Raw genomic sequence first — 40,711 nt, 5'->3', positions numbered from 1 at the left:
CGCACACCTATTCGACCTAGCAGTAACTGCGGCACTAATTGCCGCGGCTGGCTTCCTCTATAATACATTCACGGCGCTGTATGGTGCCGTTGTTGAGGCAATAATATACTACATGGTAGTCGGCATCGCGGCAGTAATACTTGCGACGCTTAGGTACTCATCATTTAATATAAGCGGTAAATCTAGGGCGGTTCTAATAGTATTCGGCGTATTAATGGCTGGAGTAATGGCATATTTAACCTATGAATTCCTAGCTACCCGCAGATCTGGGGCGGTAACCCACTCGCCTATGGTGTTGAGCTTGGCGCCGTGGTGTTGGGGATTGCCGTGTATTTGATATCACGTTATGTTAATATGAGGAGGTTTGGTATTGACATATCCGTGGCCTATGCCGAAATACCGCCTGAATGATTATTAAAAATTGAATGTTAATTATCAATTATCAGATAATTAATAAAACTTTAATATAAGGAGAAATACGAAATAGTTGTATGGCGAGTACAACCGTTTGGTTGGTCGTTGGTTTAATAATAGGTCTTGTAATTGGTGTGGCAATTGGTTATGCGGTTATGCCACCTAAGGTTGTTACTAAGTACATTAATGCAACTACTACAAATGTGACCACCCCAGTCACTACTACGACTGCCACGACATCAACCGCGCCCTTCGCAGTCGGCGCCGCCGGCACCCTGAAGTTCGCGTTTACAGATATTCTCAACGTCATGCAGAGCCTTTACCCAGGCATAACCATAGCCCCAGCCATGTTCAAGGGTAGTGGTGAGGTTGCCCATACGGAGGCAACTACTCAACAGTTCAGTGTTGTGGCTTCTGCGGACACCACAACGATACCCTCCGTATTATTCCCCAACTACACCAATTATGAGATAGCCTTTGGAATTACGCAAATGGTCATAATAGTCAACCTAAACACCACGGCTGGTCAGGAAGTCTATCAACTATGGCAGCAGGCCCAGTCATACCCACCAATGTCCGCTCAATATAACGAGACTTGGCAGAAAATTTGGCAGATAATAGCCCTTAACTCAAGCACCGTTGTTGGCGTTTCAAACCCATTCACAGACCCCTCCGGCTACCAGGCGCAATGCGTCGTTAAGCTGGCTGGCTTGGCATTCTTTAACAATGCCTCATACCTATACGACGCAATATATGGAAATCCAAGTAAGTACATGATGAGGAATACAGAGATAGACCTACTAACACTAATGGCCTCTGGGCAGGTGGACTTCATACTCTCGGCCTATGAGAGCAATGCGATACCGCAGACGCAGACGTACCATAATACAGTATTCATAACGCTACCGCCATTCATAAACCTCGGCAACCTAAGCTATGTCGATTACTACCACCAAGTCAGTGTTACCTGGACTGAGAATGGCGTCACAAAGACCTTCGCATGCAATCCAGTTGTTTACACGATAACGATACCATTCCAAGCACCGAATAAACAAGCAGCTGAATACTTCCTACTACTGCTCTATAGCCCGATTGGTCAGAAGATACTTGAGGAGAATGGTATTGTACCCATAATACCCGGTATTGTATATGGTAATTACAGCGCTGTGCCTAATGCAATTAAACCCTTTGTTGCGCAGTTAAGCCAGTACCCACAGTATGCATCCATATTCCCAAGCCAGGGTTAAGGGAGTTAGTAGCATGAATTCATTAAAAATGAACATACCCATTATCCTAATTCTATTAATCTCCATACTCATCTTCTCAATCCTCATAATATACCCACTAGCCTGCTCATAGTCCTGGGCTTCCCAATGATACCAAAGGCCCTCTCCGTGGTTAGCTTCCTACAGGCAATTGAGGTGACCGTGGTCATGTCGACATTATCGGCAATAATAGCGATAATTATGGGGACGCCAATAGCCTACGTAATGGCTAGGTACGACTTTCACCTAAAGAGTGTCGTGGATGCCGTGATCGATATACCAATAATGATACCCCACATAATCGTTGGGATAATGGTCGTGCTAGCCTTCGCATCCTACTACGGTCTTGGCCCGTTCCTAAAGGCTCACGGCATTAACTTCATAAACACACTTTGGGGCGCCACGACTGCGGTCGCCTTTCTCTCATCGACATACTACATTAGGGTTGTTGAGGCATCGATTAGGATGATAAATCCTGAAATGGAGGCTGTTGCAAGGACCTAGGGCTAGCCCATTAAGGGTCTTCACGTCAATAATACTCCCCAGGATTTGGAGGTCAATGGCGACAGGCGCCATATTATCGTGGGCCAGGTCAGTCTCGGAAGCTGGTGCCCTATTCATTGTTGCTTATTACGTGTTGTTTGGTAAGAACCTTGTTTACCCAGCCTCGGTATACATCTACGAGAGCTATGTGGGTATTGGCTTGGTTAATGCTGTGGAGTTTTCGGCAGCGCTTGTCGCGGTCATGCTCGTGATATTCATAATCTATAGGGTCCTGGTTAGCTTGGGTGGTGGTAATGCCTGGTATGGTTGAATTAAGGAGCGTAGTTGTGCGGCTTAGGTACTTCACCCTAGGTCCAATAAGCACGGTTTTTGAACATGAGACGTACAACGTAATTCTTGGACCCACTGGATCAGGTAAAAGTACGTTACTTAAGACGATAGCGGGTATTTATAAGGTTAGTGAGGGCAGTGTGGTAATCGATGGCATTGACGTGTCTAGGGAATCACCAGAGACTCGTAACGTGTCCTATGTACCTCAGGGTTATGCAATTTTTGACCACATGACTGTTTACGAGAATATTGAGTATGGGCTTAAGTTCAAGGGCATTCCCAAGCCAGAGAGACGTAGGCTCATTATGGAGATTGCCAAGGACCTGGGTATTGATTACCTACTTAGTAGGAGGGCCGTTAACCTAAGCGGTGGTGAGCAGCAGAGGGTTGCGTTGGCTAGGGCCCTCGTTATTAAGCCAAAGGTCTTATTGCTGGATGAGCCTCTCTCAATGCTTGATAGGGAGACCAGGGATAAGATAATACTAATGCTCAGGGAGTTACCCAAGAGATATGGTATTACCGTGATTCACGTAACTCATGATTGGGACGAGGCGTACTCATTGGCTGATAGGGTGTACATTATGAATGAGGGCAAGGTAATAGAGGAGGGAGACCCTGAGCAGGTATTTAATAGGCCGAGTAATGTGTTCACGGCTAGGTTCCTTGGTTTTCAAAATGTCATTAGGGGCGTTGCAGAGAATGGTTTTGTAAGGCTTAATGGAGAGGTAGGGCTAAGTATTGATGGGAATATTAATGGTGAAGTTTATGTTTGCATTAGGCCTGAGTGGATCAAGGTTATTGTAGATAATGATGTTGATACTAAGGAGCAAAACGTGTTTGAGGGTATTGTTAATGAAGTGATTAGAATTAGGCTTGGTTATCAATTACTAATTTCAGTAGGTAGTGACCTAGTGATTACCGCACTGTCTGTAAAGGCCCTTAAACCTGGCGATAAGGTCCTGCTCGTAATACCTAGGGAAAATATTCATGTTATTAAGGGCTAAGTTCATTAATGATATTATACTCAAGTGAATTCTTATCTTATAATTTCTATACTTGTCAGTTGCCGAATTTATCTTCAGAAATTAATATAAATCCTCAATTTTTACATTAACCTGATGAGTGAGGAATCAAGTAAATGGTTTAAGGTGGCGATTGAGGCATCAAGGAGGTATGGAGGAAAGATAATGGTATTACCCAAGGTACCAGTTAGGAAATTAGGTGATTTCTCTATATGGTATACGCCCGGCGTCGCTGCGGTTTCTAAGGAAATAAATGCAGACGCTGACAAATCCTTTGAGTATACATGGAGGTGGAATGCAATTGCGATACTGACGGACGGCAGTAGAGTTCTTGGGCTTGGCAATGTTGGTCCTGAGGCAGCAATGCCCGTCATGGAAGGCAAGTCACTCCTCTTCAAGTACCTTGGTGGTGTCGATGCCGTACCATTACCCATTAGGGCGAGGACTCAGGATGACATTGTCAGTGTTGCAAAGGCTATAGAACCCGCCTTCGGTGGTATAAACCTTGAGGATATTGAGTCACCTAAGTGCTTCTACGTACTTGATAAATTAAGGGAGGAACTAAAGATAGCCATCTGGCATGATGACCAACAGGGAACAGCCGGCGCAATACTAGCCGCTTAATAAACGCCTTTAAGATTGTTGGTAAGAAGCTTGAGGACTCAACAATAGTATTTATTGGCGCCGGTGCCTCAAACATAGCGGCGGCGAGAATCTTGATTAAGTACGGGGTTAAGCCGGGCAATATAATTCTCGTTGATAGTAAGGGAATACTGCACCCGGAGAGGGATGACATGGATAAGCTAATGCTCACCAATCCATGGAAGTACGAACTTGCGATAAAGACCAACGCCGAGAGAAGAAAGGGTGGTATTAAGGAGGCGCTCGTCGGCGTTGACGCAGTCGTCGCCGCCTCAGTACAGGGTCCAGGCGTGATTAAGAAGGAGTGGATTAGGGCAATGAATAAGGACCCGATAGTCTTTGCCCTGGCGAATCCAATACCGGAGATTTGGCCCTGGGAAGCTAAGGAGGCCGGTGCTAGGGTTGTGGCTACTGGCAGGAGTGACTTCCCCAACCAAGTCAATAATTCCCTGGTGTTCCCAGGAGTTTTTAGGGGCGCATTGGATGCTAGGGTTAGAACAATAACTGATGAGATGATTATTGCCGCCGCGCAGGAGATCGCGAATTTTGTCGGTGATAGATTAAGCGAGGATAAGATATTGCCAACAATGGAGGAGTGGGACTTCTACCGAGGGTTGCCGCTGCCGTTGCTGTAAAGGCCGCAGAACAGGGTGTTTCCAGGAGGTCTTTGACTTGGAAGGATGAGTACAATAGGGCCAAGGAGATCATAGCAAGCACCAGATTAATGATAGAGACTTTGTATGGCAAGGGACTAATAAAGAACTTATTAGAAGACCTAGCCTGAATCTGTGTCAATCTCTAATCTGTTCAAGTAATGAAATAACCTGCCAGAAAATAACCCTACTAAAAAGTGGCATGTTTGGGTCTGCCAATGCCTCCTCGAGTATGCTGATGACCGTTGAAGCCTTAAGGCCTGCTCATGCCAGAGTCCATTAAAACCCTAACGGCTTCGCTGGCAGCCCTCCTGATATTTCTGGGTATGCCCATGTCCTGGACAACCCTGGTTAGGTAGTATAGGGCCTGCTTTATTCTTTCATCTGTTTCATCCTTACTTAATCCGGGAGTTTGCTTGCTTGACATATTTCATCACCAAGAAGACCTCTTTGTTGTCAGACGTTGGTAACTGATATAAAAGCATTTTTCTTTGCTTAATTCATTAGCTAATTAACGGCGTTCATATTTTTTTCAGGGTTTAAAGGTGCATGAATTATTTACGTATATATGTCCATCATGGTGATTAATTAGTCTTTAGATAGGTGCGTGAGAAAGATAATTATGTAAAGTAGTTATGTGCGATATGAACATTTTTATAACAAGCGAATGTTTTTTTAAATAGGTTCAGTAATAGTTCATTGATGTCGATAACCGAGGAGATAGACCAGACTGACATTGAAATTCTAAAGATGTTGCAGGATGATTGCAGGGTAACACTCGATGAAATGGCTAATAAATTGAAGATTTCGAAATCAACTGTTTATTACAGAATTAAGAAACTCGAGAGACTTGGCATAATACTCGGCTGCCATGCCAAGCTAAGCCCCGAGAAGATGGGTAAGGATTACGTGGCGGTGATACTCGTTAAGGCTAAATACGGCCCTGGCTACCACGAGAAGGTTGGTCAGAAGTTGGCAAGCATTGGTGGTGTGACGACGGTTTACTACATATTTGGTGAGTGGGACTTCGTGCTTCAGGTTAGGGCCAGTGGTAAGGATGAGATCCTTAGGATACTTGAGCAGATAATGAATATGGAGGAGGTTGAGAGGACCTCGACACTTATAGTAGCCAAGGTAATTAAGGAGGACCCAAGATTACCTATATAAGTACCTTTGCGTTTGCCTACCAAGGCTGATGGTTAAACTTCATGAAGAGTAAGTTTAACATATTGCTTCCTAACCTATTAAATAATGGAATTAACATTTTGGTTGTTAGACGTCACATATGGCATTGCTGGTAATACGCCGGAGTTAAGGTTATTCGGTATTGCAGATAATGGCAAAAGGGTCCTTGTTTTGGATAGGTCGTTTAGGCCGTACTTCTACGTATTACCTTCAGGTGATACTAATGCTGTGTTAAACAACGTTAAGCGTAAGTTGGAGGGTAGGGTATTGAATGTGGAGGTTGTTAAGCGCAGGTTGTTTGGTGGTGAGGTTGATGCCATTAAGGTTACGGCAACAATACCTGAGAAGGTTAGGGAACTTAGGGAACTCGCTGCTGAGGTTCCAGGTGTTGAGGATGTGCTTGAGGCTGACATTAGGTTCTCACAGAGGTACCTACTGGACATGGGTGTTAAGCCGAGTAATTGGGTTGTTGTTGATCAGTGTGAGGAGGTTAAGGGTAATTACCAGGTTGACTTGGTATGTCTTGCCAAGACCAGACCTAGGATGATTGAGGAGCATAAGTTACCCAGCTTTAAGGTGCTTGCCTTCGACATTGAGGTTTATAACCCAAGGGGTATGCCTAACCCTGATAGGGACCCCATAATAATAATATCGACAATGACTAAGGAGGATGGCATTAAGATGTTTGTGGCTGATGATAATAGGAATGATGCTAAGATAATTAGGGAGTTCCTGGATTACTTCAGGAAGTACGACCCTGACATAGTGGTTGGTTATAATAATAATGGTTTTGATTGGCCCTACCTAGTCAATAGGTCTTCAAGGGTGGGTGTTAGGCTGACCCTATCTAGGATGGGTAATCCACCCGAACCGAGCGTGTATGGTCACTGGTCAATAATAGGTAGGGCGAATGTTGACCTGTATAACTTCATTGAGGAGATTAGCGAGATAAAGGTGAAGAGCCTGGACCGAGCAGCCGAGTTCTTCGGAATAATGAAGAGGAGTGAGCGTGTCTTAATACCTGGCCATAGAATACATGAGTATTGGGATGACAAGAATAAGCGTGAATTACTTCTTAAGTATGCCAGGGATGACGTGGTCAGTACTTATGGATTAGCGGAGAAACTACTTCCATTCGCGATTCAGTTGTCCTCAATATCAGGGCTTCCACTTGATCAGGTTGGTGCGGCCAGCGTTGGTGCCAGGGTTGAGTGGATGATATTTTACGAAGCAGTTAAGAGGGGTGAGTTGGCTCCTAACCGTGAGGAGAGGCCCTACGAGACTTACAAGGGTGCTGTTGTGCTTGAGCCGAGGCCTGGGCTTCATGAGAACATAGCCGTGATAGACTTCTCCAGTATGTACCAAGCATAATGATGAAGTATAACGTCTCACCAGACACACTGGTGCTTGGGGATTGTGATGACTGCTACGTGGCGCCTGAGGTTAATTATAAGTTCAAGAAGTCGCCTGAGGGGTTATACTCCGGCCTACTTAGGATCCTTGTTGAGGGTAGGCGTAGGGTGAGGGATTTAATGAAGAAGTACCCTGAGGATAGCCCCGAGTGGGTTCTACTTAATGAGAGACAGAGGGCGCTTAAGATCATGGCTAATGCCATGTATGGATACTGCGGTTGGTTGGGGGCTAGGTGGTATAGGCGTGAGGTGCTGAGGCCGTCACTGCATGGGGCAGGAACCTGCTTAAGACCGTTATTGAGAAGGCCAGGTCCCTGGGCCTACCAATAATCTATGGTGATACTGATAGCTTATTCGTTAGGAACGTTAGTGATAAGGTTGATGTATTAATCAACTACATAAATAATGAGCTTGGCTTTGAGGTTAAGGTTGATAAGGTGTATAGGAGGGTTTTGTTTACTGAGGCTAAGAAGAGGTATGTTGGTTTGACAATTGATGGTGAGATAGACATTGTCGGTTTTGAGGCCGTTAGGGGTGATTGGGCCGAGATTGCTAAGGACGTTCAGGAAAGTGTCGCCGAAATAGTGCTGACAACGGGTGATGTTAGCAAGGCGGTTTCCTACGTGAAGTCTGTGATTGATAAGGTTAAGGCCTATCAATTCGATATTGACAACGTAATTATTTGGAAGACGCTTGATAAGTCATTGAATGAGTACAAGGTGTTGACGCCTCATGTCGCGGCGGCTAAGCAGTTGGTGGAGGCTGGTTATAAGGTTGGTAAGGGTGACATGATTGGTTACGTAGTCGTTAAGGGCGGTGGCGCCAAGCTGGCCTATAAGGTTAAGCCGTACATACTTGTTAAGGATATTAGGGAGATTGATGTTGATTACTATGTTGAGAAGCAGATAGTCCCTGCCGCAATGAGGATACTCGAGGTTTTGGGAGTTAAGGAGTCACAGCTTATGGAGGGTAAAGCAGGTAGGTCAATCTTGGATTATTTCTCGTGAGAAAGCTTGTTAGGTATTGAATTACTGAGTTAATGGAAATATGATGATTTTTAAAGTATTTCATTAGGTTTACTTGATGTTTGTTCCTACCTTACTTAGGTATTCGTCTATTGTTAGTATTAGCATGTCGGTGGGCACCTTCGTTATATTACCCACCCTAGACATTATTAATAGCTTAACGCCTTTGCCTGATGCAACATCAACAAGGCGTTGCGTGCAGACTCCATCAAATATTACGGCATAGGCATTAGATAGTTGCTGTAGTGTGTCTACGAGGTCCCTCACGGGTATTCTCTTAATCTCCGTCCAGTGATCATCGTATATAATAGCCTCCAGTGTTCCCCCAAGTTTCCTCATCTCATCAATAACATTTGGAGGTAATTGGGGTAATTCAAGACTTGGCTGTTGAGATTGAGGCGGTGATTGCTGAGGCGTTACTGGCGCTGTTGTTGGCGGTGCCGATTGCGCTGGCTGTGGCTGCGGTATTATCTGTATCTTCTCAGCCTGTTGTGCTTGTTCCTGGACAGGAACCTCTATGGCCTGCGCCTGTGGTATTTCCTGCTGCGACTGTGATTGTGCCTGCCTAGCCTCCTCGATTAGCTTTCTTTCCTTCTTCTCAAGACTTGCTAAGTATTCCTCAGCAGGTACCTTATTCCTGAGGCTTTCGTTATTTCCTTAGCCGTTAATTGCTCAACCTCCTTACCTGGTGGTGCCTTTGCTATGTAGTCAATATCCGCATACTTAAGCAACTCCTTAAGCAGCATTTCGCCACCCCTGTCTCCATCCACGAAGCTATAGTCGTCTTCTTCTTACTCAACTCAATAACGGTCTTTGGTATACCGCCACTCGAGCCTCCAAGGCCTATCACATTCTTGAAACCGTGCTTAACCAGGTTAAGTACGTCGGCCCTACCCTCAACGATTATTATCGTGTCGGCCCTCTCAACTTCAGGCCCCGCAGGTAGTTTCTCCGGACCGTACTCAACAACCTCGGTCTCCCTAATGTTCTCCAGGAACTTTGTAATTAACTCCTTAGTGTCGGGTAAAGCCTCATGCTCAACAAGCTTGAGGAGTTCCCTGGCTCTATCAAAGATCTTCTTCCTCTTCTCCTCCCTTAGGTCCTTAATCTCGACTACTTGAACCTTCGCGTTGTAAGGCCCTACTTTATCCACGGTCTCTATCATCGCTGCAACTAGGGCGGTCTCATACCTATCGAGGTTCGACGGTATGTAGACCTTACCAACGGTCCTATCACCCTTATACTCCGTCTCAACCTCTATCCTACCAATCCTACCATTCATTTGAAGCTCCCTCAAATCAAGTTCATTACCCAACAGGCCCTCTGTTTGACTGAACAATGCGCCTATTATGTCGTATTTCTCCACCGTTCCTTGAACCTCCACGTTTGCGATTATCAAATACTTAGCTACTATGGTTAAGGCTCCCATTACGACACCAAGTACTTCAAGATTAAACTAGGTTAAAATAGTTTCTCTTGGCAAAACTAATTAACTAATAGGGCAAGGTTATTTAAAGGAGACAGTTCGGCATATACCGCGTGTCCGCGGAACTATTAAAAATTTATGAGAGGCTTGGTGCTATCGCCAGGGACGCCCTTAATTATGCCATGTCCATAGCAGAACCTGGAATGCCAATACTCGAACTCTGTGAAAAGGTTGAGAATAGAATTAGGCAGAGCGGTGCGAAACCTGCCTTTCCCGTTAATGTAAGTATTAACGAGGTTGCCGCCCACTACACAGCCACAATAAGCGATAAGTCCGTAATTCCAAAGGGCGCCGTGGTGAAGATAGACCTTGGCGCTCACATTGATGGCTACATAGTGGATACTGCGGTAACTGTTACCTTCAACCCAATGTATAGCCAGTTAATTAAGGCATCAATGAAGGCGCTGGAGGCTGCGCAACTAAGTATGAAGCCTGGAGCCGCACTGACGTCAATTGGTGCTCAGATAGAGAGGGCCATAAGGTCCTTTGGATTCAAGCCGATTAAGAACCTGAGTGGTCATTTAATAAGGAGGTACGTGCTCCATGCGGGTAAGTCAATCCCCAATTACGATAATGGCGATAGGCAGAGGATAATTGAGGGTGAGGTATATGCGGTGGAGCCGTTCTCAACGAATGGCGCTGGTTATGTGGATGATGGGCCGCAGGTCACGATTTACCATCTACTTAAGAATCCAAGCCCTAGGGATCCCCATTATGACATACTTTCATACATAAGTAATGAAATCGGGCCATTACCATTTACACCTAGGTGGCTCGTGGCTAGGTTTGGTGAAGGTGTTGGTAACGTAATAAATGAGTTGTATATAAAGGACTACATTTACGGTTACCCAGTATTGGTTGAGCATGGTAAAGGCTTAGTATCTCAGGTTGAGGATACATTCATAATAACAAGGATGGAGCCATCCCAGTGGTCAATGTGCTCTCTCTTTTAAGGTAGGAATTATCTACCGAATCTCCTCTCCCTCCTTGCATAGTCATCAAGCGCCTGCTTAAGGTCTTCCTTGGTTATTTCAGGCCAATACTTATTTAGGATGTAAAGCTCTGAATATGCCGTTTCATAGAGCAGGAAATTACTTATTCTATATTCTCCACCAGTCCTGATTATTAGGTCTGGTTCAGGGTGGGGCTCATCACCAACATAGAGGTACTTAAAGAGAGTTTCCTCATTAAGATCACTAATGCTCAACTTACCACTATTATAGTCAGCAAATAGTTTCCTAACGGCGTCGATTATTTCCTGCCTACCACCATAAACCACCGCAAGGTTCAGGTAGTGATCCGAGTAATCCGCCGTAGCCTCCTCGGTGAGTTCTATTTCCCTACGGACATCCTCAGGCAATAACCAAGTCCTGCCGATGACCCTAACCCTGACCCTATTCCTGTGAATCCTCTCATCTCTCCTAACCTTAATTAATTTCTCCTTTAATAACCTATACAACAGGTCCAACTCTAACTTAGACCTTCTGAGGAAGTTCTCTGTGGATAGTACATATACAGTGACAATCTTTATACCAAAATCCAGTGACCAGTTTAGAAACTCCTCAACCTTGTCTGACCCAATTCTATACGCCTCAGTTATTGGCAAGCCAACCCTCCTGGCCCACCTCCTATTCCCATCAGGTATAACGCCTATATGCATTGGTGCTACGCCTTGCATTATTTGTATCCATGAAAAACACATCACCTTTTAAAGTTATGCATACATATTTTATAAGGCCCCTATCGTTAGGTTTAAATCGAGTAAATTAATTGAGCAATTATTTAAGTCCTAGGTAGAAAATGCGCTTCAGCTGTACTAATGCACCTAAATAAATTAATATTAGTTATTTTTGCCGTAGATTGATGAGATTATTATTCATACATGCAGAGGATTTCTCATACCAGGTTAGGGATAAGGCCGTTGAAAACCCAGAACCATTAACACCGGGACTTGAGAGAGGCTCCGCGAAGAACGCGCTTGTGGTGTTTATGAGCGTTGAGGAGAATGATACCGAGGATCCTAATTACGTGAATTACGTCGTCGACGAGATACTAGACACGCTCAATAGGGTTAGGGCCTCACAAATAGTTCTCTATCCATACGCACACCTAAGCCCCAACCTGGCCAAGCCGAGCAAGGCATTGAGTGTGTTGCTGGCGGTTTATAATAAGTTGAGGGAGAAGTCGCCAGTCCCTGTGTCAAGGGCACCCTTTGGTTACTACAAGGCATTTGACATTAAGTGCTATGGGCATCCCCTATCAGAATTAAGCAAGTCCCTTAGCCCAAACATGGTCAGTGCCCAGGCAGTGCAGCAGGTAGTCAGTAGGGATTACTACGTGATATTAACGCCGAATGGTGAGGAGTACGATGCAACGAAGTATTCATTTAAGCCAGGTGAGGATGACCTAAAGGCATTGGTTGAGAAGGAGGTCCTGAAGAGGGAGCTTGAGGGTGGTAAGGAGCCCAGGTACATTGATTACTGCCGTAAGTTCGGCTTTGAATGGGAGCCCATGAGCGATGTTGGTCACATGAGGTATGGACCGGCGGCCACGCTGATGATGGAGCTCGTCGAGGACTACGCGTGGAGGTTGGCTAATGAGCTTGGCATACCCGTGTTTAAGATTAGGGGTACCAACATGTTTAGGCGTGGTGAGAGGGCTATTGATGAGCACGCTAGGTTATTCAATGAGAGGATGTACACGATCGAGGGTGATAAGGATGAGATAATAATGAGGTACGCCGCCTGCTTCCAGCAATTCGCAATGATTAGGGATTGGGTGCTGAGCTATAGGGATATACCAATTGGCATGCTTGAGGTTGCCGATAGTTATAGGTATGAGCAACCTGGCGAGACAGTACTATGCTTTAGGCTCAGGAGGTTCTATATGCCGGACCTTCACATATTCACGAGGGACCTCAAGAATGCCATGGAGGTTGCCCTGAAGCTTCATGAAATAATATTTAGGGAGATTAAGAAGTTGGGTAGGGACTACGTGAGCCTGTACAACGTAACTAAGCAGTTCTATGATGAGCACAGGGATTACCTAATCGAGTTGGCTAGGCGTGAGGGTAAGCCAATACTTATCAGGATAATGCCGGAGCAGAAGTATTACTGGGTCCTCAATGTTGAGTTTCACATAGTTGATGAGTTGAGGAGGCCGAGGGAGATAGCCACGTTCCAGTTCGATGTTGGTAATGCCCAGAGGTTTGGTATTAAGTATAGGGATGAGAATGGGGAGGTTAGGTACCCAGTGATTATACATACGGCGATAATAGGTAGCGTTGAGAGGTACATATATGCGCTCCTCGACACTGCGGCAATCGCCGAGTCTAGGGGTGAGGTTCCGAGGCTACCCACATGGGTCTCGCCAATACAGGTTAGGGTGATACCAATTAGTAAGGAGCACCTAACCTTCGCAAATGATGTCGCCTCGAAACTTGAGGATAGGATGATTAGGGTTGACGTTGATGATAGGTTTGACGAGACACTGTCAAAGAGGGTCAGGGATGCGGAGACCTTCTGGGTACCTACATCGTGGTGGTTGGTGATAGGGAGGTTAAGACAGGTAAATTAAGCGTTAGGGTCAGGGGTGCTCAAAAGCCCATCGACATGGGCATTGATGAACTTATTGGCAGGATTGAGGAGGAGATTAAGGGCTATCCAAGGAGACCACTTACAATGCCTAAGTACCTAAGCATGAGACCTGCAAGCATAATAACTTAATACTCAGTGCTCTTCCCAATCATCACTCATCAGGCAGCAGCCCTTATCCTCACCAACTCAATGCTTATAAGGAGGAAAATTAAACTTTTAATTTTGAAGTAGAATTAGAATTGTTATTAATCATCAGCCTGACATGCCGTACCAGGGAGCCCACTTGCTCCAGATTAACGTATGCTCAAACGTAGCGCTTATTCCTATGAAGAATGCCAGGATACCGGATAGTATTAGTAAGACCATGACAAGGACACCCACGTACTTACCCGCATTATTCCTAGGCAGCATGGCACCTGGCTAATGAGCATGGCAAGCCCAAGCAATATGTACATGGCGCTCGCGAATAAAGGCTCCGTGGTCAACCCATGTACCAGTATATCAACACCATAAACAATAACCGGTATACTAAACAATGCTATGGGTAATGCCAAATACCTCAAGTCTACACCTACGTACATGGCTAAGCCGAGCATTAATGTAACTAGGCCAAATATTGGCCAAGCGTCAGAAAAGACCAGGTTATACGGGCCTGGGAGTGGCCAAGTCATTGTAGCCCAAAGACCAGTGGCCATTGCGTAAATCCCAACGCCAATGAAGAACAGGCTCAAGCACTTATTCACATTAAGGCAAACAGCAACTCCCTGAGTCCTCTCCATCGTTTCAACTCTAGATCCATCAGTAGCTATTCTAGGTCTCCTAACAAAGTTCATGAAGACGCCATACGCTGCGGTTATTAGTGTTATCCCAAGTATCATTAACCAGATGTCCAGTGTATCCATAAAGAGGTCAGCCATTACCTATCACCAAGTGCGTTCATTTGTTTATAATTTATAAACTAGTGATTAGATGCACTTAATGCATTTATCTTTATGATTAAAAATTCATCATTTTATATTGTATCAAATAGTATATAAATAAATGTTTATGAATATAAAAATATTCATATATATTCTTAATTTGCGAAAAATCGATTTAAATCCCAGGACCAAGTTATTTACAGTGGTTAGATTTAGTGAATTACCGCCTGAATTCTGGAGGGAATTTAGACTTTGGCGTAGTGTGGGTAATGAGCTTAATGGCTTGTCACCGCCTGGGAACTTCGTTGGTTCTATGAATTATCCCCACATTAATGTTGGTGCATTAATCAATGACGGTAATATTGATGCATCAATACTTGACAACCCAGAGGAGTGGTTTAGGCATGGCTTTGCACAGTGGGATATTGTTAAGCTTAGGTCTAGGATAGTACTTAGTAGGATTAAGGTCTCGGTTAGGTCATTCAATAATTCCATAGTTGATAAGATTCAGGAGTTAAGCATTGGGCGTAACCCAGTTGATGTTGAGGTTAGGTTGAGGAGGTTAGTGCTTAGGGCGTTGGCTGATGACTACCACGCGCCGCTTGGTAATGTTGGTGAGTTAAGGGATTTGAGAATAACGTCTAATGTCAGTGCTGAGAGAATAGTTGAGAGATTGGTAAATGATTATGACGCGGATGCCAGGGCGGCAGTCGTTGAATTATACCGTGGTTCAATACCCGTGTCCCGCATACAGCGTATCTTTGCAGTTGGGTTGTTGGGTGATAGGAGGTTTAGGAGGTTGGTTCCAACCAGGTGGTCCATAACGGCAGTCGACTCAATAATTGGTGATTACCTTAGGGATAAGGTTATTGAGTATGACGAGGTTGGGCAGGTGGAGGTTCACGAGATGGAGTACATGGAGAATAGGTACTTTGTGATGCTTATGCCAGGTCCCTGGAGGTATGAACTTATTGAGTTGAAGATGCCTGGCTCAGTATGGAATAGGGGCGGTAGCTCGCCCAGGGTATTCGCAGATTACGAGAGGACGAAGGGCATGAAGGGGTATGCTGAGAGTACGGGTGGTGCGTTTTACGCAATTAGGCTTGGCGTCCTTGAGTACCTCAATAAGGTTAGTAGGCAGGCATCGGCAATAGCGATTAGGGAGGTAACGCCGGAATATAGGGTTCCCGTTGGCATTTGGCAGGCGAGGGAGGCTGTTAGGAATGGCATGGGGGTTAATGCGAGGAGGTTTTCGGACGTTAATGAGGCGATTAATTACGTGAACGCTTCATTGCTAACGGGGAGTCTATGGCTTAATTACAGTCGATTAATTAGGGAGTTTAGGAGTGACTTGGTTAAATTCCTCATTTAATGAGTGATAGTGCCATACCGATTATTAGGAAGACAGTCAGTACGGGCGAGCTTGCTTGAACATTTGCCAGAATACCTCTCTGCTGGGTTTAATTATGGCCTTAACGCTGTAGTAACTACTCCAGGCCGCCGTAATGAGCAGTATGATTAACCCAATAAGGTTTTTGAGAATGAGTATGTAGAGGAATAGCATGTATATATTCGAGAATACATTGAGTAGTGCCACCATGATCATGGCCTTTTCCTCACTCATCTCGAGAGGCAGCATCTTAATGCAGGTTCTTGAGTAATCATCCTTAGCCCTAATCACTAGGCTCCATATGTGCGCGGGTATCCATAGGTATATGGCCATGGATAGTAGGAAGGCTTCAAGGTCCAGCGGCCTCGCTATAGTCCACCCAGCCAGTAGAGCCGCATTACCAGCCACACCGCCAATTAGGATATTGCTCCAGCTCCTGCATTTCAGGAGTACCGTATAGATTATTGCGTAGAGGAACCAACCAAGCACTACGAAGACCGTGGGCCACAGTCCAAGCCACACGTATGATAGGGTGAAGCCAAGTAGTGATAGGGCCAGGGACTCAATTAATGCATTGCCTGGGCTTACCCGACCTGCGGGTATTGGCCTATTTCTGGTCCTACCCATTTTAGCATCAATGTCCCTCTCATAGTACATGTTGAACACCGCAGAACCACCCGTGCTTAATAACCCAACAATGGTCAATTCACCTATGTAGGTTACGCTTACGCTCGGCGCTGCCGCGAATATGTACCCAGCTATTGCGGCGAGTACAAGTAGCCAAATAACTCTGGGCTTCATTAATACTACGTAGTCCTTAATCGCCACATTTGGCAATGATTAATTATTACATTAAAAACTTTATTTCAAAATCCATGCTAAGGTAATTAGTGAATAACATGTTCAATTAATTTAACACAGGACTTCGCCACTCCTTATTTTATTTAATAACAATAAAGCCTAAACAGCGCCCATTAGTAATGTGAGGATTGGAGTCGTAATTAAGGCACAGAGTCCCAGGGCTTTTTGGTTTAGGGTATTCGATAATGTTGAGGATAAGATAAACGTTGGCACATTCGTAACCCTAGACAATTATGAGAATAGGCCAATGGCCCAATACTCGCAAGGGTGACCAGGGTCATTAGGCATAATTACCTAGTGGATGATAGGGTCATCGCCCAGCTAGGTAGTGAGGATGTTATAAACACCTTCAGGGACTACGGAATAGACATTCAATACATCGCGCAATCAACCCTGGCCAGGGCTTCAGTAATTGGTTACAGTTGGTACGCGATTCTCCAAGCCATTAAAGCCTCCAAAGCCCATGGACTTCGTATACCTACCAACAGAGAGCGAGTTGGGTAGGTTGCTTAGGCCTGATAATGATGGTGTTAGACTGGTCATTGGTAGTGTTAGGTCATTGTCGATACCCGCCGAGCTGGATGCCAATAAATTAGTGTCACATCACTGTGCGATATTAGCCGCCACGGGTGGTGGTAAATCCTGGCTTGCCGGTGTTATTATTGAGGAATTGGTATTGAGGGTGGAGGTACCGATAATAATCATTGACCCACACGGTGAATACTCAGCAATGCAGGTTCCCAAGTCCTTAAGTGATGATGCTAAGTATGTGGCCGGCCTTGTCAGGGTATACGTGCCGGGTAAGGTAGATACTGCAAGTCTTGATGACTATTTCAGGGCTAGGTTTGGCGTTGAGAGGAGGTATGTGAGGTTTGGTATTAATCCGAGGTCACTATCACTGAGGCTCATGGAGGGTTTACTAGACCACTATTATGGACTCACCGATGCCCAAAGGAGGATTCTTGAGGAGGCTTGGCAATACATTGGGATTGATAATGAATTAACAAGTATTGATGAATTTCTGAGTGATTTAGAGAAGAGTGGTAGTAAGGTTGTTAGAGGTTATGGTAATGAGCTGGCTCTATCTACATTACTGACTAAGGTTAAGATGCTCATTGAGAATAGGCCATTCTTCATAACAAGGCCAGGTGAATTCTATGGTAATGAACCAATAAGGCTCCTGGACATTAAGGACCTAATGGAGTATGGAATCCATGTATTAGACCTCAGTGGTTTAGACCTGATAGATCAACAAGCCTCGTAGCCCTAATCCTGAATAACATATTTAGGTTGTCAATAATGAGGAGGGATAAGCCCATCTTCATAGTTGTTGAAGAGGCCCACAACTACGCACCATCAGTTGGCTCATCACTAAGCACATCAACACTGATAAAGATAGCTAGGGAGGGCCGTAAATTCGGCGTTGGACTATGCATAATTAGTCAAAGGCCATCTAAGGTGCACCCTGACGTACTAAGCCAATGCTTGACTCAGGTCTTTAAGAGGATAATAAATCCAGTTGATCTTAAGTATGTTAGAAATATCGTGGAATTCGTCTCTGATGAGGATCTCTGGGAAGTTAGGGTGCTCAATGAGGATGATGCCTTGGTGACGGGGCTGGCCGTACCAATGCCATTACCCGTTAAGGTTAGGGATAGGTTAACGGAACATGGAGGTGTGACGCCATCACTCACACCGAGAGGTAATATTACTAAAGTGTAATTTAAGTATAATTTGAGTATAATAAGGTCAGGTAAAACTTTTATTGCACTCCCGTGAATGGTCACTGTGCGTATAATCCTTGGCACGCCGGTGAACTCAAGACCCAAGCCCTGGCTTTATTTCCGTGTACCAGCCATAATGGTTAATGCATTTGATATTATGAGAAATAGAGGTAGTAGGAGAGAGCACGTTATAAAGAATGTACTACAGTATGATGGCGAGGTTTGGATGGATAGTGGTGGTTTTCAATTCCTAAGGCATGGTAAGGTACCCAACATTGAGGACCTAGCTGGAGTTTATGGTCAGTACTGGGATATTAGATACTTTCTTAACCTTGACTATCCGCCAAGCCCCACCGATGATGAGCACAACCTGGAGACCAAACTGAGAAAGTCACTTAACAATTATGAGTATTTAATTAGGAGGTTCGATAATGTATTACCGGTGATTCATTATCACTGGAGGACCGAGGTCATCATTAAGTATATAATTAAGTACTTGGACTACAACCCCAAGTGCATTGCAATAGGTGGCTTGGTACCATACGTATTAATCAGCAAGGGCGTGCCCAAGGACTCAAGGAGGTCGGCGATTAAATTCCTACTCAGAATCAAGCAGGAAACTGGTATGTGCATTCACGTACTTGGGCTCGGCTCTCCTGTAATAAATCCAATACTCAAGTTCATAAACATCGATAGCACAGACACAAGTACCTGGAGGGTTAAGGCAGCCTATGGAAAGGTCGTCATGCCAGGCGGCGGTGAGAGGCACGTAAGTGGTAGATCCATTAACTTCGGGGGTAAGGAGCAAGCCGTGACGATTTAGTGAGACTTTACGCATTCCTGAGGGATACTGGCTTCCCCGTGATTGATAGGTTTAATGATATTATGACCAGTTTTGAGTATAGGGCGCTGGTCAATGCGTGGGTCGTGCTTAATAGTTTTGAGGAGCCAAGTACTGGCGTGTTTAGGGCTATATACGATGAATTGACAAGGGAGGCCAGTGCTAAGATAACTGAGGAAGCACGCTAGGGATTATATTTATTAATGCGGGTCGTTTCTACGTAATTACTGTGAAGAAGACACAAAAAAACATGCTTAACGCTTGTTGTGGATGTATGCAATGACACACTTGATAGGTTTAAAGGCTTTATGAATACAGCCATCAGGAGGGCAGGCTTTGGTGGTGCCTGAGGGTCCTTGTCTATAGGTGTAAGGAGCTCGACTTCAATAATTACGTTAGGGAGTTAAATTCAGTAGTCGCTAATAACTTCTCGGTGTCAATATTCGTATACGAGTTTGACGACTTAAACGCGATAATCAATGAACTTAGTAAGAACATATTTAGTGGATGTGATAATTACGGTGTGTTATCGTCAATTGACTTACCGGCTAATATTAATTACGAGAAATTGAAATAATCAGCTTAGCCCAGCACATCATGGATCAGACCTTGCAAGCATCATCATTGGGCGATCCATCATTCAATCCAGTAATAATGATCAATAGACCTATTGAGTACTGGGTCATGAAGTTCAATCTCAAAATAACCACTGGGCTTTATTTGACCCTTTATTGTTGGTATTGTACCTGAGAAAACAACCACATTCTTCAGGTCTGGCACGACCTCGCGTATTAAGTCAACGAGCTTATCCGGCGTAAGTAGGAACTTCATGGTGCCCTCCTGATATAGAGTCTTCTTATCATCCTCAAGTATCCAACTCCTCAGTACCAAGTCATCCCAGTGATCCTCAACCTCCCTAAGTGGCCATGCCCTCCTGGCCACGATTTTTGGATACATGTGCTTACCAGCAAGTATGCTACATCTCTCGGCCTCCCTATCCGTGTGATCACTACCAACAGTTACGTAGATTTCATCCTCATTCTTAATCAACAATACATACTCAACCTCACCACTATGAAGGTCACTCACCTTCCTGATGTAGTTACTCGTGGTTACTAAATACGGCTGTAATATGTATATTTCGGGTATGTTCTTAGGCCCACTAATACCTATCCTACTTAACTCCTCAACCTCCTTCTTAATAATATCCGTAGTTCTCCCAGACCAGACGAAGATCACTAGGTCACTAACGGCGATTTCTATATCTCTCTCGTTACCATTCTTGAACTCTATAGTTACGTTAAGTCTATGCATAGACGAACTCTGGTTTATAAAGCAATAACCTTATTAAATTTTTGGTTCCCAATCCTTGCCAAGTAAATACGGAAATACTAATAAAATCCTGATGCGTTATTGGTAGGATGATTTCTGAAATAGTTAGGATAGGCCTTGTTTCAGAGATTAGGCTTTCGATACCAAATGCGGATGATGCCCTCGATTATCTAAGACTAATGTTAAATAATTTAATAGGTTTTATGGCCTCGATACCTCCAGCCTTGGCCCAGAACGTTAAACCTGAAATACCGGTGTTCATTAGGTCCATTAGTAATGAGGCTGAGGTATCGATACACTACTCGCCCTTAATGCCGTTGATAAGGATTAGAACATCAAGAGACTTGATAAATAAGGTGAGCGGCGTTAACTTCATAGGCGTTATATTGGACTCGGGAGGTACAGCATTGAGGATGTACAAGAATAGGGATGAAATGAGCAGAGATAGGGAGAAGATACTCCTCCTCTTCAGGGTATTCATGAACTCAGACGTAGAGTTACAGCCATTACCAAGTGTGTCTCAGGGGCAGGGTGGCGCCATAATTTAATGAGGCGTGTCATTAACAGAAATGCTTTTATTTTGTTAAATGCTATGGCCCTTGATGCCATTTAGCCATACAAAGATTGTAGGGCCCACAGGGAGGTACGGCGCTAGGTACGGCATGGGCGTTAGAAGAAAGGTTCTGCAAATAGAGGTTAAACAAAGAGGTAAGCACAGGTGCCCAAGGTGTAGGTCTCTGGTTAGGATGGAGCGGATAGCCTTCGGAATCTGGAGGTGCCCCAAGTGTGGTTATACTTTCGCCGGTGGTGCCTGGATTCCGCAGACGATAATGGGTAAAACACTGGCAACGGAGGCCGCGGCTAAGCAAGGCACCAAGTGAGCAGTACCATAATGGGTCTTATAGCATTAACATCATCAAGAGACGCCGGCATTAGAATGAGGCAATTCCTCAATGAGTTGGAGTTGGTTATCCCAAATGCGGTTAAGGTTAATAGGGGTAAGTTATCAATTATTGAGGTTGCAAGTAAGGCTCTTGCTTGGGAGCCGATAGGATAATTTACATTGGTTCCAGGGGCGGTAACCCAGGTTTCATGCGTTTTCTAAGGGTCAGGGAAGGGGTAATTGAGGTAATGCCATATTTGATAAGGATACTCGGTGTTAAGTTATTGATGGACATGCCTGTCAATGTTACTCGTAGGTTGAGGGCAAGTAGTGGAATTGTAATATCTCTGAGAGAGTATACCGAGGTTATGGATGTGCTAAGTGAGTACATTGGGTTACCAAGTATAAGGGCTTATGATTTCGAAAGTGTTAGGGGTATGTATGACTCGATTTTCCTAATTCATAGGATCAATAATTATTATGAGCTACAGATACTAAATGGTAGGGATCTAGCCCTTACGGTCCCTTCATTAGGATAAGTGACGTTATTTACACAAGACCTAAGGTGATTAGGATTGAGTGAGTGCGAATTTAAGGCGGTGTTTACGTTAGAGGGTGTTGATAAGGAATTACTAATTAAATCATTCAGAACACTCGAGAAGGAGATGAGGTTTGGAAGGGGGTACGTAAGCGTTAACGTGGTTAATGATGATGTGGTTATAATTGCATGTGCCAGGGACTTAACAAGCTTAAGAAGCCTAGTTAATGGAGTTATGAAGTCTCTATACTTAATATTCAGGGTTGAGGAACTTAGTTAATGCCCTGTATAGGATAGAGCCACCTATAGCCAGCATGCGGATTAATATTTATTAAGGCTTATATCAATGGAGCCTTAATGAGTTCATTACCACCATCGTTACAGTCAGACCTGGAGAAACTTCAGGCGCTACAGGATCAGTTAAATAGTGTCAGGGTTAGGAAGCAACAATTCGAGAGTGAGCTTAAGGAAGTTGAGAGGGCTATTTCAGAGATTGAGAAAATACCTGCCGAGAGCAAGGTTTACAAGATCGTTGGTTCCTTCCTAGTCTTGGTGACCAAGGATCAAGCACTCCAGGAGCTTAAGGATAGGAAGGAACTTCTCGAGCTTCACATAAAGACTCTATCAAAGCAGGAGAGCATGCTTATGAAGCAGATCGAGGACTTAAGAACCCAGATAAACGAGGCATTGTCTAAGCTCCAGGCAACGAAATGATTAAACACACGGGTGCTTAATCCCCCTTAAGTTATTCATTGTCTCCTTAACTTTGTTCTTCTGTAGCTGGGTTTGGATGAGTTCGTTATGTCATTGGTCATGATTTTGAGTGCTTTGTTGCGCTTTGTACTGTGAATGTTCGTATTGTTGACGTGGTTTATACCCAACGGCGCTGGCTTGCGCTTGATTGCCGTAGTTATAAGTCTTTAGCCGTTGATTGCCCATTAAGGCTTATTCGTTTATTAGTGAATTATGAGTAAATGAGTAAGTAACTCTGTGAGCGTCCCTGGATGTGGAGTTATATTTATTTGGGTAAAGTTACAGAGTATGGTGGTTAGGTGTAATGAGCATTGATAATGAGGTTCTTGGTGAAATCGTTAATATTATCGCTGATGAGATTTACAAGTACTTAATGCGTAGACTCCCTGAGAGACTTCTTGAGGATGTTGTAATTGATGTCGGATTTGATACTAATAGTTATACACTCGAGATAAGTATTGATGTGATGACTAATCCGCTGATGGAGAATCTTGATGGTATTATTAATAGTGCTGTTGAGTTTGGATTTAAAATAGCGGATTACCTAATAGGTAAGTTTAGGAGGGGTGAATTGGTTGGTTTACCAGCTGGAGAAATTGAGAGAATTGCTGAGGAATACGCAAAGAGCCTGCGTAATAACACATAGGCATGCTGACTTAGATGCGTATGCATGTGGAGTGGCCACCAGGGAGTTAATTAATAGGCTTGGTCATGAGGCGTTCCTTGTGGTTCCTGAGGGGCCGTCCTACTCGGTTAAGTCATTCATCAGCAAACTTGGCATTAACTATCAAGGATTAGATAGTTGTGGTGAATTAAGTTTGGTATTTCTAGTTGATGTTAGTACATATGCGCAATTGAATGAGTTCAGAAACATCATAGGCAATAGGCCTGTGGTGGTTATTGATCACCATGAGGTGCGTAATATAGCACCAACAGTTGCCTTTATTGATCCAGATGCCACAAGTTGCTCAGAGATTATTGCTCAAATATTTAGGGAGCTAGGTATCGAGCCAAGTAGCGAGGTTGCCACCCTGCTCATTGGCGCATTCTCAGCGATAGTGGCAGGTTGAGTAGGGCTAGGCCTGAGACCTTTGAGGTATTGGCCTGGTTACTCAGGTTGGCTGGTAGGGATTACAGGGACATAGTTAATGCAATGGTTGAGGAGATGACTTTTTCGGAGAAGATGGCTCGTATTAAGGGTTTATTGAGAATGAGGGCCTATAGGTTTAGCGACTATATTGTGTGTTTAAGTAATGTGAATGCTTATGAATCATCATTGGCAGATGTTCTGATTAGGGCTGGTTGTGATGTGGCATTAGTAGCCTCAGAACACGATAATGAAGTAAGGCTATTTGGTAGGTGTAACAAGAGGATTGCGGAGAGGGTATCGCTTGCAGAGATCTTCAATGAACTGGCACGGTACTTTAATGGCGAGGGCGGTGGTCACGCAACGGCTGCTGCCTTAAGTGTTAAGGAGAGGATTGACATAACCACATTATTGTTTAAGGCATTGAATAGTATCGAACAGAAACTTCATGTGAAAACCATAAGAATAAATGATTAATCTATGTGAATACATCGCAGGGAAAATAATTTTATCTCACAATTAATCTTAGTAGCTTGAGGAAGCCATTCATGACATGCGAAAGTACATTAAGTATGTAGATCGTGTTTTGAGCATTCACTTTATTAATATCTATGTTATTATTTACGGTTATTGTATCATTACCATTAATGACGCCATTAATTGTCTGATTACTTAGTATATCGCCATTACCAGGCACTTGAAATACCTGTAATTTACACCATGAAACTGTGCTCATCCGTGGTTGATAAATGGGTGATAAATACTGTACTGGGGTCACTGGTATCACTGACCTGTTGAAAAAGTCATACGCCTGTAAGTAACCTCCGAAGAGTAGCGATTCGTTGAGTAGGTATAGTCCCATTGGGTAGTTCTTTGTTTCATAGATAGGGATTGAATAACCACCTTGTGTAACGTAATTAACCTGCAATAGGTAATAGGTATTTGGTATGCAGGTTGGATTTATTAATGTGCCATTTGGTAGTAATACTATTGGCGATACGTAAATAATGGGTCCAAATGGCACAAGCCTTGGCCTTTGATATACGGTATATCCATAATTGGTGATTTCACCAATGGTTATGTTAGGGCTGAGGGTCGAGTATATAATCAATGATGAATTTACATACTCACTAAATGAATAACTAAGGATCTGGAGAACCTCCTGAAATCCTGCACTTGGCCATGAACTCGCATTCTCTCCCTGGCCAACCCACATCATGAATATACTTAATCCAGGCAAGCTAACTTCATAGTACTTACCGACGCTGTCCGTGGCTGGGTTATATCCATAGTAGTAATTCCATAGGTAATACGGCTCACCATTGAGGGCAACTAGGTAACCACCAACCGTACTTAACCCACTTAATACCTGCGCAAGACTCTCATTACCTGTCTCGAAGGCGAAGACTACGTATTTCACCCCGTTTAAGTCCTCAGTTATTAATACATCCCAGTTGGCGTATACGGATTGTGGATATACTAGGTATGAGGGAATTTTCAGCGTCCATGAGATACCACCGGTGTTATTGGTTATTGCCGTTGTATTGAGTAAAATTGCCTGTTGGTTAGTGGTCACTGAGGCATTAATTATGTATAGCGTGAACTCCCTATTTGCTGTGACCTTCCAAACAGGTGTTGTATTAGTTATTAATGAGTCCTCACGGTAGGTTAGTGGGTAATTATTTAGGATTGCATTGAGAAACTGTATCGATGGTCTTGAGTCTGTTAGGTTCATGGTTATTACGTACGTTGTATAAACCATGGGTGTTGGTGCTGGCCCATAAATAGTGTTTGCGTAGGAAATAAATGCGACTAATATTAATATCATCATTAGAGATATAGCAAATATTACCCATTTATTAATTACCATCACCATTTAATACTACCTACGGTTATATATAAGTTTCTCATCGTTGAAGATAAAGAAGTTATGAAACAGAAAGTATTTTTAGAGGTCTGTTCTTTAATAAAACTGAATGAGTTTAGACTTTCAGTTAATAAAGCCAGTAGGACAATTCAAGGAACTGGAGAGGTACTCATTATACGAACCGTTCGCATATGCCACAATAATTCAAGACGAAAGGACCGGAGACATTATGTACTACCTAGAGGAGATAACACTTGATTCAATTGAACAGCAGGTATACAAGGAGTTGGTGAGGATCGTCATGCTCGAATTACCACCGCCTGAGGATTTAATGAAGATGGGCGATGTTAAGAATTACCTTCTCAATGAACTGAAGAAGATTGTTGGTAGGTATAGGAGACTCTTCAGGAATGTACAGTCATCATCCTTTGCCAAGTTTCTATACTACATGGAGAGGGACTTGCTCGGTTATGGACCAATAGATGCCTTAATGAGGGATGAGAATATTGAGGATATATCATGCGACGGCGTCGGCAGGCCAGTCTATGTATTTCATAGGAAGTATGAGTCCATACCAACAAACATTGTGCCAATGACCGACCAAGCCTTGATGACTTAGTCGTTAAATTAATACACATGTCCGGTAGGCACGTTTCAGTAGCGACGCCAATAGTTGATGCCCAGCTGCCTGATGGTTCTAGAATAGCCGTCACATATAGGAGGGAGGTCTCGCCAGGTGGTTCAACATTCACGATAAGGAAGTTTAGGAAGAATCCGCTAACGTTCACGGAGCTGGTTAGGTACGGTAACATTAGTGCCGAGATTGCTGGTTACTTCTGGGTAATGCTTGATAATGGTAGGTCATTCCTGGTGCTTGGCGTCACGGGCGCCGGCAAGACGAGTTTCCTCAATGCCATGGCAACATTCATTAAGCCCCACATGAAGATAATAACCGTTGAGGAGGTCCCAGAGATAAACCTGCCTCATAAGAATTGGGTCAGACTCGTCACCAGGCAGAGTTACGGCGCTGAGAAGATAAATGAGATCACGCTATTTGACTTGGTTAAGGCAACACTTAGAATGAGGCCTGATTACCTAATCGTTGGTGAGATCAGGGGTGAGGAGGCCTACGTATTGTTCCAAGCCGTGAACACAGGCCACAGTGGCATATCGACAATGCACGCGGAGTCCTTTGAGGCTGCCGTTAATAGCTCATGAGCCACCAATGAACATACCACCGGCCTACATACCCGCCATGAACATATTCGTCATGATTAAGAGGGTTAAGATCGGTGGTAGGTTAACGAGGAGGGTTACTGAGGTTGGTGAGGTTTACATGGATGGTGACAAGATTAGGTTTAACACAGTGTTCAGATGGAACCCGAGAACTGATACTCACGAGTCATACGTGGACAAGAGCGTCTTAATTAGGCAGATAAGTGACATGACTGGTAAGGACGTCGACGAACTACTCAGGGAGATAGAGACTAGAGCTAAGATTGTTAATTGGATGGTGAAGAACGAGGTGTATAACTTCGAGGATGTTTCAATGTACGTGCAGGCATACTATACGAATCCAGACTTAGTACTTAACCATGTCTTCGGCAAGGTGAGCGAGGTTGAGAGCGTTGCTCAGGTTTAAGGATATTAATTCCCTGGTTAAGTATTTAAGTGAGGAATTGAATAAGTTATTAATAGCCAAGAAAGTAATAGAGGAGGAATTAAGCAAGGATTCACTTGTGGATATAATTGAGATAGATAAGGATGGTAGTCTCACAATAAAGAGAGAAAGAATAACGGAGATCAGGGGATTAGCCGAAAAAAATCGATATAAGAATCAAAGCCATAAACACGCTACTTGAGGAAATAAAGAACATATTCAACGACAGTAATTATACGGGTATCGTACTACTCGAATTAGAGAATGGAATACCAAGCAGGGTTTTATTATCGCAACCATTGACCTTAGGTGAAGGCTCATGATAATACCAATACCCATATTAATAATCGCAATAATGATTGGCATGATTGTACTAGGCTTGATTAGGCCGCCATTAACGGTTATAATACCGCTCCTTGGTATCTACGCAATATTGATGCTAATACCCTACATACTACCTAATTTCTCAATTAACCAATACCTTAGTATTAAATACATATTACTTCCGGTAATTGGCTTAGCCATAGGCTATGGAATATCCATATTAGCAAGTAAGTACATGAATGTGGATATACGATCACTCCTTGGATTAAAGCAGGATCAAAGAGGAATTAAAAGGCCGAGTAACGTCATTAGTAAGCCGAAGGTTGAGAAGAGGACTGAAATTAAACCCGAGGATTTGGATAGGCTTATTAATGAAACAATTAATGAGCTAAAATCCGGTGCATCAACTAATGAGACATTGGGTAGCTGGATTGAGTACTATGATGGTTGGACAGACGCTATAATAAGTATCTCAAGAAGGTTCATGGACATTAAAGGAATTGCAGAGAGCATGAATAAGGAGGTCCCATTCCTATTAAGGGCTAGGCAATATGAGAGTAAAGCCGCAATGCTTGGTTTAACCTTAAGGAGGAGTCAGTCTTTAAGAAACAGAAGAAGACAAAGGTTGTCGAAGAGGGATTAGTAGTTTATGTAAGGCCGGAGGAGATAGCCAATGAGTTAATGAACGATACCCAATTAATAAGTAACTATGTTAATGAGTTTAACAATATAGTTGAGAGGTTAGTGCATGATAATGATATTTCTCAATACATGGGTAATTCGCAGGTATTGGTTATATACGTTGATGGAGTACCAAGGAAGCTTATAATGATCAATAGGTAAAATTAGGCACCCTCCTCACCCTGCATAATTATCATTATTGGTATTGAATCAACAAGTAATGCAATTATTGGGCGATCCTTATCAATGTAGAGTGACTCGAGTCTATCGATTACCGACTTTATAATTGCTGATTTTTTTCTGCATATATCCGGCAACATCATTAATCACATTATTTCTCGTATTGGTGCCCGGCTTATAGACAATTCTCACGGAAAACACCTCTGAGGAACCATCAATAAATCTAATATTTTCTGATATTTCGCTTGCCAATGTAGTGCTACTTTCAGTACCTAGTATCTCGTTCCAATTCTGCTTAAGCATGTACATGAACCTATATGAATTACTTAGTTCGTTCTTTAGGGATTGAATCATCTCATTTAACGAGTTATATCTCTTGATCTCGATGATCATGCGCACCACCAATCAATTCCTCAATTTTCTTAAAGGGTTCTGGGTAATTTATATCACTTATTTTCACAACTGTTTCAAAGCTATTTGAGCCAGTGCTCATTGAGGAGATCAAGTTATCAATAGTCACCATTACCTTAGCCAACTCATCGGCAGTCAAGCCAGTAATGCCAACCAAAACGCTGGGTATTTCCGCCATCTCCTTAATGCTCGATAGAGTTAATAATGGTAAATCTGACACATCAGGTAATGAGTAACCTATGATTACGTCTATCGATGAACCATCAATAATAACCGTATAATTATCGCCTATACCGAGTTTTTCGCTAAATTCCGTAATCTGCTTAATAGCCATGAGTACGTTTGTGTAATAATTAATAGCGTCCCTAATTATATCCTTATAACCACTGGCCGTTAACACGTAAATAACCTCAATATCACCCACCTTAGATGTTACATTCGTGCCACCCTTAGTATACCTGGCCGAAGATGACTTACTCCTTAATTCCCTTATTAATTTGCTCACAGTCTCGTTATCAAGATTGATTGCATACATCTCATTGAGAACTTGCAGTATTTCATTAAGCCTACTACCAAGATCTAGGATCGTGTTCTTTAGTTTATCACTTCTTAGCACTATCAAGGTCGATCACCACCAGAGATGGTACATCAGCGAAGTACCTAACCATGGCTTTAAGACCGTGATCCTTAAGCTTGCTTAGCCTACCCTCAAGGATCTCGTAAACTGCATATTCCAGCTTAAGGAGTTGTATAGCTCTCGAGAACAATTCCCTATAGGCCTCCCTCGATGGTCTCTTATATATTATTATTGGAATTGAGTTAGGTATGTCGATAAGTATTTTTTTCGCTTTTCACCGGTAGGTCTACAATGCCGGTGATCTTGCTATATACTTCATAGAGGCCCTTAACGTATTCCGTAACTCTCTTCTTATTCTCCAGTACTCTCTTGTATAGTTCATCGATTTCTATGCTTATGTCTACGTTGGTGCTCATGGCATTATCACCAACCTCGTCTTCTTATTTGTATAATCTATTATTATCATAATAGATGCATTTCTATCTTTAATTCTATTTAAATAATTGCTTATCTTTTCAATTTCATTTATAACGTAATTAATATTATTCTCTATTGCACCTAACTTATTTAATAGCCATGCTGAGTGAGGCATTATGTGTATATTTATAATCTGGGGTATGGCCTGGACCGTTATTACACGGTGGGATGGCTGAAAACCAAGCCTTACAAGTCTCTCCTCAGTTTCGGCGTTTTCCTTCATTCTCTCCTTAATTAATCCATAGTGTTCCCTCAGGTTTAATAATTGGTCTTTAATGATGCTCAATTTGTTTATGGCATCCTCAATCGTATTAAATAATAGCACTAACATTCAGATTCTCATTAATTAAGCTATATTTATTCTTTACTTGTGCGAATAACATTGGGTATACATGAGACGCGCTGTTACGTCTCTTCCCTAATTAATCTAGAGATTTCATTTATGGCCCTATTTATATCCTTAATATCATTATGAATAGCCATTATCTCAGCTATAATTAATGAATTATCAAGCACTTAATGAGCAGATCAGCCCAATTCTTTGAATGAGATGCTTGCTTGAGCCTTTTTAACTCTTCGTATTGATGCTCATCCACCTCGATCACGATTCTTCTCTTACCATTTTTAGCCATGCATTCAATGAATTAGCAACTAATTTTAAAGCTAACACTCTAAAACTACTTACCTCTTTTTTTGCGATTTAGTAACACTTATCATATATTCTGGTATTTCGATATACTTTACATAGTATTGGATGAGAACTTTAACTACCTCTCTGAGCATGAGCATAAGCGTTGACTTCCTGATACCAAGAACCTTAGCTGATTCCCTCCAAGGTCTTGCCTGTAACACCTTACAAATCAAGGTCTCCTCATAGTATTGCGGCAATGCGATATTATCAATGCCCTTCCTAAGGTAGTACGTCTTAACAAGCTCTGTTATTGCATCTGCCGTATTCTCATAGGTCATTGGACCCCATGAGTACGCGATTAAGCGCCTTGCCTGAGCCTCAGTGAGTCTAGGACTATAATTGGGGTCCAGGGCTTGGCCCCAATCGGTCAATAGCATTCTAACAACGTCAGGTTCCATGTCATGGAACGGACCCTGCAATGAATTAAGTAGTCTTAGCCTAAACTCCTTGTTTGCATAGATGGCCGCGTCTCTGGCTTCTCACTTATTGGCTTAACAAGCAATACACTATACTCACCGCTTATTGGATTCCTCTCGGGACTTATGTGTACTGGCATGTAACCATTCCTAATCCAGAAATTCAGTAGCTTAGCGTTGACGCCAAAACCAACACCAACCCAATCAATGCCCTTTTCCCTGGCCTCCTCCTCAATCCTCCTAAGCATCTCAGTACCAAGGCCCCTGTCCTGAAGCTCAGGGTGCGTCGCAATCCTAATAATTCTCCAACCCCTTAACTTAGCAAAGTCCGTGAGCCCCCAATACTTAATTAGTCTGTCCGGTATTATATTTCCAGGCAATTTTAGCCCCCTCACAACCATGTCAATTAACTCATCGCTTATACCACCCTCCTCGGCCAACTCCACGGATACCACGATCTTACCATTACCAAGTGTTAAGGCCCTTATGAAGTGATGGGGCGCGTCCATCATCATTCCCAAGTCATCGGTTCATTCCTATAGTGGGCCTGAACATAAATACCAAAGAATTGCCTTAACCTATCCTCACTTAATAGAAAGAACTCCTTAAGATCTGGAATCAAGTAATTAAACTCGTGTCTATTTATTAATTCATAATCCTCCTCGGTTATCTTCGCAGGTTCAGCATCAAGCAATAAAGTATCAAACAGCCACTGCTCCACTGGGTCATTGGGTGCATACCTAATTGGCTCCTTAAGCTCATACTCAATGACCCTTGTGTTCTTATCCTCATGCAAGTACTTAAGAAACCTAAGGCTGAAGCCTCTACCGGCACCTTCATAACCATGTATTGTGGATGCATATATAACCCTGCCAAATCTCTCATGTATTCCATAAAGCACTGGGAGCGGTATCATCGCAGCCTCATCAACTACGACGATATCCCTACCCTCCTCACTAAGCATGTCGTACGGCTTCACATAATCTATGAAGATGGAGATGCCAACCTTAACCGAAACAACATCACCACCCCAGTAACTCACGTCTACATCGTAATTCAACGCCTTAAGGCCCTTTATCACGAACTCCATCAGTGTTGATACATTGCTCGGGTTCATTGCCGTGACTGCGAACCTGGCCCTACCCTTAACCTTCCTAAGCCTATGAGCAAGGGCCGCCAGCGCCAAGCCAATGATTGCCGACTTACCCCTACCCCTATCCGCTATCAACACAACATCCACCTTCTTACCCCTCGGAGGCCTCTCCAGCAGTACCTCCATTGCTTTAAGGGCCTCGACCTGGTCCTGGGTCTTAGCCAATTCGTAAATGGCCTTCGAAAACCTAATCCTCTCTGGCATTACTACCTCCCTTGGCTTCCAGGGCTGTGAATCACCAATGACAGGTTCCTTGATTACCTCATCATTATTAACATTGATTATTAACGCCTTACCCATACCCATTAACTTATTCCAAAACCTAACCTTCAGGAAATGCCTAACATCCTCAGGCCTGTACTGGGGAACCAATAGGCTTTGCTGAAACTTCGTTAATTGCTTAACCCACTCATCCAACGGTGGTACCATGAATATGTAAATACCGCCACCCCTAACAATACCCCCCAGCCTACCAACATCATTTGGCTTTAGGTCATTCATTAAGTCCAGTATTGCGAAGTCGACAGTAGTACCGAGGAGCTTATCCGTATCCTTGTACGGCTTATAATCAATACTTGCGGAAACCCCCTTAACAAGCTCCTTAAATTTACCCATCCTTCTCTGCGCATCGGGATACTCGGGTTGATACATGTACAGTCCATGCGGCTCCTTAACAATTGATGAAAATACCCTGAGGACCTCAGCGGCATACTTGGCGAGTTTTTCCTCATCAGTACCTACAAGGACCACGAGCCTCCTATGGTTTGAGGATAACCCCTCCTTAACCAAGTCCTGCAACAGCTCTGCCCAGCCCATATCCTCTGTACAGCCTTACAATGCGAATTAGGCTTATAAACATATGCAGGTAGTAATCATTGGTGATTAGGCGCGTTGGTTCTGAGAAGTGATGAGTGACGGGCGAGAAGGATGACTCACCTCCTCGGGAATATTGACCTGCAGGATACCTGGCCTCTCCTGAGCATGCTCATGAACTCAATGTATGAGTCATAGACATCCCTAATCCACGTATTAACACCCTTAAAGTACACAGGCTCCGTATTCAGTAACTCAAGCAGCTCATCAGTACTTAATTTATTTACGTAATAACAAGGGTCCTTAAGTAGTAATACCCTACGGTATTCCCGAGCCATAACCTCGGTCACCGGCGTCCCCAACTCATAACTAATATGGTTGATTAACGGCTCAACATCACTTAACGAAATATTATTCACAAAGCCCCTGCGCTCCCACTCATCAATAACGGAGTAGAAGTACTTGATTAAATCATCTAGGTATGGGTGCCCATTATTAAAGTACATGAGGACTATTGGGTGATTAAGCCAGCCAGTCCTGCCATCCCTGAGAATGCCGAGCTTCCTAAGTATTGCAAGTATTACCTGCTTAGCCTCAACCCTCTGCTTACCAAGCCTTAAATCATCCAGGAAACCTGCCGACTTCCCATGGTCAATGTACGGCCTAAACACCTGCATTAATGGAACGTAAATTATGAAGGCCTTTATTTTTAGTCCTTAAGGTAATAGTTAATGAAGGTAGTACTTAAAAATACGGTCTCTCCTTAAGGCACGTATGCTTATGAATAGCATCCAATTACATAGGTATTACGTAAAAAAATACGTTAAAGGACCCATCAAATAATGAGGCGTTGAACCAGGGTGATATCGCATGATACCAATACACAGCGACCCCATACTAATAGCGTCATTAGCCTTACCCTTCATAGCCTCAGTAATAGCCGGGTGATAGGTAAAAAAAATTTAGTAGGGCGGCCATGATAATTACCTCGGCCTCTTTTGCACCACTTTTCGTATATGCCTCATACCTACTAGCGCTCAGTAAAACTTACTTAATACCCCTTGGTTACTTACCGAAACCAATAGGCATGATGTATTTAATAAGTGATGGTCTCAGCAACGCCTTTGGCCTAGCAATAGCACTTGTGGGGGTTGCGCTAGAGATTGCCTCTTATCCATACATGAAGCATAGATTCCATGTCCTGGAACTACCTGAGCAATTCGACGTATACTACCTACTCTTCACATTATGTGCTGCAAGCATGGAATTACTAATATACTCATACAACCTACTATTAATGTATATAGCCCTTGAAGTATCACTAATAACACCGGTCATACTAATTTATTACTATGGCTATGATACCCAGGGCAGATCAAGGCGCTGGATAGCGCTTCTGTACTTCGTATATGGAATGCTAGCGAGCACATTATTCTTAATAGGCGCAGTCCTGGTTGCCCTAGAGAATAATACCATGGACCTCGCCGCGATAAAGAACATATCGCTCATAGCATGGGCACTGATGTTCATTGGATTACTAATTAAGTTACCAAGCTTTGGTCCGCATGTGTGGATACCCTGGGTCCACGGTTCTCACCCAACACCAGTCGCAGCTCTGATATCGGGTCTCGTTGGTTTAATGGCTTACGTATTAGCAAGGATATACATCATTTCCCCATACTTCATCGATGAGTTTAGATTACCAATACTTATTTATGCCATAGTTGGCGGCATCATAATAAGCCTTGGCGTAATTAGGCATCAATATCATTATAAGTGGTTGCTGGCGTACTCAACAGCGGCAAACTCCACGTACCTACTAATAGGGCTGGCATTAGGTTCTTACGGAATACTTGGGTTAACAATGCATTATATATCGCATTTGTTCGGCAAAACAGTCCTCTTCATGACCGCGGCCTCAATAATTGTTTACTATGAGGAGTTTGATATAAGGAAGATGGGCGGGTTACAAACATATATACCATCAGTTGGTGCAGCCGCGGTGCTTGGCTGGATGGCTCTTTCTGGAGTATTAACTCTATCAATGCTCGCTGAATTCTACCTATTTCTCGGCTTAGTGAATGTCATACTACCATCATACCCACTATGGGTATTTATTGGTTTAGCCGTTGGTTTAGCCGCAATATTTGTATTAACGGGATACTACGGCTTTTGGGCCCTAAAGCAGGTATTTTATGGACAACCTAGGGGTAATTATCATAAGGTTAATGTTGATCCTAAGCTCGTAATACCATTATACGTGCTTGGTCTAGCTGCGATAATACTTTTATTCCCACCAGCGTCAACATATATCGTGCATTCAATATTAATGAGTATTGGCATGATAATGAGGTGATGGTAATGTTCTCAAGTTTACTTGGTGAATTAATGGGATTAATGCTATTATCACCTATAATACTTGCAGCACCAATAGCTATTTACTGGTTATTTAACCAAGACCCAAGGAAGGCTAGGCCACTGGCCTACTTAGCAGTTATTGGTCTTGGGATCTCTGCAATAATAGCTACGTACATAGAGGTTGCATTCCCGTGGAAAATTGTAGCCTATAATATGCCATGGATGATCCTACCAACCTCAGGTGGTAGTATTACCATATATGTATCATTCGTAGTTAATTTCCTCAGTCGAAACATGGGCCTACTAACGGCCTGGTTGGCTTCATAATCGGCATTTACAGTCTTGATTACCTAGCCAATGATTACAGACTTGGTTGGTTCTGGTTCTTCTATAATCTCTTTGCTGCATCCATGTTACTTACTGTGTATGCTAATGACTTATTATTCATGTTTATTGGATGGGAAGGACTTGGCTTTAGTTCATGGGCATTGATAGGGCATTGGTATAAGGATGATGATGAGTTATCCTACGTTGGTAGATTTGGTGAGAAATTAATTCTCGATAAGCCGGCCTGGACAACACCGTCATATGCAGCCTATAGGCAATAGCCACAATAAGGTTCGGCGACATGCCGATGCTCGGCGCAATAGCCGCAATAGGTATACTGGGTGGTTCCCTAATACTAACGCCGGTAAGTGGTGTCTCAGCCATAAACTGGTCACATGTAGTATCAACACTCGGTATTGGTGGTACCGTAGCCCTACTATTAGCTTTTATGTTTGGTCCGTACACCAAGAGCGCTCAAGTTCCATTCAATGATTGGTTGCTCACAGCAATGACAGGCCCAACATCAGTCTCAGCATTACTTCACTCGGCAACGATGGTCGCAGCAGGCGTTTACATATTCATGAGATTAACCGAGTCCCTCTACGCAGCTGGCGTTATCACCTACCCAGGCGTTGAGATCATGTACCTAGTGACGGTCTACGTAGGACTCCTAACGGCCTTACTTGGCGCATTGTTTGCGATGATGATTGATGAGAGGAAGGTTATCCTGGCGGGATCCACAATGTCCTCACTAGGCTTCATGATGGGCGTGACCGCATTAACGCCGTTTATACCTCAATCACCATTTGCAACAATAAACATTGGTCAATACGTAGTGCCTTTAGCGGTTCTAGTAGCATTCTCATACTTAATAGTCCATGCGTTATCAAAGGCGACGTTATTCCTAGTGAGTGGGCATTTGATCCACGTAACTCATACCAGGTTTAACATGGGTAACCTAGAACTTGGTAAGAAGATGAAGCTTGCGTTCTACGCCACGTTAGCCGCAGCCATATCCCTTGGCGGTGTGCCACCACTAGCTGGTTATTGGATACACGCAGCTATGGATGAAGTGACTACGGAGACTATATCCGTGGTTGGCTACGGCGCGTACATACTAATGCTACTGGCTAGCCTGGCCTACGTGGCTTTCCTGGCGAGGTTCGCATCTCTAAACTTTATTAAGGGTGAGGCGCCGCATGTTCATGAGGAGCATGGGAAGTACCCATTGATGGTTGCTGCCTACGTAATAACAGGTACTGCGGCACTGGCGGCCCTGGCAATACCCTTTGTATTAAAGCCCCAAATATTTATTGAAGCAGGTATAGATCCTGTGGTTATTGCCATAGGTATTGTTTTATGGGTAATATTCGTAGTCGCGCTGATAAGGCCTAGGGTTGGTAATTTAGGATTAATAACGAAGATCTTCGAGAGGAGGTATTATATACAAGCCTTTATGGATGTGGTTTTAGCGGGCTTTGGCTCTATACTAACGCTTGCTGCATTCTACATTTACAGGGGCATTGATATATTCTTCAACTTCATTATACCAGACGCAACAACCGCATTGTCGAGGTACATAAGGACGATACAGAGAGGCTACTTAAGGACTTACCTTGAGATGATTCTGGTTACGCTGGCCGTGGCGATACTGATAATATTATTAATAATAATTGCGTTACTTTAAAGTTGAAAGATCTCAAATGATTATTTCCTCATTATTTGTTTTAGATATTCATTCTTAACATACAATATTAACTTAGGTAGGTCAATGCCCATTGGGCATACCTCCTTACAATTACCAGAGTGGGTGCAGAGCATCGCGGCCGGTCCTGCCTCCATTATGCCCCTAGTCACGGCTGTCCATGGAATACCCATAGGCCCCGTGTACGGCGGCTTGCCGAACCTCGGCCCTATTGCCCAGTAGGTTGGGCAGTGCATGCTGCACCTGCCACACCTTATGCAGAGCAGTATTTCCCAAAGCACTGGATCCTTTGCGGCTCTTCTCCTCCCATTGTCCACAAGTACCATGTGGAACTCCTTAGGTCCCTGGGCAGGTGATACCCTGTACAACTCAACATCGGCAGTACTGCTAGGCCCAGCAGTTAGGTTCACGTATGTTGGTGGGTAAAGCCCCGCATACGCCGCCTGCACGAGGGTCTCGGTCATTGCATGGTATAGTGTGGGCACGATTTTCTCAATACCGTCATACACAATATGTACCGGAGGAAGTACACTGGTCATTCTTATGTTACCCTCATTCTCAACAAGTAATACCGCGCCCGTGTCGGCCGCTATGGCATTGGCCCCAGTAATGCCCACATTAGCCTGAAGAACTTGTCTCTAAGGAATTCCCTGGCCTTCTGGGCAATGGCGACTGGGTCTGGCTGTACGTCGATTCCGAGCTTCTCCTTTATTATTTGGGCAATTCTTTCCTTGGTCATGTGAAGGGCAGGCGCCAGTATGTGGCTTGGTTCCTCATTGGCTATTTGTACCAGGAACTCCCCAAGGTCGGTCTCCCAAACCTCATTACCCAACTTCTCAAGGTATGGCCTAAGCTCCGTCTCCGTGGCCACGTTATTCTTACTCATGACAATAACCTTGCCATTACCCACTATCTTACCCACGATCTCCCTAGCCTCCTCAGGCGTCTCAGCGAGGTAGAACCTACCGCCTAATCCCTCCACGGATTTCTTGGTCAGTTCTATGTAATAATCAAAGTTTCTAATAACTTCCTCCTTTGCCTTCCTAAGTTCCTTTGCCAGATCCATTAGGTATGGGTACTTCCTTAGTATTTCAAAGACTATTACATTAGCAGCCTTCGCCCTATTTATTGCCACGTCCCAATTGGGTGGTGTGGAGATCTCCATATTGGTATGTACATTATATTCATATATTTAAATATGAAACTCAACAGTGGTGTATTTACTTGCCGTACCTCCCATGCCATAATTTCATAACCTCATCAGTAATGAATCCACGAACTTTCCCCACTACCTCACCACCACTAATCAATTCAACACCAGGTTCTCCATTCGTAACCTCACCAATTACCGAATAATTAACACCTAATCTACCTAGCCTACTAATTGCATCTTGCATTCGCTCTCTCGGTATAGTGGCTATAAGCATTCCGGAACTTAGGGATTTAAGGGGATCAATACCCAATGCGTTAAATATTTGTTTTGTCTCCGGTAATATGGGTATTTTATCCACATCAATCTTTAACCGCACATTACTGGCCTCGGCAACCTCAAGTAACCCCTGAAGTAAACCGCCCTCGGTTGGGTCATGCATTGAATTCGCAATATCGGCTAGCTCAAGGGCCTCCTTAACAATACTTATCTCCCTAAGTAAATTCCTTGCTCTATAAATAACCTCCTTGGGAACACCCCTACTTAATAATTCATCCGTAAAATCGCTGGCCAGCACGGCCGTTCCCTCTAAAGCCACGTACTTAGTAACAAGGACCAAATCACCTGGTTTAGCCCCTGAGGTTGTTACATAGCGATCGCCAATGCCTATGGCCGTGGTTGATACAATAACCCTATCAATACCCGGTGTATACTCAGTGTGACCTCCAATTAATGAACCATCCAGTTCACTGAGTGCCTTATTAACATCAGACATTATTGCCTTAATACCATCCTCATCAACATCACGCGGTAATAACAAGGTCAGGAGAAACCACCTTGGCTTAATACCCCTAACCGCTATGTCGTTTGCCACGATATTTATCGCAAACCAGCCAATGCCCTCAACAGCGCCCGTTATTGGGTCAGTGTGTACGGCCATGTACTTATTGCCAACCTTCACTATTGCTGCGTCCTCGCCAACCCTAGGACCAATTATGACGTCTCCATCATCAATACCTAGGTTCGTAAAAATAATCCTCCTTAGAGCATCATTACTTAACTTAACCATTACTGGGGTTTTTGTTCAGGGGTCATTTAAGGGTTCAGGTTAAGGTAAGTAAGGTTAATATAGATGATTAACGTATTGACCAGAGATGACAACACCACGTGAAATATACGAGAGATCTCTCGAGGCGCTGAAGGTAATTAAGGACGCACAGGCAAGGGGCCTTATACATAGAACGCCGTTGATAAGATCTGAGACATTAAGCGGTATAGCTGGTGCAAATGTTTGGTTAAAACTCGAGGCTCTTCAGAAGACTGGGTCATTTAAGGTTAGGGGCGCCTATTTCGCAATTAATAATATTGCTAATAGACTTGGTGCTGGGCATGTTGTCACAGCATCAGCGGGTAACCATGCACAGGGCGTGGCATACTCAGCAAGTTTGGTTGGTATTAAGGCAACGGTGGTCATGCCACAGTACACCCCCTGGATTAAGATAGCGAGGACCAGGAAGTATGGAGCTGACGTGATACTTCATGGAGAGTCATATAGCGAGGCTGAGGATTACGCCACAAAGTTGGCGAAAGAATTAGGGGCTTACTACGTACATGCCTATAACGACCCTGATGTAATAGCTGGTCAAGGAACTATAGGCTTTGAAATACTTGAGGACCTTAATAATATCGACTACGTAATTGTACCGATTGGCGGTGGAGGCTTAATTTCAGGTATTGCATCCGTGATTAAGACCGTTAATTCTAAGGTTAGGGTGATCGGAGTACAGAGCGAGGGTGCGCCAGGGGCCTACCTAAGCCTTAAAAGTGGTAAGATAGTTACCGTGGAGAGAGTCGATACAATAGCTGATGGCATAGCCGTTAAGAGGATTGGTGACCTAACCTTCAAATTAATGAGTGAATTGCTCGATGATATAGTCCTGGTAAATGACCTAGAAATTGCTAAGGCAATACTCACTATAGCCGAGAGCGTGAAGGTCATAGCGGAGGCGCCGGCGCCGCCAGTGTGGCTGCCCTGATAAGTAATAAGGTTAAGGTTAG

At 43.6% G+C, this 40,711-nt stretch carries 51 protein-coding genes and 8 pseudogenes (1 of these 59 running past the window's edge); 39 read left to right on the top strand and 20 right to left on the bottom strand.

The genetic code is table 11. The features are described from left to right. From JCM16159_RS08355 to JCM16159_RS08335, 6 genes and pseudogenes are all read left to right on the top strand, one after another. A pseudogene (locus JCM16159_RS08355) lies at positions 1-337 on the top strand (hypothetical protein); the annotation flags it as partial. Positions 338-491: 154 nt separating this feature from the next. Further along, positions 492-1,661 carry a substrate-binding domain-containing protein gene (locus JCM16159_RS08350; RefSeq protein ID WP_054857516.1) on the top strand — a complete coding sequence of 390 codons (1,170 nt, stop codon included), beginning with the start codon at positions 492-494 and terminating at the stop codon, positions 1,659-1,661. 126 nt (positions 1,662-1,787) lie between these two features. Beyond that, the gene (locus tag JCM16159_RS16365; RefSeq protein ID WP_243666409.1) at positions 1,788-2,183 is read left to right on the top strand and encodes an ABC transporter permease subunit; all 396 of its coding nucleotides are present in this window, start codon (positions 1,788-1,790) and stop codon (positions 2,181-2,183) included. Next, entirely contained in the window at positions 2,170-2,493 is a 324-nt protein-coding gene (locus tag JCM16159_RS16360; RefSeq protein WP_243666408.1) for a hypothetical protein, read from the top strand. The genes JCM16159_RS16365 and JCM16159_RS16360 overlap by 14 nt, the downstream gene beginning before the upstream one ends. After that, entirely contained in the window at positions 2,477-3,517 is a 1,041-nt protein-coding gene (locus JCM16159_RS08340; RefSeq protein ID WP_054857526.1) for an ABC transporter ATP-binding protein, read from the top strand. The genes JCM16159_RS16360 and JCM16159_RS08340 overlap by 17 nt, the downstream gene beginning before the upstream one ends. Before the next feature lie 114 nt (positions 3,518-3,631). Beyond that, positions 3,632-4,961: pseudogene (locus JCM16159_RS08335) on the top strand (NADP-dependent malic enzyme). Between the two features lie 7 nt (positions 4,962-4,968). Here the strand turns inward: JCM16159_RS08335 and JCM16159_RS19115 are convergent. Further along, the gene (locus JCM16159_RS19115) at positions 4,969-5,049 is read right to left on the bottom strand and encodes a UPF0147 family protein (protein ID WP_367834404.1); all 81 of its coding nucleotides are present in this window, start codon (positions 5,047-5,049) and stop codon (positions 4,969-4,971) included. Positions 5,050-5,083: 34 nt separating this feature from the next. Beyond that, positions 5,084-5,257: a UPF0147 family protein gene (locus tag JCM16159_RS19110; RefSeq protein WP_367834400.1), complete on the bottom strand. Its 174-nt coding sequence runs from the start codon at positions 5,255-5,257 to the stop codon at positions 5,084-5,086. A 275-nt stretch (positions 5,258-5,532) separates the two neighbouring features. Between JCM16159_RS19110 and JCM16159_RS08325 the strand changes: the two genes are divergently transcribed. Both JCM16159_RS08325 and JCM16159_RS08320 read left to right on the top strand, forming a co-directional pair. Beyond that, positions 5,533-5,997 (top strand): Lrp/AsnC family transcriptional regulator, encoded by a 465-nt coding sequence (locus tag JCM16159_RS08325; RefSeq protein ID WP_054853431.1) that lies wholly within the window; start codon positions 5,533-5,535, stop codon positions 5,995-5,997. A gap of 84 nt (positions 5,998-6,081) precedes the next feature. Then, positions 6,082-8,434, top strand: a pseudogene (locus JCM16159_RS08320) (DNA-directed DNA polymerase). 69 nt (positions 8,435-8,503) lie between these two features. Here JCM16159_RS08320 and JCM16159_RS16355 read toward each other — a convergent pair. Further along, positions 8,504-8,791, bottom strand: a complete 288-nt coding sequence (locus tag JCM16159_RS16355) for a hypothetical protein (RefSeq protein ID WP_243666416.1) — start codon at positions 8,789-8,791, stop codon at positions 8,504-8,506. A 14-nt stretch (positions 8,792-8,805) separates the two neighbouring features. On the opposite strand from JCM16159_RS16355, the gene JCM16159_RS16350 reads away from it, so the two are divergent. Beyond that, positions 8,806-9,021 carry a hypothetical protein gene (locus tag JCM16159_RS16350; RefSeq protein ID WP_243666415.1) on the top strand — a complete coding sequence of 72 codons (216 nt, stop codon included), beginning with the start codon at positions 8,806-8,808 and terminating at the stop codon, positions 9,019-9,021. A gap of 37 nt (positions 9,022-9,058) precedes the next feature. Here the strand turns inward: JCM16159_RS16350 and dnaG are convergent. After that, a pseudogene (gene dnaG, locus JCM16159_RS16345) lies at positions 9,059-9,881 on the bottom strand (DNA primase DnaG); the annotation flags it as partial. A gap of 110 nt (positions 9,882-9,991) precedes the next feature. Between dnaG and map the strand changes: the two are divergent. Then, entirely contained in the window at positions 9,992-10,891 is a 900-nt protein-coding gene (map, locus tag JCM16159_RS08310; protein ID WP_054857515.1) for a type II methionyl aminopeptidase, read from the top strand. 8 nt (positions 10,892-10,899) lie between these two features. Here map and uppS read toward each other — a convergent pair whose 3' ends face one another. Continuing rightward, entirely contained in the window at positions 10,900-11,616 is a 717-nt protein-coding gene (uppS, locus tag JCM16159_RS08305) for a polyprenyl diphosphate synthase (protein WP_054857514.1), read from the bottom strand. A gap of 185 nt (positions 11,617-11,801) precedes the next feature. Here uppS and JCM16159_RS08300 point away from each other — a divergent pair. Continuing rightward, positions 11,802-13,663, top strand: a pseudogene (locus JCM16159_RS08300) (threonine--tRNA ligase). A gap of 123 nt (positions 13,664-13,786) precedes the next feature. Here JCM16159_RS08300 and JCM16159_RS19105 read toward each other — a convergent pair. Both JCM16159_RS19105 and JCM16159_RS08295 read right to left on the bottom strand, forming a co-directional pair. Further along, complete coding sequence (locus JCM16159_RS19105) at positions 13,787-13,915, bottom strand: hypothetical protein (RefSeq protein ID WP_367834399.1); 129 nt, start codon at positions 13,913-13,915, stop codon at positions 13,787-13,789. Further along, complete coding sequence (locus JCM16159_RS08295) at positions 13,888-14,451, bottom strand: DUF981 family protein (RefSeq protein WP_367834398.1); 564 nt, start codon at positions 14,449-14,451, stop codon at positions 13,888-13,890. The genes JCM16159_RS19105 and JCM16159_RS08295 overlap by 28 nt, the downstream gene beginning before the upstream one ends. Before the next feature lie 205 nt (positions 14,452-14,656). Between JCM16159_RS08295 and JCM16159_RS08290 the strand changes: the two genes are divergently transcribed. After that, positions 14,657-15,826: an Nre family DNA repair protein gene (locus JCM16159_RS08290; RefSeq protein ID WP_054857513.1), complete on the top strand. Its 1,170-nt coding sequence runs from the start codon at positions 14,657-14,659 to the stop codon at positions 15,824-15,826. Between the two features lie 36 nt (positions 15,827-15,862). Here JCM16159_RS08290 and cyoE read toward each other — a convergent pair whose 3' ends face one another. Then, positions 15,863-16,672, bottom strand: a complete 810-nt coding sequence (gene cyoE / locus JCM16159_RS08285; RefSeq protein ID WP_243666407.1) for a heme o synthase — start codon at positions 16,670-16,672, stop codon at positions 15,863-15,865. Positions 16,673-16,826: 154 nt separating this feature from the next. Here cyoE and JCM16159_RS16340 point away from each other — a divergent pair, with 154 nt between their 5' ends. The 7 genes from JCM16159_RS16340 to JCM16159_RS16315 all read left to right on the top strand — a co-directional run bounded on the left by JCM16159_RS16340 (position 16,827) and on the right by JCM16159_RS16315 (position 19,847). Continuing rightward, a complete protein-coding gene (locus JCM16159_RS16340; RefSeq protein ID WP_243666406.1) occupies positions 16,827-16,976 on the top strand; it encodes a hypothetical protein in 150 nt (49 codons plus the stop codon). Further along, entirely contained in the window at positions 16,973-17,209 is a 237-nt protein-coding gene (locus tag JCM16159_RS16335; protein WP_243666405.1) for a hypothetical protein, read from the top strand. Before JCM16159_RS16340 ends, JCM16159_RS16335 begins: the two co-directional genes overlap by 4 nt. Then, the gene (locus JCM16159_RS16330) at positions 17,169-17,969 is read left to right on the top strand and encodes an ATP-binding protein (protein ID WP_243666404.1); all 801 of its coding nucleotides are present in this window, start codon (positions 17,169-17,171) and stop codon (positions 17,967-17,969) included. The genes JCM16159_RS16335 and JCM16159_RS16330 overlap by 41 nt, the downstream gene beginning before the upstream one ends. A gap of 35 nt (positions 17,970-18,004) precedes the next feature. Continuing rightward, complete coding sequence (locus JCM16159_RS16325) at positions 18,005-18,427, top strand: ATP-binding protein (RefSeq protein WP_243666403.1); 423 nt, start codon at positions 18,005-18,007, stop codon at positions 18,425-18,427. A gap of 66 nt (positions 18,428-18,493) precedes the next feature. Beyond that, complete coding sequence (locus tag JCM16159_RS08275; RefSeq protein WP_243666402.1) at positions 18,494-19,252, top strand: hypothetical protein; 759 nt, start codon at positions 18,494-18,496, stop codon at positions 19,250-19,252. Then, on the top strand, positions 19,252-19,458 hold the full coding sequence (locus tag JCM16159_RS16320) for a hypothetical protein (protein WP_243666401.1): 207 nt from the start codon (positions 19,252-19,254) through the stop codon (positions 19,456-19,458). Before JCM16159_RS08275 ends, JCM16159_RS16320 begins: the two co-directional genes overlap by 1 nt. 245 nt (positions 19,459-19,703) lie before the next feature. Then, positions 19,704-19,847, top strand: a complete 144-nt coding sequence (locus JCM16159_RS16315) for a hypothetical protein (protein WP_243666400.1) — start codon at positions 19,704-19,706, stop codon at positions 19,845-19,847. 59 nt (positions 19,848-19,906) lie between these two features. Here JCM16159_RS16315 and JCM16159_RS08265 read toward each other — a convergent pair whose 3' ends face one another. Then, positions 19,907-20,584 (bottom strand): DUF2848 domain-containing protein, encoded by a 678-nt coding sequence (locus JCM16159_RS08265; RefSeq protein ID WP_054857512.1) that lies wholly within the window; start codon positions 20,582-20,584, stop codon positions 19,907-19,909. A 107-nt stretch (positions 20,585-20,691) separates the two neighbouring features. On the opposite strand from JCM16159_RS08265, the gene JCM16159_RS08260 reads away from it, so the two are divergent. The 9 genes from JCM16159_RS08260 to JCM16159_RS16300 all read left to right on the top strand — a co-directional run bounded on the left by JCM16159_RS08260 (position 20,692) and on the right by JCM16159_RS16300 (position 24,340). Further along, positions 20,692-21,150: a hypothetical protein gene (locus tag JCM16159_RS08260; protein WP_054857511.1), complete on the top strand. Its 459-nt coding sequence runs from the start codon at positions 20,692-20,694 to the stop codon at positions 21,148-21,150. 54 nt (positions 21,151-21,204) lie between these two features. Further along, positions 21,205-21,483 (top strand): 50S ribosomal protein L37ae, encoded by a 279-nt coding sequence (locus tag JCM16159_RS08255; RefSeq protein ID WP_243666399.1) that lies wholly within the window; start codon positions 21,205-21,207, stop codon positions 21,481-21,483. After that, positions 21,480-21,659 (top strand): hypothetical protein, encoded by a 180-nt coding sequence (locus JCM16159_RS16310; RefSeq protein ID WP_243666398.1) that lies wholly within the window; start codon positions 21,480-21,482, stop codon positions 21,657-21,659. Before JCM16159_RS08255 ends, JCM16159_RS16310 begins: the two co-directional genes overlap by 4 nt. Beyond that, complete coding sequence (locus tag JCM16159_RS08250; protein ID WP_243666397.1) at positions 21,641-22,024, top strand: hypothetical protein; 384 nt, start codon at positions 21,641-21,643, stop codon at positions 22,022-22,024. The genes JCM16159_RS16310 and JCM16159_RS08250 overlap by 19 nt, the downstream gene beginning before the upstream one ends. A 36-nt stretch (positions 22,025-22,060) precedes the next feature. Then, positions 22,061-22,303, top strand: a complete 243-nt coding sequence (locus tag JCM16159_RS08245) for a KEOPS complex subunit Pcc1 (RefSeq protein ID WP_054857509.1) — start codon at positions 22,061-22,063, stop codon at positions 22,301-22,303. A 77-nt stretch (positions 22,304-22,380) separates the two neighbouring features. Then, positions 22,381-22,737: a prefoldin subunit beta gene (locus JCM16159_RS08240; protein ID WP_054857508.1), complete on the top strand. Its 357-nt coding sequence runs from the start codon at positions 22,381-22,383 to the stop codon at positions 22,735-22,737. A gap of 343 nt (positions 22,738-23,080) precedes the next feature. After that, a complete protein-coding gene (locus tag JCM16159_RS08235; protein ID WP_054857507.1) occupies positions 23,081-23,422 on the top strand; it encodes a DUF3194 domain-containing protein in 342 nt (113 codons plus the stop codon). Then, positions 23,352-23,846, top strand: a complete 495-nt coding sequence (locus JCM16159_RS16305) for a bifunctional oligoribonuclease/PAP phosphatase NrnA (RefSeq protein WP_243666396.1) — start codon at positions 23,352-23,354, stop codon at positions 23,844-23,846. The genes JCM16159_RS08235 and JCM16159_RS16305 overlap by 71 nt, the downstream gene beginning before the upstream one ends. Next, the gene (locus JCM16159_RS16300) at positions 23,843-24,340 is read left to right on the top strand and encodes a DHH family phosphoesterase (RefSeq protein ID WP_243666395.1); all 498 of its coding nucleotides are present in this window, start codon (positions 23,843-23,845) and stop codon (positions 24,338-24,340) included. The genes JCM16159_RS16305 and JCM16159_RS16300 overlap by 4 nt, the downstream gene beginning before the upstream one ends. A gap of 31 nt (positions 24,341-24,371) precedes the next feature. On the opposite strand, the gene JCM16159_RS08225 is transcribed toward JCM16159_RS16300, so the two are convergent. Next, the gene (locus JCM16159_RS08225) at positions 24,372-25,694 is read right to left on the bottom strand and encodes a hypothetical protein (protein ID WP_243666394.1); all 1,323 of its coding nucleotides are present in this window, start codon (positions 25,692-25,694) and stop codon (positions 24,372-24,374) included. A 145-nt stretch (positions 25,695-25,839) separates the two neighbouring features. Here JCM16159_RS08225 and JCM16159_RS16295 point away from each other — a divergent pair, with 145 nt between their 5' ends. The 6 genes from JCM16159_RS16295 (at position 25,840) to JCM16159_RS16280 (ending at position 28,557) form a co-directional block, all read left to right on the top strand. Further along, entirely contained in the window at positions 25,840-26,349 is a 510-nt protein-coding gene (locus JCM16159_RS16295; protein WP_243666393.1) for a hypothetical protein, read from the top strand. A 17-nt stretch (positions 26,350-26,366) separates the two neighbouring features. Further along, positions 26,367-26,948, top strand: a complete 582-nt coding sequence (locus tag JCM16159_RS16290; protein WP_243666392.1) for a type II/IV secretion system ATPase subunit — start codon at positions 26,367-26,369, stop codon at positions 26,946-26,948. Positions 26,949-26,955: 7 nt separating this feature from the next. After that, positions 26,956-27,372: a hypothetical protein gene (locus JCM16159_RS16285; RefSeq protein WP_243666391.1), complete on the top strand. Its 417-nt coding sequence runs from the start codon at positions 26,956-26,958 to the stop codon at positions 27,370-27,372. Beyond that, on the top strand, positions 27,350-27,592 hold the full coding sequence (locus JCM16159_RS08215) for a hypothetical protein (protein WP_243666390.1): 243 nt from the start codon (positions 27,350-27,352) through the stop codon (positions 27,590-27,592). Before JCM16159_RS16285 ends, JCM16159_RS08215 begins: the two co-directional genes overlap by 23 nt. Positions 27,593-27,709: 117 nt before the next feature. Beyond that, the gene (locus tag JCM16159_RS08210) at positions 27,710-28,357 is read left to right on the top strand and encodes a hypothetical protein (RefSeq protein ID WP_054857504.1); all 648 of its coding nucleotides are present in this window, start codon (positions 27,710-27,712) and stop codon (positions 28,355-28,357) included. Positions 28,358-28,395: 38 nt separating this feature from the next. Then, positions 28,396-28,557 carry a hypothetical protein gene (locus tag JCM16159_RS16280; protein ID WP_243666389.1) on the top strand — a complete coding sequence of 54 codons (162 nt, stop codon included), beginning with the start codon at positions 28,396-28,398 and terminating at the stop codon, positions 28,555-28,557. 102 nt (positions 28,558-28,659) lie between these two features. Here the strand turns inward: JCM16159_RS16280 and JCM16159_RS08205 are convergent, their stop codons facing one another. The 8 genes and pseudogenes from JCM16159_RS08205 to JCM16159_RS08175 form a co-directional block, all read right to left on the bottom strand. Then, on the bottom strand, positions 28,660-28,968 hold the full coding sequence (locus JCM16159_RS08205) for a hypothetical protein (RefSeq protein ID WP_243666388.1): 309 nt from the start codon (positions 28,966-28,968) through the stop codon (positions 28,660-28,662). Then, positions 28,943-29,602, bottom strand: coding sequence for a hypothetical protein (locus JCM16159_RS08200; RefSeq protein ID WP_243666414.1), 660 nt, complete (start codon positions 29,600-29,602; stop codon positions 28,943-28,945). The genes JCM16159_RS08205 and JCM16159_RS08200 overlap by 26 nt, the downstream gene beginning before the upstream one ends. Further along, entirely contained in the window at positions 29,589-29,753 is a 165-nt protein-coding gene (locus JCM16159_RS16275) for a hypothetical protein (protein ID WP_243666387.1), read from the bottom strand. Before JCM16159_RS16275 ends, JCM16159_RS08200 begins: the two co-directional genes overlap by 14 nt. A 52-nt stretch (positions 29,754-29,805) precedes the next feature. Next, complete coding sequence (locus JCM16159_RS16270; protein WP_243666386.1) at positions 29,806-29,979, bottom strand: hypothetical protein; 174 nt, start codon at positions 29,977-29,979, stop codon at positions 29,806-29,808. Continuing rightward, positions 29,976-30,371 carry a hypothetical protein gene (locus JCM16159_RS08190; protein ID WP_054853446.1) on the bottom strand — a complete coding sequence of 132 codons (396 nt, stop codon included), beginning with the start codon at positions 30,369-30,371 and terminating at the stop codon, positions 29,976-29,978. Before JCM16159_RS08190 ends, JCM16159_RS16270 begins: the two co-directional genes overlap by 4 nt. A gap of 166 nt (positions 30,372-30,537) precedes the next feature. Next, entirely contained in the window at positions 30,538-30,672 is a 135-nt protein-coding gene (locus tag JCM16159_RS19100) for a hypothetical protein (RefSeq protein WP_367834397.1), read from the bottom strand. 49 nt (positions 30,673-30,721) lie between these two features. Then, positions 30,722-33,116: pseudogene (locus JCM16159_RS08180) on the bottom strand (tRNA(Met) cytidine acetyltransferase TmcA). A gap of 116 nt (positions 33,117-33,232) precedes the next feature. Beyond that, positions 33,233-33,790 carry a pyrimidine dimer DNA glycosylase/endonuclease V gene (locus JCM16159_RS08175; protein WP_054857502.1) on the bottom strand — a complete coding sequence of 186 codons (558 nt, stop codon included), beginning with the start codon at positions 33,788-33,790 and terminating at the stop codon, positions 33,233-33,235. A 299-nt stretch (positions 33,791-34,089) separates the two neighbouring features. Between JCM16159_RS08175 and JCM16159_RS08170 the strand changes: the two genes are divergently transcribed. The 4 genes from JCM16159_RS08170 to JCM16159_RS08165 all read left to right on the top strand — a co-directional run bounded on the left by JCM16159_RS08170 (position 34,090) and on the right by JCM16159_RS08165 (position 37,485). Then, positions 34,090-35,469, top strand: a complete 1,380-nt coding sequence (locus JCM16159_RS08170) for a complex I subunit 5 family protein (protein ID WP_243666385.1) — start codon at positions 34,090-34,092, stop codon at positions 35,467-35,469. A gap of 5 nt (positions 35,470-35,474) precedes the next feature. Then, entirely contained in the window at positions 35,475-35,798 is a 324-nt protein-coding gene (locus JCM16159_RS16265; RefSeq protein WP_243666384.1) for a hypothetical protein, read from the top strand. A 119-nt stretch (positions 35,799-35,917) separates the two neighbouring features. Then, on the top strand, positions 35,918-36,079 hold the full coding sequence (locus JCM16159_RS16260; protein ID WP_243666383.1) for a hypothetical protein: 162 nt from the start codon (positions 35,918-35,920) through the stop codon (positions 36,077-36,079). Positions 36,080-36,099: 20 nt separating this feature from the next. Next, positions 36,100-37,485, top strand: coding sequence for a proton-conducting transporter membrane subunit (locus tag JCM16159_RS08165; RefSeq protein WP_243666382.1), 1,386 nt, complete (start codon positions 36,100-36,102; stop codon positions 37,483-37,485). A 20-nt stretch (positions 37,486-37,505) separates the two neighbouring features. Here the strand turns inward: JCM16159_RS08165 and JCM16159_RS08160 are convergent. Both JCM16159_RS08160 and JCM16159_RS08155 read right to left on the bottom strand, forming a co-directional pair. Continuing rightward, a pseudogene (locus tag JCM16159_RS08160) lies at positions 37,506-38,668 on the bottom strand (LUD domain-containing protein). A 55-nt stretch (positions 38,669-38,723) separates the two neighbouring features. Further along, positions 38,724-39,722, bottom strand: a complete 999-nt coding sequence (locus JCM16159_RS08155; protein ID WP_054857501.1) for an AIR synthase family protein — start codon at positions 39,720-39,722, stop codon at positions 38,724-38,726. Between the two features lie 85 nt (positions 39,723-39,807). On the opposite strand from JCM16159_RS08155, the pseudogene ilvA reads away from it, so the two are divergent. Continuing rightward, positions 39,808-40,711 (top strand): annotated as a pseudogene (gene ilvA / locus JCM16159_RS08150) (threonine ammonia-lyase) (it continues 334 nt past the right edge of the window).

The organism is Vulcanisaeta sp. JCM 16159, from assembly GCF_001316265.1.
Classification (GTDB): Archaea; Thermoproteota; Thermoprotei; order Thermoproteales; family Thermocladiaceae; genus Vulcanisaeta.
The sequence above is the reverse complement of the archived record's forward strand: the minus strand, read 5'-3'. Positions and strand labels throughout refer to the sequence as shown.

Coding starts and splice junctions, on each gene's coding strand:
- JCM16159_RS19110 (WP_367834400.1), bottom strand. CDS start 5,257: ATGTCAAGCAAGCAAACTCCCGGATTAAGTAAGGATGAAACAGATGAA.
- JCM16159_RS08255 (WP_243666399.1), top strand. CDS start 21,205: ATGCCATTTAGCCATACAAAGATTGTAGGGCCCACAGGGAGGTACGGC.
- JCM16159_RS08155 (WP_054857501.1), bottom strand. CDS start 39,722: ATGGTTAAGTTAAGTAATGATGCTCTAAGGAGGATTATTTTTACGAAC.
- JCM16159_RS16290 (WP_243666392.1), top strand. CDS start 26,367: ATGTCCGGTAGGCACGTTTCAGTAGCGACGCCAATAGTTGATGCCCAG.
- JCM16159_RS08170 (WP_243666385.1), top strand. CDS start 34,090: ATGATAATTACCTCGGCCTCTTTTGCACCACTTTTCGTATATGCCTCA.
- JCM16159_RS08260 (WP_054857511.1), top strand. CDS start 20,692: ATGATTTCTGAAATAGTTAGGATAGGCCTTGTTTCAGAGATTAGGCTT.
- JCM16159_RS16330 (WP_243666404.1), top strand. CDS start 17,169: ATGGACTTCGTATACCTACCAACAGAGAGCGAGTTGGGTAGGTTGCTT.
- JCM16159_RS08240 (WP_054857508.1), top strand. CDS start 22,381: ATGAGTTCATTACCACCATCGTTACAGTCAGACCTGGAGAAACTTCAG.
- JCM16159_RS19100 (WP_367834397.1), bottom strand. CDS start 30,672: ATGGCTAAAAATGGTAAGAGAAGAATCGTGATCGAGGTGGATGAGCAT.
- JCM16159_RS16260 (WP_243666383.1), top strand. CDS start 35,918: ATGTTTATTGGATGGGAAGGACTTGGCTTTAGTTCATGGGCATTGATA.
- JCM16159_RS08175 (WP_054857502.1), bottom strand. CDS start 33,790: ATGCAGGTGTTTAGGCCGTACATTGACCATGGGAAGTCGGCAGGTTTC.
- JCM16159_RS16295 (WP_243666393.1), top strand. CDS start 25,840: ATGAGTTTAGACTTTCAGTTAATAAAGCCAGTAGGACAATTCAAGGAA.
- uppS (WP_054857514.1), bottom strand. CDS start 11,616: ATGCAAGGCGTAGCACCAATGCATATAGGCGTTATACCTGATGGGAAT.
- JCM16159_RS08225 (WP_243666394.1), bottom strand. CDS start 25,694: ATGATGATATTAATATTAGTCGCATTTATTTCCTACGCAAACACTATT.
- JCM16159_RS16280 (WP_243666389.1), top strand. CDS start 28,396: ATGAACGATACCCAATTAATAAGTAACTATGTTAATGAGTTTAACAAT.
- JCM16159_RS08190 (WP_054853446.1), bottom strand. CDS start 30,371: ATGTTAGTGCTATTATTTAATACGATTGAGGATGCCATAAACAAATTG.
- JCM16159_RS08325 (WP_054853431.1), top strand. CDS start 5,533: ATGTCGATAACCGAGGAGATAGACCAGACTGACATTGAAATTCTAAAG.
- JCM16159_RS08340 (WP_054857526.1), top strand. CDS start 2,477: ATGCCTGGTATGGTTGAATTAAGGAGCGTAGTTGTGCGGCTTAGGTAC.
- JCM16159_RS08235 (WP_054857507.1), top strand. CDS start 23,081: ATGAGCATTGATAATGAGGTTCTTGGTGAAATCGTTAATATTATCGCT.
- JCM16159_RS08210 (WP_054857504.1), top strand. CDS start 27,710: ATGATAATACCAATACCCATATTAATAATCGCAATAATGATTGGCATG.
- JCM16159_RS16355 (WP_243666416.1), bottom strand. CDS start 8,791: ATGAGGAAACTTGGGGGAACACTGGAGGCTATTATATACGATGATCAC.
- JCM16159_RS08265 (WP_054857512.1), bottom strand. CDS start 20,584: ATGCATAGACTTAACGTAACTATAGAGTTCAAGAATGGTAACGAGAGA.
- JCM16159_RS08205 (WP_243666388.1), bottom strand. CDS start 28,968: ATGATCATCGAGATCAAGAGATATAACTCGTTAAATGAGATGATTCAA.
- JCM16159_RS16265 (WP_243666384.1), top strand. CDS start 35,475: ATGTTCTCAAGTTTACTTGGTGAATTAATGGGATTAATGCTATTATCA.
- JCM16159_RS16285 (WP_243666391.1), top strand. CDS start 26,956: ATGAACATACCACCGGCCTACATACCCGCCATGAACATATTCGTCATG.
- JCM16159_RS08295 (WP_367834398.1), bottom strand. CDS start 14,451: ATGGCTGACCTCTTTATGGATACACTGGACATCTGGTTAATGATACTT.
- JCM16159_RS08165 (WP_243666382.1), top strand. CDS start 36,100: ATGCCGATGCTCGGCGCAATAGCCGCAATAGGTATACTGGGTGGTTCC.
- JCM16159_RS16325 (WP_243666403.1), top strand. CDS start 18,005: ATGAGGAGGGATAAGCCCATCTTCATAGTTGTTGAAGAGGCCCACAAC.
- JCM16159_RS08350 (WP_054857516.1), top strand. CDS start 492: ATGGCGAGTACAACCGTTTGGTTGGTCGTTGGTTTAATAATAGGTCTT.
- JCM16159_RS16365 (WP_243666409.1), top strand. CDS start 1,788: ATGATACCAAAGGCCCTCTCCGTGGTTAGCTTCCTACAGGCAATTGAG.
- JCM16159_RS16270 (WP_243666386.1), bottom strand. CDS start 29,979: ATGAGCACCAACGTAGACATAAGCATAGAAATCGATGAACTATACAAG.